Source organism: Ekhidna sp., from assembly GCF_964218185.1.
Classification (GTDB): Bacteria; Bacteroidota; Bacteroidia; order Cytophagales; family Cyclobacteriaceae; genus Ekhidna.
Genome location: NZ_CAXPLV010000005.1, coordinates 1,148,142 through 1,205,812, shown reverse-complemented (window position 1 = coordinate 1,205,812; position 57,671 = coordinate 1,148,142). Strand labels below are relative to the sequence as shown.

The 57,671-nt window shown below is 42.6% G+C and carries 54 protein-coding genes (2 of these 54 cut by a window edge); 29 read left to right on the top strand and 25 right to left on the bottom strand.

Going from position 1 to position 57,671, the window contains the following annotated elements; all coding sequences use genetic code 11:
- Nucleotides 1-1,747, bottom strand: the beginning of a protein-coding gene (locus ACEQZT_RS11095) for a PKD domain-containing protein (protein WP_370089494.1). It extends 3,404 nt beyond the left edge of the window; only the first 1,747 of its 5,151 coding nucleotides appear in the window; it begins with the start codon at nucleotides 1,745-1,747; its stop codon lies beyond the left edge, outside the window.
- Nucleotides 1,748-1,972: 225 nt separating this feature from the next.
- Here ACEQZT_RS11095 and ACEQZT_RS11090 point away from each other — a divergent pair, with 225 nt between their 5' ends.
- From ACEQZT_RS11090 to ACEQZT_RS11080, 3 genes are read left to right on the top strand one after another with little or no spacing between them, the layout of a single operon-like run.
- On the top strand, nucleotides 1,973-3,001 hold the full coding sequence (locus ACEQZT_RS11090) for a type IX secretion system membrane protein PorP/SprF (protein WP_370089493.1): 1,029 nt from the start codon (nucleotides 1,973-1,975) through the stop codon (nucleotides 2,999-3,001).
- A gap of 11 nt (nucleotides 3,002-3,012) precedes the next feature.
- The gene (locus tag ACEQZT_RS11085; RefSeq protein ID WP_370089492.1) at nucleotides 3,013-3,552 is read left to right on the top strand and encodes a hypothetical protein; all 540 of its coding nucleotides are present in this window, start codon (nucleotides 3,013-3,015) and stop codon (nucleotides 3,550-3,552) included.
- Between the two features lie 13 nt (nucleotides 3,553-3,565).
- Nucleotides 3,566-4,798: a M48 family metallopeptidase gene (locus ACEQZT_RS11080; protein WP_370089491.1), complete on the top strand. Its 1,233-nt coding sequence runs from the start codon at nucleotides 3,566-3,568 to the stop codon at nucleotides 4,796-4,798.
- 1 nt (nucleotide 4,799) lies between these two features.
- On the opposite strand, the gene ACEQZT_RS11075 is transcribed toward ACEQZT_RS11080, so the two are convergent.
- Complete coding sequence (locus ACEQZT_RS11075) at nucleotides 4,800-5,867, bottom strand: NAD(P)H-dependent glycerol-3-phosphate dehydrogenase (protein ID WP_372530155.1); 1,068 nt, start codon at nucleotides 5,865-5,867, stop codon at nucleotides 4,800-4,802.
- Nucleotides 5,845-7,518: a 1-acyl-sn-glycerol-3-phosphate acyltransferase gene (locus ACEQZT_RS11070; protein WP_370089489.1), complete on the bottom strand. Its 1,674-nt coding sequence runs from the start codon at nucleotides 7,516-7,518 to the stop codon at nucleotides 5,845-5,847. The genes ACEQZT_RS11075 and ACEQZT_RS11070 overlap by 23 nt, the downstream gene beginning before the upstream one ends.
- A 119-nt stretch (nucleotides 7,519-7,637) precedes the next feature.
- On the opposite strand from ACEQZT_RS11070, the gene ACEQZT_RS11065 reads away from it, so the two are divergent.
- Genes ACEQZT_RS11065 through pgk form a run of 3 tightly spaced genes read left to right on the top strand, consistent with a single transcriptional unit; the run spans nucleotide 7,638 to nucleotide 11,924 of the window.
- Nucleotides 7,638-9,713 (top strand): T9SS type A sorting domain-containing protein, encoded by a 2,076-nt coding sequence (locus tag ACEQZT_RS11065; RefSeq protein WP_370089488.1) that lies wholly within the window; start codon nucleotides 7,638-7,640, stop codon nucleotides 9,711-9,713.
- 1 nt (nucleotide 9,714) lies between these two features.
- On the top strand, nucleotides 9,715-10,689 hold the full coding sequence (locus tag ACEQZT_RS11060) for a polyprenyl synthetase family protein (protein ID WP_370089487.1): 975 nt from the start codon (nucleotides 9,715-9,717) through the stop codon (nucleotides 10,687-10,689).
- A 47-nt stretch (nucleotides 10,690-10,736) separates the two neighbouring features.
- The gene (gene pgk / locus ACEQZT_RS11055; RefSeq protein ID WP_370089486.1) at nucleotides 10,737-11,924 is read left to right on the top strand and encodes a phosphoglycerate kinase; all 1,188 of its coding nucleotides are present in this window, start codon (nucleotides 10,737-10,739) and stop codon (nucleotides 11,922-11,924) included.
- A gap of 65 nt (nucleotides 11,925-11,989) precedes the next feature.
- On the opposite strand, the gene ACEQZT_RS11050 is transcribed toward pgk, so the two are convergent.
- Nucleotides 11,990-13,879 (bottom strand): ATP-dependent DNA helicase RecQ, encoded by a 1,890-nt coding sequence (locus ACEQZT_RS11050; protein WP_370089485.1) that lies wholly within the window; start codon nucleotides 13,877-13,879, stop codon nucleotides 11,990-11,992.
- Nucleotides 13,880-14,001: 122 nt separating this feature from the next.
- Between ACEQZT_RS11050 and ACEQZT_RS11045 the strand changes: the two genes are divergently transcribed.
- The gene (locus ACEQZT_RS11045) at nucleotides 14,002-17,289 is read left to right on the top strand and encodes a S41 family peptidase (protein WP_370089484.1); all 3,288 of its coding nucleotides are present in this window, start codon (nucleotides 14,002-14,004) and stop codon (nucleotides 17,287-17,289) included.
- Between the two features lie 38 nt (nucleotides 17,290-17,327).
- Here ACEQZT_RS11045 and ACEQZT_RS11040 read toward each other — a convergent pair whose 3' ends face one another.
- Nucleotides 17,328-18,572 carry a nitrate/nitrite transporter gene (locus ACEQZT_RS11040; RefSeq protein ID WP_370089483.1) on the bottom strand — a complete coding sequence of 415 codons (1,245 nt, stop codon included), beginning with the start codon at nucleotides 18,570-18,572 and terminating at the stop codon, nucleotides 17,328-17,330.
- Between the two features lie 121 nt (nucleotides 18,573-18,693).
- Nucleotides 18,694-22,143 carry a pyruvate carboxylase gene (locus tag ACEQZT_RS11035; RefSeq protein ID WP_370089547.1) on the bottom strand — a complete coding sequence of 1,150 codons (3,450 nt, stop codon included), beginning with the start codon at nucleotides 22,141-22,143 and terminating at the stop codon, nucleotides 18,694-18,696.
- A gap of 85 nt (nucleotides 22,144-22,228) precedes the next feature.
- On the opposite strand from ACEQZT_RS11035, the gene ACEQZT_RS11030 reads away from it, so the two are divergent.
- The 4 genes from ACEQZT_RS11030 (at nucleotide 22,229) to ACEQZT_RS11015 (ending at nucleotide 25,576) form a co-directional block, all read left to right on the top strand.
- The gene (locus tag ACEQZT_RS11030; RefSeq protein ID WP_370089482.1) at nucleotides 22,229-22,714 is read left to right on the top strand and encodes a MarR family winged helix-turn-helix transcriptional regulator; all 486 of its coding nucleotides are present in this window, start codon (nucleotides 22,229-22,231) and stop codon (nucleotides 22,712-22,714) included.
- Nucleotides 22,707-24,146, top strand: coding sequence for an aspartate aminotransferase family protein (locus ACEQZT_RS11025; RefSeq protein WP_370089481.1), 1,440 nt, complete (start codon nucleotides 22,707-22,709; stop codon nucleotides 24,144-24,146). Before ACEQZT_RS11030 ends, ACEQZT_RS11025 begins: the two co-directional genes overlap by 8 nt.
- Nucleotides 24,146-24,631: an N-acetyltransferase family protein gene (locus tag ACEQZT_RS11020; protein ID WP_370089480.1), complete on the top strand. Its 486-nt coding sequence runs from the start codon at nucleotides 24,146-24,148 to the stop codon at nucleotides 24,629-24,631. The genes ACEQZT_RS11025 and ACEQZT_RS11020 overlap by 1 nt, the downstream gene beginning before the upstream one ends.
- Before the next feature lie 81 nt (nucleotides 24,632-24,712).
- Entirely contained in the window at nucleotides 24,713-25,576 is an 864-nt protein-coding gene (locus tag ACEQZT_RS11015; RefSeq protein ID WP_370089479.1) for an exonuclease domain-containing protein, read from the top strand.
- 474 nt (nucleotides 25,577-26,050) lie between these two features.
- Here the strand turns inward: ACEQZT_RS11015 and ACEQZT_RS11010 are convergent, their stop codons facing one another.
- Nucleotides 26,051-26,320 carry a hypothetical protein gene (locus tag ACEQZT_RS11010; RefSeq protein ID WP_372530154.1) on the bottom strand — a complete coding sequence of 90 codons (270 nt, stop codon included), beginning with the start codon at nucleotides 26,318-26,320 and terminating at the stop codon, nucleotides 26,051-26,053.
- 60 nt (nucleotides 26,321-26,380) lie between these two features.
- Here ACEQZT_RS11010 and ACEQZT_RS11005 point away from each other — a divergent pair, with 60 nt between their 5' ends.
- The gene (locus ACEQZT_RS11005; RefSeq protein WP_370089478.1) at nucleotides 26,381-26,797 is read left to right on the top strand and encodes a DUF6326 family protein; all 417 of its coding nucleotides are present in this window, start codon (nucleotides 26,381-26,383) and stop codon (nucleotides 26,795-26,797) included.
- 235 nt (nucleotides 26,798-27,032) lie between these two features.
- On the opposite strand, the gene ACEQZT_RS11000 is transcribed toward ACEQZT_RS11005, so the two are convergent.
- The 4 genes from ACEQZT_RS11000 to ACEQZT_RS10985 all read right to left on the bottom strand — a co-directional run bounded on the left by ACEQZT_RS11000 (nucleotide 27,033) and on the right by ACEQZT_RS10985 (nucleotide 30,142).
- Nucleotides 27,033-27,167, bottom strand: a complete 135-nt coding sequence (locus ACEQZT_RS11000) for a hypothetical protein (protein WP_370089477.1) — start codon at nucleotides 27,165-27,167, stop codon at nucleotides 27,033-27,035.
- On the bottom strand, nucleotides 27,151-27,729 hold the full coding sequence (locus ACEQZT_RS10995; protein ID WP_370089476.1) for a hypothetical protein: 579 nt from the start codon (nucleotides 27,727-27,729) through the stop codon (nucleotides 27,151-27,153). Before ACEQZT_RS10995 ends, ACEQZT_RS11000 begins: the two co-directional genes overlap by 17 nt.
- Before the next feature lie 99 nt (nucleotides 27,730-27,828).
- Nucleotides 27,829-28,368 (bottom strand): ATP-dependent protease subunit HslV, encoded by a 540-nt coding sequence (gene hslV / locus ACEQZT_RS10990; RefSeq protein ID WP_370089475.1) that lies wholly within the window; start codon nucleotides 28,366-28,368, stop codon nucleotides 27,829-27,831.
- A 130-nt stretch (nucleotides 28,369-28,498) separates the two neighbouring features.
- Nucleotides 28,499-30,142 (bottom strand): pyruvate dehydrogenase complex dihydrolipoamide acetyltransferase, encoded by a 1,644-nt coding sequence (locus ACEQZT_RS10985; RefSeq protein WP_370089474.1) that lies wholly within the window; start codon nucleotides 30,140-30,142, stop codon nucleotides 28,499-28,501.
- 113 nt (nucleotides 30,143-30,255) lie between these two features.
- Between ACEQZT_RS10985 and ACEQZT_RS10980 the strand changes: the two genes are divergently transcribed.
- The 6 genes from ACEQZT_RS10980 to ACEQZT_RS10955 all read left to right on the top strand — a co-directional run bounded on the left by ACEQZT_RS10980 (nucleotide 30,256) and on the right by ACEQZT_RS10955 (nucleotide 37,052).
- Nucleotides 30,256-30,939 carry an SOS response-associated peptidase gene (locus tag ACEQZT_RS10980; protein ID WP_370089473.1) on the top strand — a complete coding sequence of 228 codons (684 nt, stop codon included), beginning with the start codon at nucleotides 30,256-30,258 and terminating at the stop codon, nucleotides 30,937-30,939.
- Nucleotides 30,939-32,057, top strand: a complete 1,119-nt coding sequence (locus ACEQZT_RS10975) for a serine hydrolase domain-containing protein (RefSeq protein ID WP_370089472.1) — start codon at nucleotides 30,939-30,941, stop codon at nucleotides 32,055-32,057. Before ACEQZT_RS10980 ends, ACEQZT_RS10975 begins: the two co-directional genes overlap by 1 nt.
- Before the next feature lie 6 nt (nucleotides 32,058-32,063).
- Nucleotides 32,064-32,633: an RNA polymerase sigma-70 factor gene (locus ACEQZT_RS10970; protein ID WP_370089471.1), complete on the top strand. Its 570-nt coding sequence runs from the start codon at nucleotides 32,064-32,066 to the stop codon at nucleotides 32,631-32,633.
- 55 nt (nucleotides 32,634-32,688) lie between these two features.
- Nucleotides 32,689-33,576 (top strand): FecR family protein, encoded by an 888-nt coding sequence (locus tag ACEQZT_RS10965; RefSeq protein ID WP_370089470.1) that lies wholly within the window; start codon nucleotides 32,689-32,691, stop codon nucleotides 33,574-33,576.
- An 84-nt stretch (nucleotides 33,577-33,660) separates the two neighbouring features.
- Nucleotides 33,661-36,222 (top strand): carboxypeptidase-like regulatory domain-containing protein, encoded by a 2,562-nt coding sequence (locus ACEQZT_RS10960; RefSeq protein WP_370089469.1) that lies wholly within the window; start codon nucleotides 33,661-33,663, stop codon nucleotides 36,220-36,222.
- The gene (locus tag ACEQZT_RS10955) at nucleotides 36,222-37,052 is read left to right on the top strand and encodes a DUF4249 domain-containing protein (RefSeq protein ID WP_370089468.1); all 831 of its coding nucleotides are present in this window, start codon (nucleotides 36,222-36,224) and stop codon (nucleotides 37,050-37,052) included. Before ACEQZT_RS10960 ends, ACEQZT_RS10955 begins: the two co-directional genes overlap by 1 nt.
- A gap of 438 nt (nucleotides 37,053-37,490) precedes the next feature.
- Here the strand turns inward: ACEQZT_RS10955 and ACEQZT_RS10950 are convergent, their stop codons facing one another.
- The 3 genes from ACEQZT_RS10950 to ACEQZT_RS10940 are packed head-to-tail and all read right to left on the bottom strand — an operon-like array spanning nucleotide 37,491 to nucleotide 39,639.
- Complete coding sequence (locus ACEQZT_RS10950; protein ID WP_370089467.1) at nucleotides 37,491-37,934, bottom strand: DinB family protein; 444 nt, start codon at nucleotides 37,932-37,934, stop codon at nucleotides 37,491-37,493.
- Nucleotides 37,931-38,530: a YigZ family protein gene (locus tag ACEQZT_RS10945; protein ID WP_370089466.1), complete on the bottom strand. Its 600-nt coding sequence runs from the start codon at nucleotides 38,528-38,530 to the stop codon at nucleotides 37,931-37,933. Before ACEQZT_RS10945 ends, ACEQZT_RS10950 begins: the two co-directional genes overlap by 4 nt.
- A complete protein-coding gene (locus ACEQZT_RS10940) occupies nucleotides 38,527-39,639 on the bottom strand; it encodes a hypothetical protein (RefSeq protein WP_370089465.1) in 1,113 nt (370 codons plus the stop codon). Before ACEQZT_RS10940 ends, ACEQZT_RS10945 begins: the two co-directional genes overlap by 4 nt.
- Before the next feature lie 98 nt (nucleotides 39,640-39,737).
- Between ACEQZT_RS10940 and ACEQZT_RS10935 the strand changes: the two genes are divergently transcribed.
- Complete coding sequence (locus ACEQZT_RS10935; RefSeq protein ID WP_370089464.1) at nucleotides 39,738-40,628, top strand: GNAT family N-acetyltransferase; 891 nt, start codon at nucleotides 39,738-39,740, stop codon at nucleotides 40,626-40,628.
- On the opposite strand, the gene ACEQZT_RS10930 is transcribed toward ACEQZT_RS10935, so the two are convergent.
- Nucleotides 40,612-41,778 carry a glycosyltransferase gene (locus ACEQZT_RS10930; protein WP_370089463.1) on the bottom strand — a complete coding sequence of 389 codons (1,167 nt, stop codon included), beginning with the start codon at nucleotides 41,776-41,778 and terminating at the stop codon, nucleotides 40,612-40,614. The genes ACEQZT_RS10935 and ACEQZT_RS10930 overlap by 17 nt on opposite strands.
- 49 nt (nucleotides 41,779-41,827) lie before the next feature.
- On the opposite strand from ACEQZT_RS10930, the gene ACEQZT_RS10925 reads away from it, so the two are divergent.
- Nucleotides 41,828-42,649 (top strand): glycosyltransferase, encoded by an 822-nt coding sequence (locus ACEQZT_RS10925; protein ID WP_370089462.1) that lies wholly within the window; start codon nucleotides 41,828-41,830, stop codon nucleotides 42,647-42,649.
- Here ACEQZT_RS10925 and ACEQZT_RS10920 read toward each other — a convergent pair whose 3' ends face one another.
- The 5 genes from ACEQZT_RS10920 to ACEQZT_RS10900 form a co-directional block, all read right to left on the bottom strand.
- Nucleotides 42,650-45,274 (bottom strand): FtsX-like permease family protein, encoded by a 2,625-nt coding sequence (locus tag ACEQZT_RS10920; RefSeq protein ID WP_370089461.1) that lies wholly within the window; start codon nucleotides 45,272-45,274, stop codon nucleotides 42,650-42,652.
- The gene (locus tag ACEQZT_RS10915; RefSeq protein WP_370089460.1) at nucleotides 45,271-45,609 is read right to left on the bottom strand and encodes a PadR family transcriptional regulator; all 339 of its coding nucleotides are present in this window, start codon (nucleotides 45,607-45,609) and stop codon (nucleotides 45,271-45,273) included. The genes ACEQZT_RS10920 and ACEQZT_RS10915 overlap by 4 nt, the downstream gene beginning before the upstream one ends.
- A gap of 201 nt (nucleotides 45,610-45,810) precedes the next feature.
- Complete coding sequence (gene rsgA, locus ACEQZT_RS10910; RefSeq protein WP_370089459.1) at nucleotides 45,811-46,725, bottom strand: ribosome small subunit-dependent GTPase A; 915 nt, start codon at nucleotides 46,723-46,725, stop codon at nucleotides 45,811-45,813.
- Nucleotides 46,726-46,834: 109 nt separating this feature from the next.
- Entirely contained in the window at nucleotides 46,835-47,464 is a 630-nt protein-coding gene (locus ACEQZT_RS10905) for a peroxiredoxin (protein ID WP_370089458.1), read from the bottom strand.
- A 22-nt stretch (nucleotides 47,465-47,486) separates the two neighbouring features.
- Nucleotides 47,487-47,930, bottom strand: a complete 444-nt coding sequence (locus tag ACEQZT_RS10900; RefSeq protein ID WP_370089457.1) for a Fur family transcriptional regulator — start codon at nucleotides 47,928-47,930, stop codon at nucleotides 47,487-47,489.
- A 169-nt stretch (nucleotides 47,931-48,099) separates the two neighbouring features.
- On the opposite strand from ACEQZT_RS10900, the gene ACEQZT_RS10895 reads away from it, so the two are divergent.
- The 3 genes from ACEQZT_RS10895 to ACEQZT_RS10885 all read left to right on the top strand — a co-directional run bounded on the left by ACEQZT_RS10895 (nucleotide 48,100) and on the right by ACEQZT_RS10885 (nucleotide 50,632).
- Nucleotides 48,100-49,164, top strand: coding sequence for a DUF6588 family protein (locus ACEQZT_RS10895; protein ID WP_370089456.1), 1,065 nt, complete (start codon nucleotides 48,100-48,102; stop codon nucleotides 49,162-49,164).
- 140 nt (nucleotides 49,165-49,304) lie between these two features.
- A complete protein-coding gene (locus tag ACEQZT_RS10890) occupies nucleotides 49,305-49,775 on the top strand; it encodes a low molecular weight protein-tyrosine-phosphatase (protein ID WP_370089455.1) in 471 nt (156 codons plus the stop codon).
- The gene (locus ACEQZT_RS10885) at nucleotides 49,772-50,632 is read left to right on the top strand and encodes a fructosamine kinase family protein (protein ID WP_370089454.1); all 861 of its coding nucleotides are present in this window, start codon (nucleotides 49,772-49,774) and stop codon (nucleotides 50,630-50,632) included. Before ACEQZT_RS10890 ends, ACEQZT_RS10885 begins: the two co-directional genes overlap by 4 nt.
- On the opposite strand, the gene ACEQZT_RS10880 is transcribed toward ACEQZT_RS10885, so the two are convergent.
- A complete protein-coding gene (locus ACEQZT_RS10880) occupies nucleotides 50,629-51,867 on the bottom strand; it encodes an aspartate kinase (protein ID WP_370089453.1) in 1,239 nt (412 codons plus the stop codon). The genes ACEQZT_RS10885 and ACEQZT_RS10880 overlap by 4 nt on opposite strands.
- Nucleotides 51,868-51,945: 78 nt before the next feature.
- Between ACEQZT_RS10880 and fbp the strand changes: the two genes are divergently transcribed.
- Nucleotides 51,946-52,950, top strand: a complete 1,005-nt coding sequence (fbp, locus tag ACEQZT_RS10875) for a class 1 fructose-bisphosphatase (RefSeq protein ID WP_370089452.1) — start codon at nucleotides 51,946-51,948, stop codon at nucleotides 52,948-52,950.
- Here the strand turns inward: fbp and ACEQZT_RS10870 are convergent.
- Nucleotides 52,928-53,245, bottom strand: a complete 318-nt coding sequence (locus ACEQZT_RS10870; protein ID WP_370089451.1) for a hypothetical protein — start codon at nucleotides 53,243-53,245, stop codon at nucleotides 52,928-52,930. The two genes, fbp and ACEQZT_RS10870, sit on opposite strands and share 23 nt — an antisense overlap.
- Nucleotides 53,246-53,296: 51 nt before the next feature.
- Here ACEQZT_RS10870 and ACEQZT_RS10865 point away from each other — a divergent pair, with 51 nt between their 5' ends.
- Complete coding sequence (locus ACEQZT_RS10865) at nucleotides 53,297-53,770, top strand: nuclear transport factor 2 family protein (RefSeq protein WP_370089450.1); 474 nt, start codon at nucleotides 53,297-53,299, stop codon at nucleotides 53,768-53,770.
- Here the strand turns inward: ACEQZT_RS10865 and ACEQZT_RS10860 are convergent.
- From ACEQZT_RS10860 to yihA, 3 genes are read right to left on the bottom strand one after another with little or no spacing between them, the layout of a single operon-like run.
- Nucleotides 53,760-54,212: an acyl-CoA thioesterase gene (locus ACEQZT_RS10860; protein WP_370089449.1), complete on the bottom strand. Its 453-nt coding sequence runs from the start codon at nucleotides 54,210-54,212 to the stop codon at nucleotides 53,760-53,762. The genes ACEQZT_RS10865 and ACEQZT_RS10860 overlap by 11 nt on opposite strands.
- Nucleotides 54,205-54,669 (bottom strand): DUF5606 domain-containing protein, encoded by a 465-nt coding sequence (locus ACEQZT_RS10855; protein ID WP_370089448.1) that lies wholly within the window; start codon nucleotides 54,667-54,669, stop codon nucleotides 54,205-54,207. Before ACEQZT_RS10855 ends, ACEQZT_RS10860 begins: the two co-directional genes overlap by 8 nt.
- 29 nt (nucleotides 54,670-54,698) lie before the next feature.
- A complete protein-coding gene (yihA, locus tag ACEQZT_RS10850) occupies nucleotides 54,699-55,301 on the bottom strand; it encodes a ribosome biogenesis GTP-binding protein YihA/YsxC (RefSeq protein ID WP_370089447.1) in 603 nt (200 codons plus the stop codon).
- A gap of 62 nt (nucleotides 55,302-55,363) precedes the next feature.
- Between yihA and ubiE the strand changes: the two genes are divergently transcribed.
- The 4 genes in view from ubiE to ACEQZT_RS10830 are tightly spaced (at most 38 nt apart) and all read left to right on the top strand, a layout consistent with a single transcriptional unit that may run on beyond the window.
- Nucleotides 55,364-56,086 carry a bifunctional demethylmenaquinone methyltransferase/2-methoxy-6-polyprenyl-1,4-benzoquinol methylase UbiE gene (gene ubiE, locus ACEQZT_RS10845; RefSeq protein WP_370089446.1) on the top strand — a complete coding sequence of 241 codons (723 nt, stop codon included), beginning with the start codon at nucleotides 55,364-55,366 and terminating at the stop codon, nucleotides 56,084-56,086.
- Nucleotides 56,035-56,856, top strand: coding sequence for a porin family protein (locus ACEQZT_RS10840; RefSeq protein WP_370089445.1), 822 nt, complete (start codon nucleotides 56,035-56,037; stop codon nucleotides 56,854-56,856). Before ubiE ends, ACEQZT_RS10840 begins: the two co-directional genes overlap by 52 nt.
- On the top strand, nucleotides 56,853-57,605 hold the full coding sequence (locus tag ACEQZT_RS10835) for an SDR family NAD(P)-dependent oxidoreductase (protein ID WP_370089444.1): 753 nt from the start codon (nucleotides 56,853-56,855) through the stop codon (nucleotides 57,603-57,605). The genes ACEQZT_RS10840 and ACEQZT_RS10835 overlap by 4 nt, the downstream gene beginning before the upstream one ends.
- Nucleotides 57,606-57,643: 38 nt before the next feature.
- Nucleotides 57,644-57,671, top strand: partial view of a saccharopine dehydrogenase family protein gene (locus ACEQZT_RS10830; RefSeq protein ID WP_370089443.1) — the start only. It continues 1,319 nt past the right edge of the window; the window shows 28 of its 1,347 coding nt (coding positions 1-28); it begins with the start codon at nucleotides 57,644-57,646; its stop codon lies off the right edge, out of view.

Genomic DNA, 57,671 nt, shown 5'->3' with positions numbered 1-57,671 from the left:
CATCCTGATTATTTCCATCTAGTATGGCAATGGGTCCATTCGTAAATTCAATGCCCGCCTGCTCTCCAAAATACCACTGGTTGGAAGTTTGGTTGGCAACTCCATATTCGGTCACTTCTATGTCGTCAAAGCCAGTACAGCCGGAAGCTTCCGTAACCTCCACCCAATAGGTGCCCGCCGTATCCACAGCGATCGTCTGGGTGGTTTCACCCGTACTCCACACAAAGGAAGTCCCTGTGCCAGCGTCCAGCGTCAAAATTTCATCAACACAAATCGTGGTATCATTCCCCAGATCAACCATTAAATTGTTCGCAAGTATCTCTACCGGCTGAGTAATGGTTTGGGTGATTCCATTGACTTCTGCAGTAAGGCTAACCATGTATCCGGCAGCTGCCTGATATTGATAATTGGGAACCCAGGCGTTGCTGCCACTGCCATCTCCAAAATCCCAAAACAGGTTATTGGGAACAGGCTCCACTATCGGAAAAAACTTTGTCACATTGGTTTCACAGCTGTCTATCCAGTAAAAATTGAGCGTGTCAAAACTGAAATTATATCCCGGGGTATGTTCTGAAAATTGACGAGAATTGAAGTCATCTGAAAACACAATGGATTGATACTGGATGGAGTCCAGCACACTATCCGGTCGATTGATGCGCCCGAGGTTAAAAGGAGATCCACCCGTCGATTGATACAGGTGATAGATGCGATTGTCCGGTGCTCTTTTAAGGCCATAGCTCCTGAAAATTGGCGCAGGTAAAATGGGACTGACCGTCTCCGTGGAATCGTTGAAGTCCAGCTGGTAAAGCTGCCCAGTGGTACCACTGCTCCCAAATCGTGAAAAGTAAATCTTAGATCCGTCTGGCGACCACTCAATGTCATAAATAGATTCGCCTGCATCATCATTGAATCCGGTACCGGTCAAGGTTCTGTCAAACGTCAAAATACCTGTAGTAGCATCAAAATCCATCAGCCAGATATTTCGATTGGCTCTTCTTGGAGCCATTACCAGCTGAGAAGAATCTGCATTGAAAGCAAAATGTGCAGCTTCGAATCCCGGAGTTGTTCCATTTGTGAAATTGTAATTGACTGTAGCGCCTATACCTCCAGCATCTACTTGGGTAACCTGAATCTGGAAGGTCGTTCGGTTTTGAGAAATCAACCAAAACAACTCCCCATCACCTGAAGGAACTATAAGCATTCCCTCAGCAGGATTAACTAGTCCGGTCGCATTATCAGCAGATGTTACATCACCATAAGGAAACTGAGCCGATCCGTTTCCTTGAACAGTGGCATCCACAATTGAATACCTGATTTCGTTTACTCCTGCCGATCCGGAGTTTGTAAAAAGGTAGTATTGTCCAGGATTATTGGTTACCGGACATGTGACTACCGGAACATTTATACTTGCGACACCTGCAAGTCCTGCCCCATTTGGAACAATGGAGTGAGAAACATCATAGACATTGATCCCATCGGTATAGAAAAGCAAATTTCCTGTAAACTGGTCGGTGATGGTAACCGCACCCGCTACTCCAAATGGTGTAGCCTGATCGGTTTGGAGGTATACGTCCCTCCCGTTCCTATCGAATACCAGATTCTCAGCAGAATTGCCAAAATACCATCGGGTCTCGGTTACATTTTGCGAATGCAGTGAGAAAGAACAAACCAACAGAAGGACAGTAAAAAATAGTCTGCTCTGAGCAGACTCATAGGGGATATGATTCATAGAAATGTCCTTGTTCATACACAACACTCTGTAAAAATACGGTTAACCCGAGTAATTTTTGGCTTAATCATTGACAATGTAACAACTCAGATCACCATGCGCCACTTTTTAAATGACTGATTTAAACATCTTAAAATTTCAACGCTCAACTCATCGTTAGATTACTTATGTAAGTCAACAAAACTTAAGCCGATTTGTATTAATTGTATAATTTGCTCAACGATTTCTAATCAATATTTTTTTATGATCAGAAAGGTCATTTTACTCATTTCAATTATTGGTGTCCTTAGTCAGGAAAACACTTTGGTGGCACAAGACCCTCAGTTTTCCCAGTATTATGCTGCGCCTTTATACCTCAATCCCGGTTTGGTTGGGATCAATCAAAAAGGGCGGATGGGTATAAACTATCGCTCACAGTGGCCAAATCTGGATGCCAACTTTGAGACATTCTCAGCTTATTTCGATTATCATTTTGAAGACTACTATAGTAGTGGTGGGATTATTTTTACCCGGGATCAGGAAGGCATAGCAGGTTTAAGCTCCACCTCAATCGGGCTGCAGTACGCCTACCAGCTTCAGATCAATTACGAATGGACATTCCGACCTGGCGTGCAAGCTGCATATTATATCCGAGATCTGAATTTTGACAAACTCACGTTTGGCGATCAGTTTGATAATACCGGTCAGGTGCGTCCAACCACCGGAGAAACCTTCAATACAGGATTGAATGCTAAGTTTTTTGACCTCTCATTTGGTGGGGTGCTTTACAATCCGTCCCTGTGGATAGGAGCGGCGATGCACCATGTGCTGGAGCCCAACCAAAGTATAGCTGGTGGGGATGCCCCGCTACCCAGACGATTCTCCCTGCATGGAGGCTATCGTATTCCGCTAAACCCGGGCACAACCCGAACAGGCATTGGTGAGCGCAGTATCACCCCAAGTTTCAACTATCGAACGCAAGGCGATTTTGATCAGCTGGACATTGGGGCGTACTTCACACTTGATCCAATTTTAGTGGGGCTGTGGTACCGTGGACTTCCTATAAAAAATACCGATGGCGTGGTGAACAATGAGTCATTGATTTTCATGATCGGGATGCAGTCCAATAGAACCACCTTCGGCTACAGCTTCGACTATACCCTTTCTGATCTTGGAATAGGCACGGGTGGTGCACATGAGATCAGTATTGCTTATTCGTTTAGCCTGGGCGATCCACTAAAGCCTGCGGCTGACGTGAGAAGATTGAAGTGCCCGATTCCGTTTATTTTCTGAAATAATGTTGGATGGACGTCAATGTAGAGTTATTTAGTACAGATAAAAATCGTTTTTATAAAGGTGCTAAAGTTTTAGGCCAAATTGCCTTATTTCTACTTGCGATTGAAACAATTCTTTTCATCATAATTGGTGCGGAAAAACTAGAAGATTATTCGCGGATATATTTGAACATTCTTTTTGGAACAATAATCTTACTGGTAACATGTAACCTTATTCTAACATTTATAAATGGTGGATTGAAATCAGAAGGAAAACTAAATCTATCGATAAGGGAGTTGAATGTTTTTAAGGGAAATAAAGTAGAGTCCTTTTACATAGCTGATGTAGAAAGGTTAGATATTTATATTGAAGGATATGACGGTCAACCTAATATTCCAACGGCATTGATAAACCCATCTAAAAATGGAATAGAAAACTTTTTCATTCTTAATAAGAATTATAAATTTCGATTCAAACTTATTAGTGAAAATCATAGAAATCGATTGATTGAAAGAATATGGGAGTGGCAAAAAACCAACCCAAATATTCAACTGAAGCTTAACTACTAATTTAGAGCAGTAAATGACTGAAGAAACCATTTTCACGATCCTGTTGGGGATTGTCACCTTTGATTTTGCGCTGGAGCGAGTGCTGAGCTTCCTGAATAGACAAAGTGCCAGAAAACCTATACCCAAGGAGCTGGAGGGCATCTACGATGCAGAGAAATATGCTAAATCTCAGGCCTATCAGGAGGATGTTTCCCGCTTTGGCACATTCTCTGCCACCTTCAGTTTTGTCCTGTTGATCTTAGCAATCTACAATGGCTGGTTTGGCATGCTGGATCAGTGGATCCGTACCTTTTCCCCATTGAGTCTTGTCTCACCAATGATCTTCTTCGGCATCCTGTTCATCGTGACTGATCTTATCAACACACCTTTTTCGATCTATAGGAATTTCGTCATTGAGAAAAACTATGGGTTTAACAAAATGACACCCAAGACCTTTATTCTGGATAAAATCAAGGGATACATCCTAACCATCATTTTTGGAGGACTCTTACTCGGCGTATTGATTTATTTGGTAGATGCCATTGGTAGTGATTTTTGGTATTACTTCTGGGGAGTGATGGCTGCATTTGTGCTGTTTGCCAATCTGTTTTACACATCTCTCATCCTCCCCCTGTTCAACAAGCTTAAGCCAATGGAAGAAGGCGAGCTCAAATCATCCATCCAGGCCTATTGTGACAAGGTCAATTTTCCGTTAAAAAATATCTTCATCATGGATGGATCCAAACGATCCAGCAAAGGCAATGCTTTCTTTAGTGGATTAGGGAAAAAGAAGAAAGTCGTGTTGTTCGATACATTGGTTGAAAAGCATTCGACACAGGAGCTTACAGCAGTATTTGCTCATGAGGTGGGGCACTACAAGAAAAAACACATTCTCTTCACCACCATCTTCAGCATTGGATTGATGGGATTCATGCTTTTCCTTTTCTCAAGAATGGCTTACAATGCTGAGGTTAGCTGGGCGATGGGTGGTCAAACCTCGGCACTACACCTCAACCTGCTTGCTTTTGGCATTCTCTATTCGCCCATATCTACCATTTTAGGAATTGTAGGAAATGTGATCTCCCGTAAGAATGAATATGAGGCGGATGCGTATGCGAAGGAAACGTATGACGCCACGCCTTTGATCACCGGATTGAAGAAAATGAGTGCAGATCATTTGTCCAATTTGACTCCACATCCTGCATTCGTTTTTGTACACTACTCACACCCTCCATTAAAAGAAAGAGTCAAGGCGTTGGAAAGCTGATTTACTTGGCCTCCAAAAAATCAATCTCGGCTCGAAAAGGGAAATTCATCAGGTAGGTGTGTGCCTCCTGAATGGTCATCTGGTTGTGGATGATCTTGTAAAGTGTCTCGGTAATGGGGCACCTCACTTTATATGATTCTGCTAACTGATTAACGATATTGATGGTTTTTACACCTTCAGCCACCTCCTCCATGGATTCAATAATATCTTCCAACTTCTCACCTTTGGCTAGTCGGTAGCCCACTGTAAAGTTTCGGCTCAGATTTGAGGTACATGTGGCTATCAAATCACCAACTCCTGCCAATCCTAAAAATGCCTGAGCATTCCCTCCAAGAGCTTTTCCAATATAAACCATTTCCACTAGCCCTCTGCTGATAAAAAGCGACTTAGCATTTTCCCCGAGATCCATCCCCGCAATAGTACCCGCACCAACGGCAATGATGTTTTTCAAAATACCGCACAGCTCTATCCCGATCAGGTCACGGCTACCATAGATCATGAATCGATCATTTTTCAAAAGCCGCTGACCAATTTTGATCACTTCATCAAAATGAGAAGCCACCACAGTGGCAGCCGGTTTTCTTTGATCTAACTCCCTGGCCAGATTGGGGCCTGCCAGACACCCAACCCGAAGGACTGAAGTTTCTTCTTTTATAACCTCAGAAATGGTTTTTACATGCTCCCGAGTAAGTGGGTTGTTTGAAGTGATTTTTTGCTTACCGGGAACAAACAAATCGAATCCTTTGGTACCGTGAATCAGCACATGATAAGGGCGAAGGTGAGGCGCCAACTTGATGATCATGTCTCGAAAATTGGCTGAGGGCACCATGGGAAAAATGATCTCACATTGCTGTGGTACCTCCTCCAGGGTGTTGGTCACCTCTATGTTTTCATGAAGCTTTTGCCCGGAACTCACCCGCTCTTTCGCTATCTTCTTCGTCTTCTCAGGATCGCGGATGTATAAGATTACACGGGCATCATTCTCCGCCAAAATGTTGGCAATGGCTGTTCCGAAGCTACCTGCTCCTATTACCCCGATGGTCTCCTTAGATGTACTTTTCGAGCCCATAGCCATTCATTCGATTGTGATAATAATATAGCGTATTGGTGTCCTGAACTACTATTTTATCTCCCTTCTTAATCAGAGGTCGCTGATCATGATAGAGCCCTACATTTTGTAAGCCATGCTCAATGGCATCTGTGGCGCGCTGCTTCATATGATCAGCCATATCCACTTCTCCTTTTTTGTGAATCTTTTCCAGCCGGGTTCTTAGCTTCTTGAAATTAGCCTTAAACTCCTCATAGTCCAGAATCAAATCTTCATCTGGCAGCCTTAATACATTGTAGAGATCAAGCTTGGGATTTTTTCGCTCCAGCATTTTAAATGCTGTAAAAGCTACTAGATGACTCGCAAACACACGGTTGTATTTATGATACTCTTCAATGATACGTTTGGAAAGTACACGAACGTACTCTTTCTCCCTCTGCGCATCAAAGGTGATTTTCTTATCACGAAGGAAATAATCCCGGACATTTATTGGGTTCCCATTTTTATCAAAACTATTACCTTCCATATCCACATAATTTCCAAGAATATCAGTTCCACGTCCAATATTCACTGAAATGTCAGATCCCTTGGTAAAGAATTTGAACATGAATGTTCCAAGCTTATAGGAGGTAGAGAATTCGTCTGCCTCCACATAGTATCGTTCCCTACCAGTGCGTTTCAGGTGATCCCGAATGAGTGAAGGTGCTTCCAATGTAAAGTGATAATTGATCACCACAGGAACGATAAATACTTTTCTAACCTCCTCACCCTCCTTGGCATTGAGGTACAACTCCCTCTGAGCTTCAATGGCCGTACCGAGCAATCCCATACGAAGCGAAGTTTCAATTTCACCTGACCTGGATCGAGTGCCGCCCGGAAAAAATAGCGAGTGACAACCTCTTTTGATGGCATTTCGGGAATAGGTTTTAAGCGTCTCAAGATAAATAGGGTTCTTCTTCCTTCTGTCTACCTTGTAGGCGCCAAGGCTATTCATGAAATACGCCAAAATTTTAATGTTAAATAAGTTCAGCCCGGCTCCATAAATGAACGGAGGTAAACCTAAATACTGAATAGCCCATCCAATCAAAATAGAATCCAGATTACTAAAGTGGGTTGGTACCATCACCACCGTTCCTTTCTTTGCCAGCTCTCTTATGTGCTCAGTCTCACCAATCACATGGATTTTATCATCCAAATCCAGCTGCCGGCTAAACAGGGAAAGAAGACCTTTCACCCTCGCAGCGTTGAGGAGTCTGGCAAATCCAAATGTGATAAAACTCTGAGCAAATCGATAGGCTGATTTCTTGAAGTTTCCAGCAATCTCCTCGGTGTATCTCTCAATTATATCGTGAAGTAATTCCTTCTCAAGCTCTCTGGCCTTCTCCCTCTCGTCAGGATTTATGTCAAGCAATCTTGCCTGCACATTTTTCCAGTAGGCTTTTTCATCCGGTGGATCTACACGCCAGGGATTCGCTTTCATTCGAAGCTTTTCCCTGTGAATCGTCATTTCTATCTCTTCCCTTAGCGATCCGTTCTTTAAGCTGATCAGATGGCCATATGTTTCTCTGGCCACCTCCCCTATAAATTCCTTTCTATCCCGGGACAATTTTACAATTGGCCATTCACTCTTATTGGGAATAATTTCTGTATACCTGACTTTCTTTCTGCGCATTTACCTGTTTTAGAAATTGGCGGAAAGATAATTGTATTTAATAAGTTTGAGATTCTAAAATGAAACCGATAGTTCGCCACCTCCTATTTCTTCTCACCATTTGCTCAATGTTGAGTTCTATGGGGCAGCATAGTATTGCCAGGCAGTGGAACGAGGTGCTATTAGAAGGAATCAGAAATGACCTGGCACGACCCACTGTACACGCCAGAAATCTTTTTCATATCTCGGCAGCCATGTATGATGCATGGGCTGTATATGACGATGTTGCATCCACCTATTTTTTAAATCAACATTGTGCCATTCTAAACCTTCCCTCACCCATTGATAAAACAGCATCCATAGAAGAGGCATTGAGCTATGCGGTCTTTAGACTTATTAATCACCGATTTCAAAATTCTCCCGGAGCAAATCAGACTCTTTTGCTAGCTAAAAATCTTATGAAGGATTTAGGATATGATATAAACTATACATCTACGCAATACTGGAATGAATCACCAGCCGCAATGGGCAACTATATTGCTTCATGCATCATTGGGTATGGACTTACTGATGGAGCCAATGAAGAAAACAACTACGCTAACCTTTTCTACGAGTCTGTAAATGACCCTTTATTTATTCAGCAAAGTGGAAATCCGAATATATCTGATCCAAACAGATGGCAACCGATAACGCTCGAGTTTTTTATTGACCAGGGTGGCAATCCGTCTGATACCAGTACACCACCATTCTTGAGCCCAGAATGGGGTAGTGTAAAACCTTTTGCTTTAAAATCTACTGATGCCTCCCTTAATCTGAGAAATGGAAACGAGTACACAGTTTATCATGATCCAGGATCACCTCCAACAATTGATAGTGATGCTTATAAGTGGGGGTTTTGTTTGGTAAATATCTGGTCAGGGCATCTAGACCCTTCTGATGGTGTACTGTGGGATATATCTCCTCGTAGTATTGGCAATATTCAATCCTACCCTAAATCTCTAAATGAGTATAAGACTTTCTACAATTTGGAGAACGGTGGCGATGACAGTATAGGAAGATTAAACAATCCTATAACGGGACTTCCTTATGAAGAACAGATTGTTCCTCGAGGAGATTACACACGTGTTTTAGCAGAATTTTGGGCCGACGGTCCCGATTCGGAGACTCCTCCAGGGCATTGGTTTACAATTCTGAATTATGTCAGTGACCACCCTGATTTGTTGAAAAAAATAGGTGGAGAAGGTGATATACTGAGTGATTTGGAGTGGGACATAAAGACCTATTTTACCCTAGGCGGTGTAATGCATGATGTTGCAATAAGTGTCTGGGGAATAAAAGGATGGCATGACTATATCAGGCCTGTTTCTGCAATCAGATATATGGCTTCAAGAGGTCAGTCATCAGACCCCAACCTAATTAACTATCACCCACAAGGCATTCCACTGGTTGATGGATTTGTTGATGTAATTAAAGATAGTGCTGACCCGCTATCACTTGGAGGTGCCAACCTTGGAAAGATCAAAATAAAAGCATGGAGAGGGCCAGAATACATCCAAAATCCGGAAATTGATGAAGCTGGTGTAGGCTGGATACTTGCAGAAGATTGGTGGCCGTATCAAAGGCCTTCGTTTGTTACACCTCCATTTGCAGGGTATGTTTCCGGCCACTCCACATTCAGCCGGGCTGCATCTATTGTGCTAAGTGAACTTACAGGAAGTGAGTATTTCCCAGGAGGATTGGGTGAGTTTGTTGCTCCCAAAAATGAATTTCTGGTCTTCGAAGAAGGGCCTAGTGTGGATGTGGTATTGCAGTGGGCCACCTATCGCGATGCTGCTGACCAATGCAGCCTATCAAGAATTTGGGGTGGAATTCACCCGCCTGCAGATGACATACCCGGCAGAAAAATTGGAAATAAAATAGGCAAACAAGGCGTAGCTTATGCCATTGAATACTTCAATGGTGTAGATTTGAGGCCAGATGATTCTCCTGAGGTTATCTTTTATCCAAATCCAGCAACTGAGTTTTTAATTATACAATCTCAAAAATCTGATCAATTTAGCTTCGAGATATACGATATTCACGCAAAACTTGTGCATCATCAATCTGAGAAAACAAAACAATCCATTGTTAATATTGAATCACTAAATAGGGGAATGTATTTTATAAAAATTCAAACATCAACCAAAACCCTTTCCAAGAGATTCATCAAAAACTGATATGTCCCTGACCCTGAAAGATATACAAGCCCCTGTTGCTACAGAGATGGAGGAATTTGAAAAAAAATTCCGTCAATCCATGAAAAGCAAGGTGATGCTGCTTGATAAAATCACAGGCTACATTGTTAGGCGAAAGGGTAAGCAAATGCGACCACTCTTCGTTTTTCTGAGCGCAGGTGCTACGGGTGAAATCACTGAGTCAACTTATCGGGGAGCCGCACTCATTGAGCTTCTACATACGGCAACATTGGTTCACGATGATGTGGTCGATGATTCCAATACACGGAGAGGTTTTTTCTCAATCAATGCTCTGTGGAAGAATAAAATAGCAGTGCTTGTGGGTGATTTTTTACTTTCCAGAGGACTCATCTTATCCATGGAAAATGGAGACATTAACCTTCTCCGTATTACGACAGAGGCGGTTAAAGAGATGAGTGAAGGTGAGCTACTACAAATGGAGAAAGCACGCAAGCTTGATATTAGTGAGGATATCTATTATGAAGTGATTCGTCAAAAAACAGCAAGCCTTATCACCTCATGCTGTAAGGTAGGTGCTGCATCAGCGGGAGCAAATGACGAAATAGTTACTAAAATGGGAGAATTCGGCCTGGCAGTGGGTATGGCATTCCAAATTAAAGATGACTTGTTTGATTACGGAACGTTTGAGATTGGTAAACCACGCGGTATTGACATAAAAGAGAAAAAGATGACCTTACCACTCATCTATGCCCTAAACAAAGCAAGCAGACTGGAACGAACCCGGATCAAAAAACTAGTTAAGCGAGCCGAGAAAAAGCCCAAGCTGGTGCATGATGTAATTGATTTTGTAAAGACCTCCGGAGGAATTGAATATGCTATTTCTGTGATGGAAAAGTATCACCAGCAAGCCAAAGACATTTTGCAGACTCTCCCGGAATCGACCTATCGTAATTCACTGGAAGACCTGGTTCAGTTTACGATAGAGCGGACAAAGTAAGTTTGCCCATCCCTTCTTATGTTTGCGGTCTCAAAAATTCAGACCCAATGAAGACAATTCAGGATTTCAATTTCGCCGGCAAAAGAGCATTGATCAGAGTGGACTTTAATGTTCCTTTAAACGATAAGCTGGAAGTTACGGACGAAACACGCATCAATGCAGCAATCCCAACATTGAAAAAAATCCTGAATGATGGAGGTTCGTGTATCCTTATGTCACACCTTGGGCGACCTAAAAATGGGCCTGAAGATAAATTTTCTCTTCGTCACATTGTTTCCAACCTGAGCGAAAAGCTAGGAGCAGAAGTAAAGTTTGGGGGAGATTGCATAGGTGAGTCAGCTAAAGAACTCTCTAGGCAACTAAAAGCTGGTCAAGTGCTTCTTCTGGAGAATGTGCGATTCTACAAGGAAGAAACCGCTGGTGATGAGGCCTTTGCAGAAAAACTAGCAGCTCATGGTGATATCTATGTCAATGATGCTTTTGGTACTGCGCATCGAGCACATGCTTCCACAACAGTTGCTGCTAAATTTTTCGAGGAAAAATGCTGTGGGTTTGTGATGAGTGCCGAGCTCGAGAATGCTAAAAAAGTATTGGAAAAAGCTGACAAGCCATTTACAGCAATCATGGGAGGTGCCAAAATCTCTGACAAAATCATGATCATAGAGCAGCTGCTTGACAAAGTAGATCATCTGATCATTGGTGGCGGTATGAGCTACACCTTCTTTAAAGCAATGGGCGGTCAGATTGGAAATTCACTTGTGGAAGAAGACAAACTTGATCTTGCCAAAGAACTCATTTCAAAAGCCAAGGAAAAGGGTGTTGACCTCCAGCTACCCAAAGACTCTGTCGTAGCTGATAACTTCAGCAATGATGCAAACACGCAAACGTCAGACAATTATGCCATTCCTGACGGATTTATGGGATTGGATATTGGTCCTGAATCCAGAGAGGTGTTCTCGCAAATCATTGAGAATTCAAAAACTATTCTCTGGAATGGACCGATGGGCGTATTCGAAATGAGCAATTTTGCTGCTGGCACCAACACCATCGCGCAGGCAGTTGTGAAGGCAACTGAAAACGGAGGTTTCTCACTCATTGGAGGTGGTGATTCTGCAGCTGCAGTAAACAATCTCGGCTATGGTGATAAGGTATCCTATGTTTCTACCGGTGGTGGTGCCTTGCTTGAATACATGGAGGGAAAAGTATTGCCGGGGGTTGCTGCGTTGGAAAACTGATTGTCACCCTGAACTTGTATCAGAATCCTCAAGATGCTGAAATAAATTCAGCACGACTTCCTGCTTTATGAAGTTAAACTAAACAGCCCCCCACTCTCAACGACCTTCTTGTCATCAATAAGAATTCGAAGGGCCTCCATGATCTGGTCCTGAGTGTAGCTGGCCATCAGGGCGCGGAGCTCACTCATATTGCGAGGAGCCTCCAACACTTCCTCCACTTTTTCAACCGGAATCTCACTCGCTTTAAGCTGCTTTTTCTTCTCCAGGTCATTGTCACAAATGCCACAAGTAAGTGAAGTCTCTTCATCAAAGTAGTGTTGAAAAATCTGAGTACGACAATCTTTCGAATTCATGTAATCAATCACAGCTTCTGCCTTTTCAAGTGCAAGTTTTCTTCGCCATTCAATTTGTTGATTGTCAATCGGGAGCTTTTCCGGATCCAACCGTGGAGTCAGAAAGGTAATGGTAGCTGAGTCAAGCGCAGGTTGGTAGTCAATCACTTCACTGTCATTTAGGAATTTCAGCCATTGCCGCACTTGCACTTTGTCGGTCTTCAATAATGAGCCTATATCCTTTTCCTTGATTTTGGCATAGCCAACAAATACCTCACCCCCATACAGCCTCAGCAATGTTTTGATTACAGGGTCAAGTTTCGGATTGGCAATCTGAAACTTGTAGGTCTCACTTTTATCAAGCAAAAAGGTGATTTTGGATTGCTCGTAGAAACCCTCTGTCATCTGAATAAGCCCCTCATCTGTCAGCTTTTTCAGTGCTGCATAGGTCTCAACCACAGGCAGATTATAGGTATTGATAAACTGCTCATAGTTAAACGGGAAGCTCGAGAGGGCGTGACTACCTATTGCCATTTTGAAGAAATTGGCAAGTGCTTGATAGGTGCGCTTGATCTGCTCCAATGACACCACCGAGCGATTGGTACGATCCTTCAGCTCATCAACATCCTGGCTGTGATAAAGTACTACAGCATAGGCTTTCTTTTCATCCCTGCCTGCTCTACCAGCCTCCTGATAATATGCCTCTAAAGAATCAGGTAAATCAAGGTGAATAACCGTACGAACATCCGGCTTATCTATTCCCATACCAAAGGCATTGGTGGCCACCATGACTCGGGTCTTATTGTTGATCCAGGCTGTTTGCTTTTCTGCTCGCTCCAAACCCGAAAGTCCAGCATGATAATGATCGGCAGAAATATGACTCCTTCTTAGCATGTCCGCAATTTCACGCGTACGCTTCCTGCTCCTTACATATACGACAGACGTTCCCGGCACATTGCTTAAGATCTCTAGCAGCTTACCTTCTTTATTTTCCAATCGAAAAGCAGAATAGGAAAGATTTGATCTGGCGAAGCTTTTCTGAAAAACCTGCACATCGTTCATCTCCAACTTCTCTGCGATCTCTTCTTTGACCTCTTTTGTAGCTGTAGCAGTAAGTGCAATCAGTCGTTCAATCCCTATCTCCTTTTTGAACTCTGCTATCTGCAAATAAGGTGGACGGAAATCATATCCCCATTGTGAAATACAGTGCGCCTCATCGATCGCAAGCAAGCAGATCTTCATCTGACGTGCGCGCTCCACAAATATTTCAGTTTTCAAGCGCTCTGGAGAAACGTAGAGAAATTTAAAATCCCCATAAATACAGTTATCCAATGTAATGTCGATCTCCCTGCGACTCATCCCGGAATAGATCGACGCTGCTTTGATCCCACGCCTTTGCAGCTGATCCACCTGATCCTTCATCAAGGAGATGAGCGGAGAAACCACAATGCAAATGCCCTCCAGCGCCATTGCCGGCACCTGAAAACATATGGATTTTCCACCACCGGTTGGTAGCAGGGCCAGTGTATCCTTCCCATCCAACACCGATTGGATGATATCTTCCTGCATCGCTCGGAAGGAGTCATAGCCCCAATATTGCTTCAGTATTTCGGTTGGATTCACTATTCGAAGTTACTGTCATCCATGATTAATGAGGAGCTATGCTTCGCTTAATATTTGATCAGTGGTAGAAATAACTGCAGATAGAATTGTAGCTTTAAATATTATCCCAAACTAAATGTATCATGGCACCTAATCACTCACCCTCCAAAATCATCCGGTTCTTACTTTTCATTTGTCTTTTTTCATCCCTAACCTTTATATCAGGACAGGGATTTAAGGGTTATTATCAGCATCCCGACATTCATAATGATAGAATAGTCTTTTGTGCCGAAGGTGATCTTTGGTCGGTCCCCTTATCTGGCGGACTTGCCCAAAGGCTAACCACACACCCTGAAGAGGAACGATTCCCATCCATCTCGCCAGACGGGAAAACTGTTTTGTTTTCAGCAAGCTACGAGGGGCCAACAGAAATCTACACCATGCCAATTGATGGTGGAATGACTACCAGATGGACTTATGAAAGTGAACCTTCAGTTGCTACCAACTGGACGCCAGATGGCAAAATCGTGTATTCAACATGGGCCTATAATAAAAAACCAGACGATCGGCTAGTTACGATCAACACCACCACTAAAGTCAAATCTCAAATCCCACTGGATCAAGCAAGTGAGGCCACCTTCAGTGCGGATGGGAAAACAATCTTTTTTGTAAGACCAGCTGATCACAACAATGTGACCAAACGATACAAAGGCGGGACAGCCAGACAGATATGGAAGTTTTCAGATGGTTCCAGTGAGGCAACAAAGCTGACCACTGACTATGACGGTGAAAGCCACCATCCCATGTGGCATGCTGGTAGGATCTACTTTTTGACTGACCGTGATGGTATTATGAACATTTGGTCGATGGACGAAAACGGAGGAGATAAAAGGCAACATACCACTCATGCTGAGTTTGATGTTCGATATGCCAATGTATCCAATGGCATCATCGTCTATCAGGTTGGAGCGGACTTATGGAAGTATGATATTTCCTCAAACACCACCGAAGTGATCCCCATTACCCTGGCAACCGATCTGGATCAGCTCAGAGAAAAATGGGAAGAAAACCCCTCCCAATACATCACAAGTGTAAACCCGAACAGCGATGGATCTAAAATTGCAATTACGGCACGAGGGAGAATTTTCGTTGTTCCTACAAAACCAGGACGAGTGGTCTCTTTCACTGAGAAAGATGCCGTCAGGTATCGGGATGCAACCTTTACTTCAGATGGGAAATCCGTAATCGCATTGTCTGATGAGAGTGGAGAGTTTGAATTTGTAAAGATGCCTTCGGATGGGTTGGGCTCTGAAACTACCATTACCAATGATGGCAATTTGCTGAGATATGAGGGTATCCCTTCTCCGGATGACAAATGGATAGCCTACGATGACCTTGAAAGCAACATGTACGTACTCAATGTTGCTACAGGCTTAAGTACAAAAATCTCCACCAACCAAGAGGGCATTTGGGATTTTTCATGGTCGCCTGACAGTCAATGGCTGGCCTATGTGCAAGCCGCAGCAAATTCTATGGCACAAATCAGAATTTACAATGTAAATACGAAGCAACAATTTGAACTCACTACCGACCGGGCCAATAGTTTCAACCCACGATGGAGTCCGGACGGCAAGTTCATTTACTTTATATCTGACCGTAACTTCAACACACTGGTAGGCAGCCCGTGGGGAACAAGGCAGCCAGAGCCTTATTTTGACGTAAGCGAAAAGGTGTATCATGTGGCGTTGCAAAAAGGTACTCGATCACCATTCCGGCCAAAAGATGAGCTTTTCAAAGAGGATTCCGATGATAAGAAAGAAGAAAAAAGTGGTAAAAAAGGAAAGAAAGAAGAAGAAAAGTTAGATGAAATCACTGTAAACATAGACCGCAATGGCATTCAGGAAAGGCTCATTGAAGTTCCGATAAAAGCCGGAAACTACTCAGGCCTACAAGTTAACGATAAGGCTCTTTACATGATATCAGCAGAGACCGGGTCAGATGCCAAGAGTCACCTTGTGGTGGTGAGCATAAGCGATGAAGATGCTGAAGTGAAAACCATGGTCAGCGATGTGAATGGATTCGACATGACGCAAGATGGAAAAAAACTCATGATCGCGAAGCAGCGAAATTTTTACATGGTGGATGCCGGAACTAGCCCAATAAGCGATCTAAGTGATAGTAAAATAGATTTAAGTGGCTGGAAGTTTCCAATCAACCCCCGGGAGGAATGGAAGCAGTTGTTTACGGATGCATGGCGGATGGAACGAGATTATTTTTATGATAAGAACATGCACGGAGTGGACTGGGATGCCATGCACGCAAAATATCTACCGCTGGTTGATCGGGTGACTACACGTAACGAGCTGTCTGATCTCATTGGAAGGTTTGTAGGTGAATTAGCAGCTCTTCACACCAGTGTGCGAGGGGGTGACACACGTAGTGACGACAAAAGTATTGATGTCGCTAACCTCGGAGGTGTTTTCACCAGAGATGAAGCGTTGGGAGGCTATAAAATAGATTACATCTATAAAGTAGACCCAGACTATCCCGATGAAAAATCCCCGCTGGATGATCCGTACCTTGACGTGAGAGTAGGTGATATAATCACCAGTGTAAATGGACGGGCTGCACTTTCGGCCAACGATATAGGTGAACTGATCCGAAATCAGGTGGGCAAGCAAGTCAGGCTGTCAATCAAGAGAGGCTCGAGTATGCGAGATATCATTGTTCAGCCAATTGGGAGTGCTTTCAACCTCAGGTATCGGGATTGGGAATATGGCAACAGGAAATATGTGGATCAGCAATCCAATAACACCATAGGCTACCTGCACCTCAGAGCCATGGGGAGCAATGATATCAATCAGTTTTACAGAGAGTTTTATCCGGTATTCAATCGGCAGGGGCTGATCGTGGATGTACGATACAACTGGGGAGGGAATATCGACAGCTTCATTCTGGAAAAACTGCTCAGAAAAGCATGGATGTACTGGAAAGGACGTTCAGGAGAGCCGTACTGGAATATGCCCTATGCCTTCAGAGGTCACATGGCCGTACTTGTGAATGAAAACACCTATTCCGATGGGGAAGCGTTTGCAGATGGGTTTACCGAATTGGGACTTGGAACCACCATCGGTATGCGTACGTGGGGTGGTGAGATTTGGCTGCACAGTGGCAATCGATTGAGTGACGGAGGCCTGGCAAGAGCTCCTATGTTTGGAGTATATGCCGACGGTGAGTGGCGCATAGAAGGATGGGGATTTGTTCCTGATATTGAAATAGACAATCTTCCACATGCTACTTTCAATGGTCAGGATGCACAGCTAGACAAGGCGATAGAACACTTGCTTCAAAAGATAAAAGACGATCCACGTCCTGTACCACCTCCACCCGCCTATCCGGATAAATCATTTAAAAACAATAAGAAAAATTAATTTGAAGAGCCTCACAGAAATGTGAGGCTTTTTAACTTTTAAGTAATTCTACTAATCTTATGATATCGCCAGGCACAAATACCGCCAACAACCGAAATAGCTGCCAAAAGCCAGAAAACATGTTGATGGCCAACCTGGCCGGGATTGGCATCTAAAAGATTTCCAATTATTACACCTGCAAATACATCAGGGGTGAAACCAACTACAGAAACCAGCCCCACAGCTGTTCCCGTGAGCGCTAAGGGAATACTCCCTGCCTGCATAACTCCAAAATACAGTGCTCTTGCTGCATAAACGCCAGTGGATAAGGTGAAGATTGAAATCAGAAACATGGGTAGCAAACGATGACCAATCCCGCTCACAAACCAAAGTGAACCAACCAGCGTGATGACAAAGCTGATCACCAACCAACGAGTGATCTTAGATCGATCGGCAATAAATCCTATGCCTACTCCGGCAACCGGCCGCATGAATAGCAGAAAGGTCCCAATCCGGGCAGCATTGATTTCATCAAATTCCAAAACTTCTCTGGCATATAGCGAAATCACATCAGTGGTCTTATAGCCCATGTAGGCACATAAAATAATGATCATCAAAAGCCAAACAGCTGGCAATCTGATAACCTCTTTGATCTGCCTGATCGAGATTCGCTCGATTTTTTCATCAATACCATCTTTTGATTTCAAAAACATCCAAACCAAAGCACCAATCAACGCAATGAGTGCTGATGACCCATAGATTGCACCTCTGAATGCCACCCTTCTGGATGCCAGGTTCAACACTTCCCCATCTAATAAGGAGGTTGCAAAAAGGGATACGGCAAAAACACCAAACAGTACACCTACCAGCCCCCTGCCTCCATCGAGTATCCCGAAGGCTTTTCCCTGATTACCCACACCACCCCATATGCGGGTTGCCTTGATCATGGGTGACCAGAACAGGAAGATGGTGGTAAATCCCCAGTAGCCATAGAGTAGTTGCAATGTGTGAAAACCGGGGTAAAGTGCGTAGATCAATCCTCCCAATGCTGTCAGCCAAAGTGAAATAGCAATGAGCTTTCTCGGCTCAAACCGATCGGCAATAGGCCCTCCCAACAGGTAAGAAATCATGGCCACCAATCCATAGTAGGTGAAGCACAGCCCCAACTCCGTATTGCTGATCTGAAAAACCTCCAATACAGTAGAACGAAACACACGCTGCAAAACAAAGGGTAACACGAAAATCGCTTCTCCTGCCAGGATGAGCAGGGCTAGGTAAGTCCAGTTGGTTTTGGTGTTTTGCACGAGTCAACCAAGATAGGTGAATTAGTCATAAGAGATTCCTGAATTCCTCCCTCAGGAATGACGTTGAAAACTATAGTCACCCCTATAATCCCCTCAAGGGGATACATTTTTAAAAAAACAACTAACTCATCTCCACCACCAAATCATCCTGCTCCACGAGCTGACCGGCTTGTAAGTGGATTTTCTTAACGGTCCCGGAAACAGGCGAGGAAACAGTCGTTTCCATCTTCATGGCTTCAATCACGAATAGCACATCGTCTTTTTTCACTTTATCTCCTTCCTTAATCTTCACTTCAGCGATCTTGCCTTGAAGCGGTGATCCAATTTCATTCTCAGCTGCTGCTTTTCGGTTGGATACTTTCTGTACAGCTACTTTTTTATCTCTGACACTGATCCTACGGGTTTGTCCGTTGAGCTTAAATGAAACGGTTCGCATGCCTTCCTCATCAGGTTCAGTGATGTATCCCATCTCGATTATAATATTCTTGCCTTTGGCAATCTCCACGATCACCTCCTCACCCCGCTTCATTCCATAGAAGAAAACAGGAGTCGGTAAGTGGCTTACTTCATCATACTCCTGAATGTGCTGGTAATACTCCTTAAAAACTTTCGGGTAGAGCTTGAACGAAAGGAAGTCATCAAAATCAGTATGCGGGAAGTCTTTCTGAAACGCCGCAAATTCTTTATCGAAATCTACCGGCTCCATGTTATCATTTGCTCGGCCCTTCAGTGGTTTCTGGTTTTTCAGAATCAGCTTGCTGATTTCCGCTGGGAATCCGCCCGGTGGCTGACCCAAGTCTCCCTTAAAGAATCCAATCACCGACTCAGGGAAGGAAAGCGACTCCCCCTTCTCAAAAATATCTTCAGCTGACAAGTCATTGGCGGTCATAAACATGGCCATGTCCCCCACTACTTTGGACGATGGTGTCACTTTCACAATATCACCAAACAGGTCATTGACAATCGCATAGTTCTTTTTGATGGTCTCAAATTTGTGCTCGAGTCCCAAAGCAATCGCTTGCGGTCGCAGGTTTGAATATTGCCCTCCCGGTATCTCATGTTCGTAAACTTCAGCCGTCCCGGCTTTCAGCCCGGATTCAAACGGATAGTAGAATTCACGCACATCCTCGAAATAGGTCGAATGCGCATTCAATGAATCCAGATTCATCGCCCTTCCCCGCTCATGATATTTTAAAGAAGCCACCAGCGAGTTGAAATTTGGTTGGGAAGTGAGGCCTGACATGGAAGCCAACGACACATCAATGATATCAACACCTGCTTCTACCGCTTTCAAATACATGGCGGCCTGCATGGATGACGTGTCGTGCGTATGCAGATGAATCGGCAGGTCCACTGCTTTCTTCAACTCAGAAACTAGAAGCTGTGCGCTGTATGGTTTCAATAGCCCGGCCATATCTTTAATTGCCAGCATGTGGGCACCCTCATCTTCCAGCTGACGAGCCATATCCACGTAGTATTGAAGGGTATATTTCTTCTGGTCATCGTCCTGCAGTTCTCCGGTATAGCAAATACATGCTTCAGCCAGCGATTCGGTTCGTTCGCGTACGGCCCTGATACTGACCTTCATATTTTCAATCCAGTTCAGCGAATCGAAAATCCGGAAAATATCCATCCCGTTCTCCGCCGTTCGTTCAATGAACTTCTCAATCAAATTATCGGGATACGCAGTGTATCCCACCCCATTTGAACCTCGTAGCAACATCTGGAATAGAATATTTGGAGCAGCCTCTCGCATCAGTTGAAGCCGCTTCCAGGGGCTTTCTTTCAAAAATCGCATGGACACATCAAAAGTGGCTCCTCCCCACATCTCCATCGAGAAGACCTCCGGATTTTGCTGGGCATAGCTTCGGGTCACTTTGAGCATATCCTCTGTTCTAAATCGAGTAGCTAGCAATGACTGATGCGCATCCCGCCAGGTGGTATCTGTAAAATGAATTTTCGGATCATCTTTGATCGACTGGACAAATTTCTCCCTTCCTAGTTTTTTCAGGCGGTCTCTTGATCCTTCAGGAACCGCTGCTCCTTTCTGAACCGCTGGTAATTTGGGAGTTCGGAACGTTTTACTCGGATCAAAGGACTTCACATCAGGGCTGCCATTAACAGATATCTCCCCGATGTAATTAAGTGTTTTGGTGCCCCGATCAAAACTCTTCTTAATCTTGAATAAATCGGGATGGCTATCGATAAAGTTGACAGTGGCCTTACCATTGAAAAAATCATCCGTATAGATCACATTCTCCAGGAAGCCGATGTTGGTCTTTACACCTCTCACCCTAAACTCTCTAAGTGCCCTGTGCAATCGTTGTGCGGCTCCTTTCAGTGTCCGTCCCTTAGCCGTCACTTTTACCAATAGTGAATCAAAGAACGGAGAAATTTTCACTCCATTGTATACATTTCCCGCATCTAAACGGATGCCAAACCCACCGGCGCTTCGATACGCAATGATGGTTCCATAATCCGGCTTAAAGCCATTCTCCGGGTCTTCGGTGGTCACCCTGCACTGCACGGCAAAACCCCTAACCTGAATATCGTCTTGTGACTGAATAAATATCTGCGGATGGGAAAGCTTGCAACCTGCGGCAATCAGAATCTGCGTTCTTACAATATCAATACCTGTCACTTCTTCGGTGATCGTATGCTCCACCTGCACGCGCGGATTCACCTCTATGAAGTAAATGTTCTCATCCGGATCAACCAAAAACTCAACCGTTCCCGCATTGTTATAGTTTACCTGCTTCGCAATCCTCAACGCATACTCATACAGCTGTTCTCGGGTTTCATCTTTCAGCCCAACACTTGGAGCCACCTCTACTACCTTTTGAAACCGTCGCTGCACAGAGCAATCGCGCTCATACAGATGAACGATATTGCCGGCACCATCAGCGAGAATTTGAACTTCAATATGTTTGGGATTCTCCACATACTTCTCAAGGAAAATCGTGTCGTCACCAAAGGCCTTACCCGCCTCAGATTTCGCCTCATTGAATGATTTGATCAGGGTCTGTTCATCTCTCACCACACGCATTCCTCTACCTCCACCCCCTGCGGAAGCTTTCAATATCACAGGGTAGCCTATTCGCTTCGCTTCACTTTTGGCGATTTCATCATTTTCTAAAATCTTCTGGTTATCCTCGATAACAGGAACATTCGCCGCTCGGGCTACCTTCTTAGCCATCACCTTGTCACCAAGCTGAGACATCACCTCGGGTTCTGGGCCTATAAATGTGATCCCCTCTTCTTTACATCGGGTAGCAAACGTCACATTCTCTGAGAGAAAACCATAGCCAGGATGGATCGCATCCACACCGTTTTGCTTAGCAACCGAAATAATTTCTTCAATGTCCAGATAAGGCTTTAATGGCTCATTATCCGCTCCTATCTGGTATGCCTCATCTGCCTTATAGCGGTGCAATGAATAGCGATCTTCGAAGGTGTACACCGCAACCGATCTTATATGCAACTCTGAAATGGCACGTAATACACGAATGGCTATCTCCCCTCTATTGGCCACCATTATTTTCTTGAAGAACTTCTGATTTTCCATATCCATGAAATTAACCATTTGGTTAGACTTTCCATAAAATATGTAGTCTTCTACATTTATTTTGTATATTTATGTAGCTAACTACATAAATATGAAGTATGATTTTGTAAATGAGCTTGGGTATCTGGGATTAGCTGTGCGTCTGAAGCGGCTCAGTGACGCCATGGTTCATAGTGGCCGACAGATGTACAAAGAGCTGGGACTAGACATTGAGCCCAACTGGTTCTTGATTTTTCTACTACTGAAGAAGTATGAAAAACTATCCGTTACCGAAATAGCAGCAAAACTGCACTTCTCCCACCCCTCAGTGATCACTATGGTGGGAAAAATGGAAAAGGCCGGGTACCTCCACTCTTCGCTTGATAAATTGGATTCAAGAAAAAAGCTCTTCACTCTTTCGCTTAAAGCAGAAGAAAACCTTCCGCGTTTTGAGGAGGTGTGGCAAGCAGGAACAGAGGGTGTGAAAAAGCTTTTTTCTGAGGATAACAACTTCCTTAACACATTGGAAGCACTGGAAGTACAGTACAGCCAGAAAGATTTTAAAGAACGAACCCTAAATGAATTAGGCAATGAATAACACCCTTGACTTTTCACCGAAGCAATTCGAAGCACTCCTAAACAAAACCTCGGATTTAGTTATCAATCAACTTTCCAATCTCGAAGAGAAGAAAGCCTATCATTTTTTTCAACAAAAGGAAGTCGAAAGCTGGTTTGACGAGCCGCTTCCCAATGAAGGAATGAATCCTGAAGATGTCATAGACCTATTCAAGGAACTGGTGATGGATACTGCAACAAATAATGTGGGACCGTATATGTACGCCTATGTAATGGCCGGCGGGTCGCAGATGTCATTACTTGCAGAGAAGCTTACTGCAACCATCAACCAAAATGTAGGCAAATGGCACCTGGGGCCAGCTGTGAGTGAAATAGAGAAACGTGTAGTACAATGGGCTGGTGAGCTTACCACGTTTGGAAAAAATTGTGGAGGGGTGATGGTGAGCGGTGGATCTGCGGCCAACCTTGCAGGATTGACAGTAGCCCGCAACATCTTTTTTGAGAAAGAGAAAATCCGGGAGCGAGGGTTATTCGGGATGAAGCCGTTTACTGTCTATGCTTCCAACGAAGTGCATGGATGTGTAGACAAGAGCCTGGAGGAATTAGGGATCGGCTCGTCTCATTTGAGAAGGGTGGGCGTAAATCCTGACTTCACCATCGACTTACAAGCTCTCCGTACGGCCATCGAGCAAGACATAGCAGCTGGTTTTACTCCTTTCTGTCTAGTGGGCAATGCAGGCACAGTCAATACAGGTGCCATTGATGACCTGACGGCCCTTGCAGCCATCGCAAAAGAATTCGGCATGTGGTTTCACATTGATGGGGCCTATGGGGGACTCCCTGCATGCCTGGATTCCATTCAAAAAGAATACAAGGGCATAGAGCTAGCAGACTCTCTCGCACTGGACTTCCACAAGTGGATGTACCAAACCTTCGAAGCAGGGTGTCTGCTGGTTAGAGATTTCGCCATCCTGCAACGCACTTATTACAAGCAGGCCAGCTATCTGGATACCCGACTGGAAGAGCAAGGGCGCACCAACTTCAATGAGCACTATTTCCAACTGACGCGAAATGCGAAAGCGGTGAAGGTGTGGATGAGTCTGAAGACCTACGGCATGAAAAAGCTGAAGGCAATGATCCAGAAAGACATTGACCTGGCACACTACCTCGGTGAACAGGTGGAAAAAGTGCATGACTTTGAATTGAAAAGTACATCTCACCTGGCTGTCACCTGCTTCCGGTATACCAATGGACTAACGGATGAAGCAGCTATAGATGAGTTAAATAGAAAATTGATTCCTGCTCTGGAAAAAGACGGGCGGGTGTTTATCACCGGCACTACACTCCACAATCAGTTTGTGATCCGGGCTTGCCTGATCAACCACCGGATGCATGAGGGAACTGTAGATTATTTGATGAAAGTAATCAGAGAGGTGGCTCAAACCATTCAGTGATGCATATCAGAAAAGCAACAGCGGAAGATTATGATGCCGTCTGGGAGATTTTCTCGGCGGTGATCCGAGGTGGTGACACCTATGTGTTTCCAGCCGACACCCCTAAAGTCGACCTGAAGAAACATTGGTTTGCGCCCTACATGGAAACTTATGTAGCTGAAGATGAAAATGAAATTGTAGGCACCTACATCCTGAAACCCAATCATCCTGGTCGCGGTAGTCATATAGCCAATGCGAGCTACATGGTGAAACCTTTAGCGCGAGGCAAGGGAATTGGCAGTCTGCTTTGTGAGCATTCCCTGGATACAGCTAATGAACTTGGCTATCAGGCCATGCAGTTCAACATTGTGGTCTCTACCAACACCACAGCAGTTAAGCTCTGGCAAAAGTTTGGATTTGAGATCATCGGCACCACACCGAAAGGCTTTCAGCACAAGGAACTGGGACTGGTGGACGCGTATGTGATGTGGAGGAGGTTAGTGTGATGTTTAGATTGTTCCGATATATTTGAAGGGAAATAACACGCATATGTGTGTTACATCAATGTTTACGAGAATACCGCCACCATGAAATACCTAGCCCTTGATGTAGAAACTGCCAACTCAGACTACTCTAGTTTGTGTCAAATTGGAATTGCAGAATTTGAGAATGGCAACATAATTAACAAGTGGAGCAGCTTAATTAATCCTGAGGACTACTTCGACTATTTTAATATTGAACTTCATGGAATTGATGAGGAAAAGGTAAAAGACTCTCCAACTTTTCCTGAAATTTATGATGAACTCGTTAGTTGGATTAGTGAACGCATTACAGTTCATCATATGCCGTTCGATAGAGTTGCAATTTCTAGAGCATGCGAGAAATATGAATTAAAACAGATTTCTCCTGTTTGGCTTGATTCAGCTAAGATAGCACGACGAACTTGGAAGGAAGTAGCCTACAGAGGATTTGGTTTGGCTAACCTAGCTGAAATGCTGAACCTTGAATTTGACCATCACGACGCATTAGAAGACGCTATTACAGCAGGTCATGTTGTTAATGTGGCTTCAAAAATTGAAAACCTGTCAATTGAAGATTGGGTTGAACGAGTTAAGAAACCTCTGACAATTTATAAGGATGGATCTTCTACTATAAAGCTCGATGGTAATCCAGATGGCCCTTTATATGGGGAACAGCTAGTTTTCACTGGGACTCTTTCTATGACGCGAGCTGAAGCTGGTAAGATTGCTGCTGAACTAGGTTGTGACGTAACGAACTCAGTAACCAAGAAAACAACAATGCTTGTAGTTGGCATACAAGATTCATTTAAACTTGCTGGATATGAGAAAAGCTCAAAGCATCGGAAAGCTGAGAAGCTGATTAAAGAGAAAGGACAAAATATCAGAATACTCTCCGAGACCGATTTTGAGCGAATCTTTGAACTAGAATAACCTCCCCTCACTAGCGCTATCGTCTCGCTTGTGCTTAGAATGAAGATGCCGGATCAAGTCCGGCATGACACTCCACCCTTAGTTACTTCCGTCATTCCGGTTTTGATGGAACGGCCAGCGCCTCGAATCAAATACCGAAATCTTCGTATAAAAAACTCTGCAACCTCATCAAAGCGCGTGTCGCCCTGAGCCTGTCGAAGGGTGTGGGTTGAGGACGGGCAAGAGCATCCCTAAAGCTTGTCTATCCTTCGATAAACTCAGGATGACAAGGGTGAGATTCCTCGCTGACAAGGATGAGATTCCTGCTGGGTGACAAAGGTAAGATTCCTCACTCCCCTTCGACGGTCTCAAGAATGACCCCCACTAGCGCAAGCGTCTCGCTTGTGATTTGAAATAAGATGCCGAGCCAAGTCCGGCATAACAGCCAAGATGATAACGTCATTCCGGTTTTGATGGAACGGCCAGCGCCTCGAATCAAATACCGGATCTTTGTGCAAAACCTTCTCCACCCTCATTAAAGCGCATGTCACCCTGAGCCTGTCGAAGGGTGTGGGTGAGGGCGGGTAAGAGCATACCCGAAGCTTGTCTATCCTTCGATAAACTCAGGATGACAAAGGTGAGATTCCTACTCAGTGACAAGGATGAGGTTCCTGCTGGGTGACAAAGGTAAGATTCCTCACTCTCCTTCGTCGGTCTCAAGAATGACGCTCCACATGCAATGAGACTTTTTATTCTAACCTCCACGCAACCTTTACATACCTACTCGCATCAACCTGGCAGTAACCCTAAAAAAACAAACCTAACATGCTAGACAATCCAAAAATCAATATCAAAATCAAGCTTTCCGCTCTTTGGACCTCACTGGTCTTCTGCTTTTTGTACGGTGATTATTTTGAACTATACACTCCAGGTAAAGTAGATAGCCTGTTGACAGGCAACAATGTCCTCGATAGCCCAATGACGTTGCTTCTCGCATCAGCAATCCTTGCCATACCCTCATTAATGGTGGCACTGTCTGTTTTACTCAACCCCAAGCTTAGTAAGATGCTAAATATCGTATTTGGAATTTTGTTCACACTCATGATGCTACTCATAGGGATCGGATCCATGACCCCATGGTACTCTTTTTATGTGTTCCTCGCCTTTCTGGAAAGCTTAATCACTATGGTAATTGTCTGGATGGCCTGGAGGTGGCCCAAGGTTTCGAACGGAGAAAATTAAGCATTCCTGTCCCTTCTCTCTGTAATGACGTTAAAACATAAGTCACCCTGAGCCTGTCAAAAGGTGTGGGATGAGGGCGGGTAAGAGCATCCCGAAAGCTTGTCTATCCTTCGATAAACTCAGGATGACAAAGGTAAGATCCTTAATCCCGATCGTTGGTCTCAGGAATGAAGTTAGAGAATTGCAATGGTCGTCTTCGTGAACACTGCCTACCGCAAGCAGGCTCAGACTGACCCTAGTCGTCATTCCTATTTTCGAAGCGCAGCGAAGAAATACCGGAATCTTCAATAATGGTACAAGATTCCTGAATCCCTCCTTCGTCGGTCTCAGGAATGACGTTCTTGAATTGAGTATTAGCTCCTACGCTCATTCAATTGATTCACAGCCGTCTGTAGCTCCCGTTTTAGCTTCACCTGCTTTTCTCGAGCTTTATTTTTATGCTCCTCGTATTCTGCTTGCAAGGTTTCAAACTCCCGCTTGGTTTTGGAGGTCACTTTGTTGCTGCGGATAAACATGAAGTAAGCCATCACTCCTAATACGGCCAATGCAGCAATGATCACCCACACCATGATGTGATAACCTACCTTGGAAAAGGGAATGCCAAGGAAATAGATAGTATCATTCAAATTCAGGCTTTCATCGAGCCTGGACTGAAGATCTGCAACGTTAGCTTCAAGGGCTGCAATAGAAGCTTCCTGATCTTGTATTTGCGATTTCAGGTCATTGATGGTTCGTATATTCTGACTCAATGAATCGCTCACTTCCTTCCAGAAAGCGTTCAATCTCGTGCGAGGGATCACCTTATATTGCTCATAGGTTTCCGTACTCTCGAGCATCTCATCATACTTCTCCTGAAGAGTTTCCTGTGCGTAAGCAGGAAGAAAAAAGATGAATAAAATAAAGGTACTAAGGGTGAGTCTTAGGTTTTTCATTGTGTTTGGCTGGTTAAATAAATACACATTACAATTCTAAAAAAGTAACGGGTGTGGTGAGATGAAATTATGACAATTTCACCTTTTGTTTCATTGGGTTTACTCCACTACTTCCACCACCAGGTTGTGGTTGGTGTAGATGCAGATGTCTGCCGCAATGGTGAGTCCTTCGCGCACCATTTCCTCTGCAGTGAGATTAGGTGCGTGTTTTTTAAGTGCCAATGCAGCTGAGCGCGCGTACATACTTCCAGAGCCAATTGAGGCAATGTCATTGTCAGGCTCCAGCACGTCACCTGTCCCTGATACTACGAGTACTTCATTCTTATCAGCTACAATCATCATAGCTTCCAACTTTCGCAGGTATCTATCGGTACGCCAGTCCTTGGCAAGCTCAACAGCTGCTCTTTTCAGGTTACCTGAATAGTTGCTCAGCTTCTCATCAAAGCGATCCAGTAAGGTGAAAGCATCGGCAGTAGATCCGGCAAACCCGGTCACAATCTTACCATCGCCCAGCTTGCGGATTTTCTTCACATTCGATTTTGCTACCGTATTGCCAAGAGTGGCCTGTCCGTCCGCACCAATGGCCACTTTACCATTGTGCTTGATTGCCAGGACAGTTGTTGATTTTATTTTTTCCATAGAATCTTTATCTAGCCTTAATAAAGGAAAAGATGCTTCACAGAGTTCAAAATAGTTACAATTTGTCAGGTTGAGCCTGTCGAAACCTCACAATAAGAAAACACATTTCGACAAGCTCAGTGTGACAGAATTAAATCAAAATCCTAACAGGATCTTCTAATAGCTCCTTGAATGTCTTCAGGAAAGCAGAACCTACCGCTCCGTCCACAGCTCGGTGATCGCATGATAAGGTCACCTTCATCACGTTACCCGGCTTCATCTCACCATTCTTCACAATCACAGTCTCTTTGATACCTCCTACGGCCATGATACATGCATCCGGTGGATTGATGATAGCCGTGAACTCTTCAATTCCAAACATACCCAGGTTGGAAATGGTGAAAGTGTTGCCTGAAAATTCTTCCGGCTGAAGCTTCTTGTCTTTTGCTTTTTGCGCCAGCTCCCTCACTTCTGCAGAGATGTGCGAAAGTGATTTGCTATCGGCAAAGCGAACCACAGGCACGATGAGTCCATCAGGGATCGCTACCGCTACTCCCATATGCACATGCTGGTGCTTCATCATGTGATCACCATGCCAGCTGACGTTCACATCCGGGTGCTGACGAAGTGCTGCTGCTGCAGCTTTAATCACCATATCGTTGAATGATATCTTCACCGGAGCAATCTCATTCATGGACTTCCGCGCTTCAATAGCCTTATCCATGTTAATTTCCATTGTGAGGTAGAAGTGAGGTGCAGAGAATTTGCTATCGCTCAGTCGCTTAGCGATTACCTTACGCATCTGAGAAAGCTCTACCTTCTCGGAACGCTCCTCGCCTACAACCTGAGGAATATTGATGGCTTGCTTTCCTGCATCCGCAGAAGCAGACTGGGTAGCCTGAGATGGTGTGAAGTTTTCTACATCCGCTTTCACCACTCTTCCTTCCGGACCAGAGCCATTTACTTGTGACAGGTCAATACCTTTATCTGACGCAATCTTTTTAGCTAATGGTGATGCTTTCACCCGCCCGTTTGAACCAGAACTGCTGCCACTGGAAGATGGAGTAGCTGGCTTTGCTGCTGGTGCGCTTGATGATGCCGCTACTGGTTTCTCTTCTTTTTTCTCTTCCTTAGGCGCTTCTTCTGAGGCTCCTGATTGTTCTTCCGCCTTTAGCAAAGTTTCATAGTCTGCTCCTTCCTCTCCAATGATGGCTATCACGCCATCCACCGGCACTCCGCTACCAGCTTCCACGGCTGTATAAAGAAGCGTACCGTCCTCATATGCCTCCAATTCCATGGTTGCCTTGTCGGTTTCTACCTCTGCCAGGATATCTCCTGACTCTACCTTATCTCCTTTTTTCTTCAGCCACGATGCGATCACCCCTTCCTCCATCGTATCACTCATCTTAGGCATGCGAATGATTGAAGCGTTTATGTTGCTTGTATCGATCTTTTCTCCTGAACTTTTCGAAGACCTTTCTTCTTTAGGTGCCTCAGCAATTTTTTCCTCGGCTTGTCCATTACTGGCTTCTTCCAGAAGATGTTTATAGTCCTCTCCCTTCTCACCTATGACAGCCAAGATTCCATCCACAGGTACGGACTCCTTTTCTTTCACGCCGATATGCAACAGCACACCGTCCTGATAAGACTCCAGTTCCATAGTTGCCTTATCTGTTTCTACCTCCGCCAGCACATCGCCAGAGCTCACCTCATCGCCCTCTTTTTTCAACCATGAAGCGATCACTCCTTCTTCCATGGTGTCACTCATTTTGGGCATTCTTATTACTTCCGCCATTTAGATCGTCTTTAATTCTAAAGTCAAAATTAACCCATCCGGTAAAATAAAAATTTGGTTTCGGCACAAAATGAAAATTGAGTAAGCGATGTTCTCGTATTAAATTGCCAAAAATGCTGGATAGATATACAATAACGCTTAACTCAGACGAGCTGGCACTGGTTTTAGGAGCTGAAGTTCCCGATACATACGAGCCTCAATTTAATGCAGCGCCTACTAAGGTATTGCCGCTGATTACGAGTGCCAAACCAGATAAAATTTCTTTTTTCAACTGGGGGCTGATGGCCATGTGGTCTAACAATAAAGCGATGAGTCCTAAGTTTTTCAATCTCCCTATGGATTCAGTGATCAATAAGGCCAGCTACAGAAAGAAATTAAGCACGCACAGATGTGTTATCCCCATGGATGGATTTTATCTGTGGAAACAGGTAGCTAAGAAACAGCAGGTACCTCACTATTTTTTCTATCCTGACAAGAAAGTTTTTTCAGTGGCCGGACTTTGGGAAGAAGATGAAGAAGGCACAAAATCATTCATCATGATCACCCGCCCATCAAACGAGCAGATCGGTGATTTTCAGGAAGACATGCCCGCAATCTTGAATGCAGCAGCTACACGCAGATGGCTCGAATCTGAGGATGAGGATGAGCTAAATGATTTATTAAATCAAGTATCTAAGGAAGAATTTATCTCCCACACGGTTTCACCTAAGATCAGGGATATTGAAGGGAATGATGTTTCATTCATAAAGCCAGCCCCCGCATCGGATCAGCATGGCAACTATACCCTCTTTACCTAATGCGATTTATATCGATTGCTTGCATCCTTCTTTTATCCTCCTGCTACGTGGGTCAGGAGCTGGCACCTGATCAGGATGTTTGGGAGTATGCCCAGCCCAACGAGGTAGGACTCTCTAGTGAGATCCTTTTGGATCTCAACAATCGAATAAAGCTCAATGAATTTCAGGAAATCAACGGCTTGATCATCATCAAAAACGACAGACTGGTTTTTGAAAACTACTACGAAAGGTACCTTGACTCTTTTGAGCAGGTTTTCAGAAAAACAGACCTGAATAGAAGAAATGAGGTAATGAATCTGAGTAGTGCTGGGATGACCTTCACTCTTGCAGCAGTTGGAGTGGCAGATGACAAACGGATAATCTCCATTGAGGACCCTATTATGGACTACCTACCCGGATATGAGCAAATATTCGAAGATGATCCGGACAAACAAAACATCACCGTCGCTCACCTGATGAGCCATAGAAGCGGGTTTTCGTGGAATGAAAGTATCCAGCCTTTTAGTCTGACCAATGACTTAAACCTTATGAAATCCACAGATGACTGGATAAAGTATGTCCTGGAACAGCCGTTGGAAGCACCACCAGGGCTGAGATTCAACTTAAATACCGGTAGTGGGATCCTCCTAGCCAAAATCATTGAGACTGCATCCGGCCAGAGTTTTGAGACATTTCTTGAGGAAAATATTCTTACCCCCTTATCCATAACCACACTTACAATAGATACAGACGAACAAGGAAACTTTAATGGCGGTGATGGTATAAGTGTATCATTGCTGGACTGGACCAAGCTAGGTTACCTTTTCCTCAAAGAGGGTATCTGGGAAAACAGAAAGATTTTGGATCCAAATTTTGTAAACAATGCAACCTCTATGCAGTCAGTAGTGTCAGGAACTTATAACATGGGACATATCTGGTGGCTCTTTGGGGAAAATTTTTCTGATTCATTCGGAATTGCTCATGATGACATCATTTATATCCCGGGAGAACTAGGACAGCATATGTACATTATTCCTTCCGAAAATATGATTGTTTCTATCTTCGCGGCGAACTACTTTTTACGATTTCAAAATCCATCGTTAAACTTGTTCGCTGAAATTACCTACTCGTTCCAGTAAATTCACATGAATAAAGACAATGACCTTTTGCTTTTTGAGCAAGTGAAGAGCAATGACTTTTCCTCGTATGAGGTCATATTCAAGCGTTATTACAAGGAGCTTTACCGGTTTGCATTTACCTATGTGCGGGATGTGACCATTGCGGAAGAAATGGCACAGGAGGTATTCTTGTATATGTGGGAAAAGCGAGGAAACATTGAGATTCAAACAACACTCAAAACCTACCTATACTCCGCTGTAAAAAACAAGTGCCTGAACTATATCAAGCTGGAGCTTCCAAAGCAGCAATCGATGGCTGATGTGAGTGAAGTGATGCTGAGTGTGAGTATGCCCAAAAAAGACGAGGGTGAAAATGAGAAGTTGAAGAAGTACATCCAGACTGCAATAGATGCTCTACCAAAGAAATGTCGTAAGATTTTCATCCTAAGCAGAAATGCCGGTATGACCTATGAGGAAATAGCCGAAGAGCTTGATCTTTCGAAGAAAACTGTGGAAAATCAGATGGGAATTGCACTAAAAAAATTGAGGGAATCGCTGGAACATGTGTACAAACATTATAAAGAGCATATGGCTTGAAAAAAAGTTAAAAAAAATTAGGGGTTGACCCACCTCTGATTGACTGACTAATGAGATGGCAAAGGACCTGGAAGCATATAACCACCTGAACTACAAGGAACAGTCCTCTTCCTCTGAGGATGAGTTCGTTGAGTTCCTATTTCAGCACTCTGAGATTGAGGCGCCAGAAGTAGATGAGAATAAAGCTTGGGAAGCGTTGAATAGAAAAATTCATCACAATCCAAACAAGAGCTTTACCTGGATGAAAATCGCAGCTAGTGTAGCAATCCTGGCAATTCTTTCCATTTCTCTCTTCCTGTATAATCCTACTCCGAATCAAATTCACGTAGCATCTACCGACCAAAAGGTGAATGTTAAATTTCCTGATGGGTCAATTGGAATACTGAATGCAAATTCATCGTTTACCTACCCTGAGGAGTTCGGTGATGAACGAAACGTTTCATTCACCGGAGAGGCCTATTTTGATATTCAAAAAAGCAAAAAACCATTCATCATTGATGTAAATGGTGTAGACGTTCGGGTACTTGGAACTGCTTTTAATCTGATTACTACAGATAATGAAGTAAAGCTATTTGTAGACCGAGGGTTGGTTGCTTTTGAAAAAGAAGGTAAACAAACTCAGGTTTCAGCTGGTAAGGAGGCTGTTTTCAACAGAAAAGATGCCACAGTAGAAATTAAGCCTATGCCTTCAGCTAACATCATGAGCTGGAGGAATGGAATCTTCAATTTTGACAAAACACCACTAAGCGAAGCTCTAGTGGAATTGGGAGAGTATTACAAGGTTGAGTTTAAACTATCTGATGATCAGCTTAAAAAATGCCGAATATCAGTCACCTTCAACAAACAAACGCTCGACGAGGTTTTAGAGACTATCAGTTCCGTGCTGGGTGTGAAAACTTCTCTGAAGGATAATACTGTAAAAATTTCTGGCTCAGGCTGCTAATCGTAGCTTAATCGATTCATTACTTTTGTGGGCGTGTTTGTCGCCTACTATTCCACTTTACGTAAAGTACTAACCATCACATGCTTGTGCTGGATAAGTGTTTCCTATTCACAAAGCGCGCTTCAAGGCAACCTTACATTCTGGGGTGAAGTAACCCTTTTCAAATCATTGGATTCGTTGCGAGCTCAGGGTATTGCCATTGCTTACAGTGCCGATAAACTGACAAATCAATCTCTTACTATTGAAAAAGGGCTGACCGTAAAGCAATTTCTGGATAAAATTATCGAAAGTAGAATTGCGGACATCAATTACGAAAGTGGACAAATAATCGTTTCACCACATATTCCTAAATCATATACTGTCCACGGTGTTTTAAAAAATGTAGAGTCTGGTGAGCACATCATTGGTGCATCTGTCCAGGTGGTCGGAACTAAGCTGGGAACCACAACAAATGGCTATGGATACTACTCGCTTACCTTAAAAGAGGGAGACTATTTCTTACAGTTTTCTCATATAGGTTATCAGTCCAAGAAGGTTGAAATTTCACTGTACAGAAATACCTACACGGATGTATCAATTCCTCCAAAAGTGACCGAACTGGATGAAGTGGAGGTAAACTCTGTTTCTGATGATGCCAATATCTCGGAAAATGTACCTTCCATCAATCGCATCTCCATTACCGGCGCAGATGGCCAAATCCCATATTTCCTCGGCGAAGTGGATGTGATTCAAAATGCACTACTCAAACCAGGAATAAGGGCTATCGGAGAGGACGCTAGCGGTATCCATGTACGAGGTGGAGGAGTGGACCAAAACCTCACACTCCTGGACGAAGCAATTATCTACAACCCAAACCACTTCTACGGGCTGATTTCAGTATTCAACCCTGAAGCCGTCAATGATGTTCGGATCATGAAGGGGTTCATTCCCCCATCCTATGGAGGCAGAACCTCATCGGTGATTGAGGTTCGTCAAAAGGAAGGAAATGTCAACAAAACTCGTTTTTCAGGAGGTCTTGGGATACTTTCTGCAAGAGCCCTTATTGAAGGACCAATTCATGAAGGAAAGAGCTCATTTTTGATTTCCGGAAGACAGAGCTTGCTCAATCTTTCTATAGATGATTTCGCGAGCACTTCAGTCAGAAGAAACAGAATCCGATTCCAGGATTTGAATGTAAAACTCAATTTCAAGTACAGTCAGGCAAGTACCTACTACCTCTCCGGGTATATCGGGAATGACCGAAACCTTGCAGGGCTCAACTCAACCAGAAACTGGGGAAACCGTATGCTAAATTTCCGATGGAATTACCTATTCACACCCAGATTATTTTCTAATATTTCTGCTTTTGTATCTGAGTACAATTATCGAATTGAAAATACCGAAGAACCAGGAGCGTTTATTGGCCGATCAAAGATTGCAGATCATGGCTTAAAAATGAACCTAACCTATGTTTTTAATCCAAACAATGAGGTTTCATTTGGCTTCAGCACAATCTACCATAGGCTATTGCCTGGCTCCCGGGAGCCTCTCGACCAAAACGCCACAACCAATAAAATTGAGTTGGAGAATGAACAAGGATTTGAATCAGCGGCACACATAGGTCAAGAAACCAGCATTGGAGATTTTTCATTCAACTACGGACTTAGAGTAAGTGGATTGCATACTTTGGGACCGGGCACTGTTTACAGGTATCAAGATGGTACCCCTTTCTCTGATACGACCATCACCGACACTCTTCGGTTCAGTAGTTTTGAAGTCATAGAGAAAAGCATCAATCTAGAGCCTCGATTTTCAGTCAATTGGAGGCTCAATGAGTCCGCATCATTGAAGGCCGCCTTCTCACGTACAGCACAGTATTTACACCTCATTTCTAACACAGTATCACCTACCCCAACTGATATTTGGAAGCTTAGCAATGAATACATACCCCCTACCACCACAGAGCAGTACACCCTTGGTTTTTACAAAAATCTAAATGGAAATATGTGGGAGCTTTCCTCAGAGGTTTACTACAAGGACATCAACAGCAATATTCAGTACAAAAATGGGGCTGATCTAGTATTTAACGAAAACATCGAAACTGAACTAATTATAGGAGATGCCAGAGCCTATGGACTGGAATTGTACGCTCGTAAAAAAACAGGCAAGCTCAAGGGTTGGATTAGCTACACGCTTTCGAGAGCTGAAAGTAGAATCCCAGAAAACAATACCAATCCATACATCCTGGAGAATCATGACAAGACACACGACTTCTCCACTTCGTGGAGCATGCAGCTTTCTCCGAGATTGAGTGCTTCAACCAACTTCCTCTTCAACACAGGCATACCTGTGACCTTACCGACTGACAAATACGTGTTTGAAGATAATCTTGTCCCTCATTTTCAGTTTAGAAATAATGCCCGCCTACCAAGTTATCACCGGCTTGATTTGTCAGTGAAGTGGGAAGGAAAGACTTTTAAGAAGAGTGGAAAGCGGAGGAAGAATGATGATTATTGGATATTGACCATCTATAATGTCTATGCCAGAAGAAATGCATACTCCTATTTTTATAGGGAGTCACCCATAGATCCGGGTACGGCTCAGGTAGTGAAATATTCAATTTTTGGCACAATTATTCCTGCCATTACGTACAATTTCAAATTTTAGTGAAACGAATAGCTTACATATTGATTCTTGGATTTTTTGCCTGTGAGGAGGTGGTAGTGGTGGATTTACCAGCACCACAGAATCTAATAGTGGTAGAGGGTTGGCTTTCGGATTCATTGGGCAGGCATCCCATCAGGATTACACGTTCCAATGGATTTGCTGATAAGAACTCGGTAATTCCCATAGAAGATGCTCAGGTGCTGGTGCAGTCAAAAACCGGAGAGGTCTTTTCATACTCATACAATATAGATGGCTATTACCTTGCCGATGCAGACTATGAAGGTACTAGCCGAGCGGAGTATCGTGTCCTTATTGAGCTAGACACTTTTAGCATAAGGTCTGAATGGGATGAAATGCCCGAAAGAGTCCTTTTGGAGAATCTCCAGGTGGACTCCTTCGAAGATAATGACCCGGATGATCCGGATCGCCAAATTACCATCTACTACCCTAAAATCACTACTCCTGATCCTGCAGGTCAAGATAATTTTTATCGATGGTTGTTTTTTAAGAATGGAGAACGATTTAATGAACCGGAACCCATCACCATCCAAAACGATCGACTTTTTGATGGGAACCTAATCCCTAACAATTTTCAAAATTTTGATTATGAAATTGGAGATGAGATGACCGTACATCTCTTATCTATTTCACCTAGTTCATTTAACTACCTATCCCTACTCAGATCCCAAATAACCACACTGGGCACCTCTTCCGGAACTACACCAGCTGTAGTTACTGGCAACCTTTCCTATGTTAATGTACCCAACAGACAAGTTTTAGGGTATTTCGGAACTGCCGCTATGAGCTATGGCACCTTAACTGTTCAATAAGTTCTATGCTGCTTAGGGGTAGATGCTTGCTGGGATGACATAGCAGTATGAAAAAGAAAATTACCCTAATAATCGCCTCACTTCTACTCGCACTTTTAGGTTTGAAAGTGACCCAAAGAATGAGAAAAGTATCGTGATCTAAATCACAATGGAATTGAGTTGAAAGCCATCCTTCAGATGGCTTTTTTTTGCAGTAAAGGATTCGAGGGGGATAAAAAGCAAACGGAGCGCCCTCACCAAAGCAACTCCGTTCTAATTCAACCAGCTATGGATTGTCTTGAATATCTTATAGCTCAAGGTTAGCGAAGTTTCTGGTAATCGAAAAAGCTGTTTCGTCTATTCAACTCAATTATTAGACAAACCCATATTTATATCCGATTAAGAAATTTCAATTGAAATATTCAATGAGAAAGGTTTTAAAATAGGATAATCTAGTACCTAGGATAGTATTCTACGGTGATAATTCACCTGTCCCAAATGATAGCTGAAATGGCCAAAAAGGTGAAGAAAAAAGTGCCCTGTCGTCATTGGATATCCAAAATGCTCAATCGGATAATTCTTAGCTAAATCTTCATCGGTGATTTTGTCCAAACTTGACTGAATCATTCGCTTCGTTTCTTCTATCTCATTCAACAGTTCCTGATATGAGACACGTCCGTTAAACTCAAAATCACGCTTTCGGATGTAACCGGTTTCCCCGAGTGTCGCCCCAATGAAATGTAGTAGGTTTCCGCACAGGTGAAGTATCAAGTTTCCGGCCGAATTATTAATACCTTCAGCTTTAACCCACAATGATTCCTCCGTTGGATATGCCTCGAGTTCAGTCTTCAACTTATCTAAATCTCTAATAAAAAGTTCCTTAATGTCCTTTGTGCTCATCATTCTTCAATTTCAAAACTCATATTATAAAGTTCGGTCGTTTTCTGATGAAATTCCGCAAGCGTATCCTTTTTTATCGTTCCATGAATAACGCACGACAATTGAAAATCGCGCTCTGTGACCTGAATGTCAAAATCAGATACCAAACGCTCTGCCGTACTCATCATATCATAAGGAAATTTCATGGTAATGCTACTGGTCTCAAATATTCTGACCTTGACAGCCTTAGCCAACGCCTCTTCGGTTGCTGTTTTATATGCATTGATGAGGCCTCCCACCCCTAGTTTGGTACCACCAAAGTACCGAATGACTACCACCAAAACATTAGTAAGCTCGAATGACTTAATCTGACCAAGAATGGGATCACCAGCAGAATGAGTCGGTTCTCCATCATCATTGGCTCGCCAGGCTTGATCATCCATCCCCAATATCCAGGCATAACAATGATGGCGAGCATCATAAAAGTCTTTTCTTAGTTGATCCTGAATTCCCTTTATTTCCTCCTCGGATTGTACTGGAAAAGCGAAGGCTAAAAACTTGCTGCCCTTTTCTTTGAAGAGGCCATCAGTTTTGGATTGAATGGTGTAATAGGTACTCAAATTTCAGATAAAAGCTTTTTGGCTTCACTCTCGACCTGCGCTGTTTCCGCATAGTCTAGTGCCAAATCTAGCAATTCTTCTGCTTCAGCTTTTTCTCCTTTCTCAATTAAAACACGCGCCAGCCCCAAATAGCCAAAACTCTTGAAGAACTCACCATGTGCGGGTAGTTCATCGCCGTAGGCAAGGCCTTTTCTGTAGGCATATTCTGCTTTTTCCTTATTCCTAATGATGATTTCCTCGTAGTAACCTAAAAACACATACCCCGCCAATCTATAGTAGGAGCTTTCATGGGTAATGAGTGAATAAATAACATCAAGAGGAGCATTCTTAAAATCAACTGGGTTTGCAAGAGACTCCACATATTTAGCTTTTGCATAGTAGTTGTTCGGGTATTTCTTACAAAGTGCTGACAGGTAATTCTGAGCCAAATCGGGCTTATATTCATACCTTAGATAGATATAACTAAGATAAACATGTGCCTCAACTGTGGTGAGAAACGAAGCATTGCAGGCCATTTCAAGTTGTTTAAGCCCTAGCTCTTTATTTCCACTTCTAAAAAACCAAAGTAGCGGCTTATACATGGGATGCTTCTCGGGATATTTCTCCCGAAAGTAATTGTATAGCCCGGTAGTCAGTAAAAATTCAGGATTGTCATCCACAATATCAAACCCTTTTTTCATCAAACCGTATGCCCGATTAGCTTCGCCAACAGCTTTGACAGTGTGGCCTTGATCTGCATAGTACTCAGCTAAAAGTCCATATGCTGCCATGGCGAAAAAAATCATCTCCGGCTTTTCAAGGTTTGGATCTTTGATGCGTGCAAGCTCAATCGCAGAATCAAGTTGCACTTCCATTTGAAGAAAGAGGTCGTCAGAAATCGTTGGGATGTTAGACCACAAAATAGTCATGGCCCTCATAAGCGGAATGACAGGATGCTGAGGTATATATTTTTCAGCTTTTGAAATATAAAACTCTGCAGAATCAGGTGAAGCATTGTAGATGTGATCAGTACCTTTTCGCACCAAATCCTGTACATGTCCCTTCTCAAATACCTGTGCACTGCCAGCAAAAGCTGTCAGTAAAGCGAACGTGGTGATTATTCTCTTCAAAGTGAAAGTTTTAAGATTTTATTGTAAAAATCTAAGATGCAAGATAACGTCCGTTTTGACCTTACAAAAGTTGGAGTAGTAATTAATTTTGCCATCGCATGTCTTTTTTAATCAATCAGCCCATCGAAGAAGTTACCTCCGGAATAGACCTGGTCTATTTCAAGTCGGCCTACTTTCAAACCCAGATTTATAATCATCTTTTCTCGTTTGCAGATGATGATTTTTTTGTTGCCTTCGATATAACTCCTGAAAAGGCAATTAGTATACCAAGGAGTCCTTTTGGTTCATTTTTTCGAAGAAATAGTGAGACACAAAGTGTATCAGATTTTGCAGGAAAAGTTTTCTCAGAACTTAAAAAAAACGGAGTTAGCCGGGTGGAAATTCACCACCCCTCAGCGATCTATGAGTCTTTTTCATCCAATGAAGACTTAAAAGATGCTGGGTTACACCTTTCATATTCTGACATCAATCAGCACATAGAATTGACCGATAGCTGGGAGAATTCAATTCATAAAATGCAGCAGCGAAAACTCTCATCGCTTTTAAGCGAGGGATTTGAGTTTCGTAAAATGGAAATGGGTGAAATGGAGACTGCTCATAAGTTTTTGACCGTTTGCAGACAGGCTCAGGGTCTGCAAATCAATATCTCATGGGAACACTTAAAAAGTCTGGTTGATAAACTTCCCGAATGTTATGAATGCTTTGGTGTGTTCAGGGAAGGCAAGATTTCTGCACTTTGCATAACTGTAAATGTAACAGCAGATGTGGCATACTACTATCTCCCGGCTACCAGTCCGATGTTTAGAAATCAAAGCCCGATGGTGCTGCTCATTGCGGGCATGGTTGACTATTACCGCAGTAAAAATTTCAAATATCTCGATCTTGGAGTCTCGTCAATCATGGGCAAGCCACAAGAAGCTTTGCGGATTTTTAAAGAGCGTATGGGTGCGGTAGAAACGCGGAAGCCCACCTTCAGCTCATCTCTTTAAGCAAAGATTCCAGTTTACCAATCCACACATCAGGTGAATATAAGTCTTCTGCCTTTTTGCGAATTATGCTCTCCGGAAAAGTTGAAAGCCGATCTCTCATAGCTTTAATCTTGTCCGCCAAATCATCAGCATCTACACTAGATAAAAAACCCACCTCATCAGAAATAATTTCATTTGGACCACCGCATTTAGTAGACACTACCGGCCTTCCACAGGCCATTGCCTCCAGTAAAACATTTCCAAATGTCTCATAATGACTCGGAAGTACTAAAAACTGACATCTCTGCAGATAGTTTCTCACTTCTTCCCGGCTTTTCTCGCCAAGTAATTCAACTTTACTTTCAAGTTTAAGTTCTTTGATTTTACTTCTAAGCCTCGGCTCCTTGGAGCCAGAGCCAATGATTTTTATGTTAACACCATCTACTTTATGAATGGCCTCAAGCAATAACTCAAACCCCTTCTCAGGCTCAAGTCTGCCAATTGCCAAAACAAAATCATCCCTTGTTTTAGCCGGACTAAAAAAGGTCGTGTCGACTGGGTTATACAACACCTTGCTCTCAGGAATCCATTTTTCTACCTCACCCCTATGAAAATTGCTGGTCGTGGTGATCAGTTTGAATCTTGAAATTGAATCCAGAAGGTCGCGCCTCATAGTCCCCAATTCCAAAATCATTTTTTCAAACATAAATCCACCTAATCTCACGTGTAGGTGTACTGGCACATCATATTTTTTTGACAGATAGTCGCCAATAAGAGCACCGGGATAACACGCCTGAACCACAATTACATCTGGCTTGCCATGCTCCAGCGTATAGCCTTGATAATTTAGTTCATTGCACCGAATGATTTCTCGTAAGTTTCCCTTCCTAAATCTCTTTGTCCAACTCAATGCCGGCTGATAATATTCAACGATTCCATCAGTCTTTTTCAAAGAGGCTTTATCATAGCCATGTCTACTAATTTTTCCGAAGTTTTTAATATGATCTTTAACCCAGATCAGCTTTTCAGAATCTCCCTGCCCCCACGTACTCACCCCTATTTTCCAGTCAGGCCTGAGCCTGGACATCATCGCCACCTGCTCCTGAATGAAAATACCATAAGAGGGGTTTGAGGCTGATGGATACCAGGATGGAACGATAAAAAGATTCATTCCCCCGAATTTAATTGGTAAAAACGTTCTGAGAGGTGATATTACCGAAATGAATCAGCTGCCATTGGTTTCGGTCATATGCCTCTGTCACAATCATGCTAAATACGTGTCGCAGGCTATCCAATCTGTTTGGAATCAAAGCTACCCTAGAATAGAGCTGATTGTGATCGATGATGGTAGTAGTGACGGAAGCAAAGAAGTGATTAGGGATAAGATTTCGGGCAGGGAAGTTAAGTTCATCGATAACCCAACACCAATAGGAAACTGTGCTGCATTTAACAAAGGTTTTTATGGCTCAAATGGTGAGTACATCATAGACCTTGCAGCGGATGATATACTAATGCCTGAACGTGTACTCATTGGGGTCAATACTTTTATGAAATCAAATGCCGGCGTGACGTTTTGCAATGTGATGAATATTGCTTCAGATGGAAAAGAGATTGGCCCGCACTTTAAAAAAGAGGTGGTACCGCAGGGTGACTTGTATATCGAGCTAATCAAAAAGTACTTCATATCTCCACCCGGAATGATGATGAAGCGAGAAGTTTTGGTTGAATTGGGTGGGTATGACGAATCTCTCAGCTATGAGGATTTCGATTTCTGGATACGGTCTTCCCGAAATTGGGACTATGCCTATACCGATGATGTGTTGGTGAAAAAAAGAAAAACTAAAGGATCACTATCTGAAAAACAATTTCAATACAAAACCAAACATCAGGAAACGACCCTCAAAGTTTGCCAAAAAATAAAAGAGCTAAATCGCACCAAAAATGAAAATTTAGCTCTTAGAAAAAGATGCCTTTATGAGATCAAGCAGTGCATAAAGCAAGGGAATCTTCGTCTAATCCCCTCCTTTTTACGCCTACTCTAATTACTCATATTTCAAAGTACTGGCTGGGTTCAGCGAGGCTACCTTTAGCACCCGAACACTCACTGTGACAAGTGAGCACAGAATTACTACGCTAAGAGCTATCAAAATAACCAACCATGGAAAGTCTATGCGATAAGCATAATTATCAAGCCAGTTGTTCATGCCAAAAAAGATTAGCGGCACACCTATTATTGATGCAATTCCTATGAGAATAAGGAACTCACGATAAAAGAGTGAAACAATGTGAGTCTCGGATGCACCCAATACCTTCCGCACACCCACTTCTTTGGTTCTCTGCGAAGCTATGAAGGAGATAAGCCCGAACAGTCCAAGAATTGCCACTACCAGAGCAAATCCAGAGAAAATGCTGAAGACAGTTCCAAATTTTCTATCCTCCTTATACAGCCGATCAAATCGCTCATCAATAAAGGTATATTCCAACGATGACGTGGGAAACATATCAGCCCATGTTTTCTCTATGTGCTCTAATCCGGCCTTCATTGCATTTGGAGAAAGCTTGACGAGTGAGCTATGAAGAACAGGATCGTAGAAATAGCAAGTAGGCTCAGCAGCCCTTTTGAGTGTGGTTCTGTTGGCGTCCTCAATGATTCCAATGATGTGATATTTATCATTTTCGGGATCACGACCAAACTGTATCTTTTCATTGATCACTTTGGTGTCCGAAATATTAAATCTATCCAGAAAAGCACGATTTACGATCACTGCTGAGCTATCGGTGGCTAGATCTTTTTGAAAATTTCTCCCCTCCAAAAGTTGAATATCCAATAAGTCAAAATAATTATCATCGACTGTTTGAATGTAGGTAGTGGCATCTAGTCTGTCTGTCATTCCCACAATTTTCACTCCTCCACTCGTTGAGGCAATTTCGTCACTTTCTCCACCAGGTACAGAAGTAGATGTAGCTGTCCCCACAATGCTACCCTCTTGTGAAAGTGTGGTAAGGAAGACTTTCACTTTCTCTCTCATTTGTTCCCTCTGTCCATCATCAGGTCTTGGATTTCTGAATGAAACGACATGACTGATATCCATCCCCATATCTTTGTTTCTCATGAAATCTACCTGCTTGACCACAACCAAAGTACTTGCAATGAGTACGATCGACGTGGTAAACTGAAGGACTACCAGCCCTTTCCTAAGTCCAACTCCGCTTTTGGAGTTTCTGAATTTTCCTTTAATGACATTTATGATTTTGAAATTTGAAAGGAATATAGCCGGATAAAAGCCCGAAACAATGGTGCCAACTAATGTGAAAATGACTAGAGAAATAAGAAAGTCCGAATCAACCCAAACATTCTTTATTAGCTCTGTCTCTACCAGTGAATTGAAACCTTTGGCAGCTAGCTGAGTAATCATCAATGCGACTAGTGCTCCTATGAGATTTATAATAAAGGCCTCAATCAAAAATTGAGTTCGAAGTTGTTTTTTTGCAGCTCCAATCACCTTTCTCAGTCCTACTTCTTTGGCTCTATCCACCGCCTTGGCTGTGGACAAATTGATGTAATTGACCCATGCTATTATGAGGATGAAAATCGAGATTATTTCAAGGAAGTTGACTGATTTTTCACTACCAGTCACTTCTGGCTCGAAGGTCATGTCAGAATTGAGGTGAATGTCTCTGATAGGCTGCAAATTGAAAAACAAAGTACTCTCCGGACTTAGATGTTTGTCTTTTATTGGGATCATTTTCTCCTCCAGCGAAGCTATATCTGCTCCTTCGTCAATCCTCAAATACGTGTAGTAATTGAATGCTCGCCAACCTTCATCGTCCAATCGCTGCTGAATAGTAGAAATAGAAATCAGCATATCGAACTTGAAGTGGGTGTTTTGAGGTACATCTTCTATGACTCCAGTCACCTTAAAGTCCCGATCAAAACCTGAATAAATGTGAATTGTTTTTCCAACTGCATCTTCATCACCAAAGTAGAAATTGGCCTTCGATCTGGATAGAACAACGGAGTTTGGTTCTACCAGCATGGTGGAAGCATCTCCCGAGATGACCTTGTGCCCAAAAAAATCTATAAAGTGTTCATCTCCCATTTTCACAGACTCTTCATTTATCAAGGTTTCATTTTTCTTGACAACCACATTACCAATGTTGTAGGTCAGGGTGTATCCACTCACCTCGGGAATTTCATCTGTGACAACCTTTCCTGATGGGTTGAATGACATGGCATCTCTGGTTCCAAGCTGTCCATCAACAATCTGATCTGTTGTCAGTCGGTAAATGGTTTCCGGATCTTTGTGAAACGAATCGTAGCTTCTCTCAAACTTGATGTACTGATTGATCAGCAGAAAAGCTGCCAGTCCAATAGCCACTCCAATGACATTGATAGCCGTATAGCCTTTGTGTTTGATAAGACTTCTAAAACTGATTTTAAAGTAATTTCTAAGCATGCCTGTGTCCTTTATTATTGAGTTTTTAAATACTGGTCTGAGTAGAGACAATCTGAACAACAGCATCACATCCATTAAGTATCTGAATTGTGCACCATTCCCTGCCTCTTCATGATCTGCGTATAGCTCTTCCAAATCCCCTTTTATGTCAGGATAGAAGTCGGGGTGGCAGTACCACCTGAAAAGTGCATCTGCTACTCTTTTGATCATGTGAATTTTAAGTCAAGGGCAACTTTCGGAATTGCATCCCACAGCTGAGTACGTACATCCTTGGAGTGCTTAAGTGCCTCTTTACCATATGCAGTGATGGTGAAGTATCGTTTGGGCTTTCCACCTCGCTTTTTGGTCGGTTCTCCTTCGCGGCTTTCCAGATATCCCTTTTTTTCCATTCTTCGCAATGCCGACTGCAAGGCTCCAACGCTTACCTTCCTCTTCAAACGCTTTTCGATTTCGCTTTTGATCGCAACTCCATAGGCCTCATTATACAGCACCCCTACAGTGAGCAAAACAATTTCTTCAAATTCACCTAATTGATATTTTTTCATTTCAATTAATTTCCTAATTGTAGTATTGACGAGATAAAATTAGAAAGGTTGTATTAAATTCCTAATTGCAGTATTGATTTTATTAAAAATTGTATATCCCATCCACGAACATTAGTCAACCTTCAATTGTTATTGAAATACACTAGTAATAGTGAGTAGGTTGGTTGTGTGATGGGGCCACTCATTCTGAGTGGCCCTTTGTTATCGACGATTGTCTTCTTCCCTCAGAATTGCCAAATAGCTCTGATAACGTAGTTCAGAAACCTCCTTCCCAATAGCTTCCTTCACTCGGCAGCCGGGCTCATTCTCATGCAGACAGTTATGAAACTTGCATTGCCCTAAAAACTGACGCATCTCTGGGAAATAGTGGGATAGCTCTTCATCTTCAATCTCGGAAAGTCCGAGTTCCTTAATACCTGGCGTATCAATGATGGTTGTATCGTCATTCAGAAAGAAAAGCTCAGCAAATGTGGTTGTATGAACGCCTTTGTTTGCAAAATCAGATATCTCGCTTACTTCCTGATTGGCGTTTGGTAAAAGTTGGTTAATGAAGGTAGATTTTCCTGCGCCGCTATGACCTGAAAGCAGACTGGTCTTACTCTTGAGAAGTTGAACTACATCGTCATCTACCTCCTTATCAAATTGACATAAATGAAACGAATAGCCTATTGACTCATAAACAGGCTTTAGTTCATTGATCGTTTTTAGTTCCTTGGTCCCATACAAATCTGACTTGTTGAATAAAATCACACCTGGAATCCTGAATGCCTCCAGCGTGATTAGGAATCGATCTATGAATCCTAAAGAAGTACGAGGTTTTTTGAGAGTAACTACCAAAAGCCCCTGATCAATATTGCTGGCAATAAGGTGATCATGTCCTTTTTTTCGAGGACTCGCTCGAATTACATAGTTTTCTCTTTCGTAAATTTTTGTAATTACCCACTCGTTATCTACCTGCTGATTTGGTTCGATTTCCACCCAATCACCAACGGCCAAAGGGTTTGTAAGCTTTTTATCCTCAAGTTTAAACTTACCTCTAAGTCTGGCTATGAGCCTATCTTTTCCTGACTGGACTTCATACCACAATCCGGTGGACTTTATAACTAGCGCCTTCAACGTATAGGTGGAATTACGATCATAACTGCAAAGTAAAGAAACCAATGATATGAAATAAAAAAGGCTGATCACATATGCGATCAGCCTAACTCTATATTGCTTCTTTGCCTTAGTTGTTAGACAAATATTCTGCTACTCCATCTCTGGTTGCGCTCATTGCAGTCTTTCCTTCTTCCCAGTTTGCAGGACAAACTTCACCGTGTTTCGCCACATGCTGCCATGCATCTACGATTCGTAGTATCTCATTGATATTTCTTCCAAGCGGAAGATCGTTGATACTCTCGTGTCGCACGATTCCCTCTTTATCAATGTAGAAAGTTCCTCTGAATGCTACAGGAGCTCCTTCGAATCCAAGATTTCCTTCTTCGTCGTATGACCAATCTCCCGCTAGTACACCAAAGTTTGACGCAATAGCTTTAGATGAATCAGCAACCAATGGATAAGTTACTCCAGAGATTCCTCCTTTATTCTTATCAGTCATTAACCACGCAAGGTGAGTTTCTTCTGTATCACATGAAGCTCCTACCACAGCTACACCTCTTTTCTCAAATTCCTCAAGCTTCTCTTGAAATGCGTGAATCTCAGTTGGGCAAACAAATGTGAAATCTTTTGGGTAGAAGAAGAAAATTACTTCTTTCTTACCAATGTACTGATCGAGTGAAAAATTTTCTACAATCTCTTCACCGTTGATTACCGCAGGTGCATTTACAATAGGTGCTTTTTTTCCTACTAATGACATGTTTTACTTTCTAGTTTAATTGTTAAATAATCGTTACATCCACTTCAGGATCAATTCGTTCACCATTGACCTGAAGTTTTATCTCTTTGATTTTGAAATTTTTAATTCGCTTCTTCCTAAAAAAATCATTGATCAGCCCATAGAGCTCTTCATCATAGAAGTCTTGAATTTTATTGGACTGAAGGCAATAAAAATGTCCATGCGGACTCATGTTAGCATCATACCGCTTAGATCCTGATCGTACTGATACTCGCTGAATCAGCCCAGAATCTACCAGAACATCCAGAATCCGATACACGCTTCCAAGCGAGATCGATGGATTATCCACTTTTATGATTTCATGTATGCTTTCCGCTGTTGGGTGATCATTGGAAATCATTAACTCACGCAAAATAACAATCCTGGGGTGAGTGGCTTTAAGCCCCACCTCGCTAAGACGTTCTTTTATTTGATTAATGATTTCCATTTAGGAATTATTCTTAAATGCGAATTTAATTCATAAATAATCAACACCCTAATATTTCGACCAATTGATCAAAATACCATATGCTCCTATATTGAAAAGTGCTGAAATCTTGGTTAATTGCAGTATAAATGGATAATTCATCTTTTACTCAGAATCAAAAACAATGATTATGAAAAACCCTACGAATAAGATTTTAACATTGATCCTGGTTGGGCTGTTTGCCTTCAATCAAAAGACATACTCGCAAGAGAACTTTGGGGAAATTTTCCGCGCCGGACCTGCTGATGCAAATACGTATATCCAAAAGTACTCTGAAGCTATTGGCTTATCATTTAATAGTGGATTAGGTAGTGGGTGGTACAATACTGCTAAACCTCACAAATTGCTTGGATTTGATTTGACTGCAACACTTAATGTCGCAGCTATTCCAGATGAAGATATTAGATTTCAATTCAATCAAAGTGATTATGACGTATTAGAATTAGAAAGTGGCAATGGTTCACTGCCTTCCCTGGTTGGAGGTAGTTCTGATAACAACTTTCTTGTGGTTCCTGCCGGCACAATCATACAAGGAGATAATGGCCCCATCACATATCAAAACGATAAAGTCTTTGCTGCTCCAGATGGTATAATAGATGCAAATGACTACCCTGCTGTTGGCACACCAGTTCCTGCTTTCCAACTTGGTATTGGATTGATGAAAAATACAGATTTAAAGATTAGATATGCATCAGACTTAGGAAGTATTGAAGATGGAAGTGTTAGACTAATAGGATTTGGAGTGCTCCATGATTTAAAGCAGTGGATTCCTGGATTAAAGCAAGTTCCTGTTGATGTATCAGGATTCTTTGGATACACGTCACTAAAGGTCGAATATAATTTTGAAGAAAGTGGAGATGGATACGAAGTTTCTAATGGACTCGCTGAATTAAAAGCTAATTCAACAACTGTACAAATTGTTGCTTCTAAACAGCTAGCCATTTTAACACCATATGTTGGTGTTGGCTACAACATTGCTGGAAGTTCGTTTAAAGTAAATGGACTTTTTGAATACCAGGAAGGCTTACAGACTGCAGAAATTGTTGATCCAGTAGATTTAAAATTTACAGGAGGTAGTACACCAAGAATTAATGCTGGTCTTCGTGTTAAATTATTGGTACTTACTCTACATGCTGAATACGCTATCCAGAAGTATAACACCTTTACACTTGGTGCCGGAATCAGTATTCGTTAAGCATAGCTAAAACCGTATAAAAAAAGAAAAGTCCCGTCAAAAACGGGACTTTCTTTTTTACTTGTCAAACAGGTGTATGAATAAATTTGTGTTATGCATTAGATATATACTATCTAATCAAAAAAGGTAACCACCTAATTATGATAAAAGTTTTATTTGTTTGCTTGGGTAATATTTGTAGGTCTCCATTGGCAGAGGCTATATTCAAAGAAAAGCTCAAAAATGAGCAGTTAACCCACAAAATAAGTTGCGACTCTGCCGGGACAGCTAATTATCATGTAGGAGAAAATCCAGATCCCCGAACCATAGAAATTGCCATAAAACATGGCATTCCTGTTGATCACAAAGGTCAGCAGTTCAAGAACAAACACAAGGATGAGTTTGACTACCTGATAGCCATGGATCAGTCTAACTACCAAAATATGGTTAGAGAAATGGGAGAAACGCCCTCCTCGCTCATTTTAATGAGAGATTTTGATCCTTATGGGAAAGGTGAAGATGTACCCGATCCTTGGTATGGAGGCATGAATGGATTTGAAAACGTTTATCAAATCCTAGATCGATCGTTAGATAATTTCTTATTGCACATTCGAAACGAGCATAATTTATGAATGACTTCTTTAATGAAGTAATTCAGAGATATTCCAAAACGGCATACTTGTTATCTGCCAGTACAGTTTCTGGTGGATGTATCAATAACACTTATAAACTGGAAACAAGTGAAGGTCCGCTATTTCTAAAGTGGAACTCTGCCTCCTCAATGTCCATGTTTGAGTGTGAAAAAAAGGGACTCGATCTTTTAGATCAACACTCTATCATTTCCACCCCAAAAGTTCTTTCATATGGACAGATCTCAAATAAGTCCTACCTCCTACTGGAATGGATCGAAAAAGAACCTCAATCCAGCGATTTCTGGGGAGATTTTGCACATAATTTGGCATCTCAGCACAGAGTTTCTTCACCTTGGTTCGGCCTGGATCACGACAATTTCATTGGAAGTCTTGAGCAGTCAAACAAACAGTATTCAACCTGGCATGAGTTTTTCATAAAAGAGCGGCTTATACCCCAACTCAAACTGGCAGAATCAAAGAACCTTATAGATAAAACTCACCTGAATAGGTTTGAGATACTATTTTCCAAACTTGAATCACTTGTTCCAAAAGAATCTCCATCTCTTCTGCATGGAGACTTATGGAGTGGAAATTTTATGTGTGGTGCTGATGGTAAAGCTGTGATTTTTGACCCTTCGATTCATTTTGGACATAGAGAAACTGAGCTCTCATTCACCAAATTGTTCGGCGGATTTTCCTCAGAGTTTTATGCCGAATATGAATCCACCTTTGTGCTGGAACCGGGTTTTGAGGAAAGATTGGAAATACACAACCTCTACCCTCTTCTAGTCCACGTTAACCTTTTCGGGTCTTCCTACCTATCGGAGATCAATCAGACTCTCAAAAGATTCACCTAGCGATACAGCACCTGATAGGTATTGGTTGTCTTTTGCTCCATAATCACTGACCTATTCCATGGCAGCTTATTAAATGAATCCGGGGAATAATTCTTGATAGTTGCCAGATTCAAAGGACTGTCATAGGAAAGGATAAAATCACGATTCAGAAGCTCATTTATCCGCTTAGATTTGAACTCTTTATTGTCAATGCAGAAAGAAAATGTAAGCGCAGAATTCTGCATCAGGTTGATTTTGATATTTAGCAAGTCTAAGACCTGTAAAATCAATCCGAGTTTTTTCTCATCCATGAAGCTATGATCCTTCACCTGGGCTGTCACCAGCAATTGATTCCCTTTGAAAACAAAACAAGGGATCATCTTCTTTGTGTTATCAGTAGCTATTGTCGTTCCAGGCAAAGATTTATCCAAAAATGACCGTACAATTAAAGGGATACTTTTCTGAGCGATCGGCTTTAATGTTTTGGGGTGAATCACTTGAGCTCCATAATAGGTCATTTCCGTTACTTCCCGGTAGCTCAATTTCTCATATTGCTCTGTTCCTTCTAAGATGCGCGGATCAGCGTTTAGAATTCCAGGCACATCCTTCCACACCGTAAATCCATCTGCATTGAGGCAGTAGGCTAAGATAGCTCCGGTATAGTCAGATCCTTCCCTTCCCAGGGTGGTTGAATTTCCCTCCACATCCGATCCAATGAATCCCTGTGTAACAACAATGTGCTTTTCTGCGAGTGGTTTCAAGTCATTAATCACTTGCTTTTCAGTAACTACCCAGTCAACATTTGCTTCAGTAAAATATTGATCTGTACGAATAACTTTTCTTGCATCAAACCATGCACTATTCATGGTCTTAGATAAAAATGCCTCAACTATTGCCGTAGACATCAACTCGCCATGAGGTACCACCCTGTCATAAGCCAGCATTGGCTCATAACTGAACAGATCAGAGAGACATTCTTCTAACGACTGTTCAAATTGCAAATATCGATCTGGCAATTCCCCTAACAATTCATTTGCGATTTGACGGTGATACTCTTTTAATTCATTCAATGTGTCATTGTACGAACCTTTAGAATGGGCCTGTTTGACCAGTTCTTCAAGCTTATTGGTGGTTTTCCCCATTGCTGAAACCACAACAACTACCTTCTCTGAACCAAAGGCAGAAACAATCTCAGCTAAATTTTTTACTCCTGAGGCGTCTTTTACTGATGCTCCTCCAAACTTGAAAATCTGCATTATGCAAACGTTATAACTATTGAATGAATTAATTTCGTGGCTGTAATCCAAAACCTTAATTCTGAATTAAACACCCTAATGAACAAAAGTAAGCTTGGCCTTCCGATTGGAACAACCTTAGATCGCTTTATTAAGCAAAAAGAGGATGAATTTTCTTCTGCGACGGGGGAGTTGTCTCAGCTTTTGAGAGATATTGCTTTGGCTGGGAAGATCATAAACAAGGAAGTAAATAAGTCAGGGCTTTTGGATATCACCGGAGCATTTGGAGAAAAGAATGTTCAAGGAGAGGATCAACAAAAACTAGATGTGGTTGCCGACATTCGTTTCACACGTGCACTTCGGAATGGTGGAATGACTTGTGCGGTAGTATCGGAAGAGGAGCAGGAAATCATCCACCTGAATCCCAACTGCAGATATGTAGTTGCCATCGACCCACTGGATGGTAGCTCAAATATTGACGTAAACGTATCGATAGGAACTATTTTCTCCATTTACAAGCGTATCTCTCCGGTAGGAGGACCTGTGCAGGAAGAAGACATTTTACAAAAAGGTACCGAGCAGGTAGCAGCTGGATACATTCTTTATGGGTCATCTACCATGCTGGTCTATACCACTGGAAGAGGTGTTCACGGATTTACATTAGAGCCAAGCCTTGGTGAGTTTGTGCTTTCGCACAATCAGATGACCTGTCCGAAGGATGGAAAAATCTATTCAATCAATGAAGGTAATTTTTATTCATTTGATCAATGGGTGAGGGACTACATCGATGATTGCAAAAAGAAAGGGATGACTGCAAGGTACATCGGGTCGCTTGTGGCAGATTTTCATAGAAATATGATGAAGGGGGGTCTTTACCTCTACCCAAATACCGAAAAAGACGTTAATGGAAAGCTTCGACTGCTCTATGAGTGCAATGCGCTGGCGTTTATCGCTGAACAGTCAGGAGGAATGGCAACTAATGGACAGGAGCGTATTTTGGATATTCAACCTACTTCTTTCCATCAGCGAACTCCATTATATCTCGGTTCGGCAAAAATGGTAAAGCACGCCATGTCTTTCCTCAAGGCTGGTACTGGCGCCTAGTTATTACCTTTTGCTTTTCCCGTTCAATAATCGCTTTTGCCATGTTTCTGGCAATTTCACCCTGCTTTGAGTTCTGCAGTAATGACTTAACCCTATTTTCGGGTATATCAATACGGTATAGCACATTGAGTAATTTATTTAAATCATGATCCAGCAGGTAATTGACCTGTTTTGTAAGGAAATCTTCCAACCGATCAAAGTCATTTTCCTCTTGTCCAAATTCCAATTCATCCTCTAATCCAAAATCCTTCCGAACAAGGTGATAACTCTCTTTTGCTAACGTAACTTCATTCATGATTTATGAATCAATAATGGTGGATTTCTGATGGCTAACCAAAGAATAATCATGAAAAAAATATTAACAACACTCCTATTATGCTTTGCTATGAGTCTAATGGCACAGCAAAATGAAAAAGAAGAAATTCTAAAAGTAGTGAATCAGGTGTTTGAAGCTATGAGAACCAATGATAGTACACTTCTCAAGCAATGTTTTGTTGCGTCACCTAACACCTTCACGGCTTTTATAAATCAAGAGGGTGAATCTGTTTTAAGCAAAGGTGAATTCCAGAAGTTTATTAATGCGGTGGGGCAACCCAAGGAGCAGGTTTGGGATGAGCCAATCTGGAATGAGAAGGTGGAGATTGATGGAAACCTTGCGTCCGTTTGGGTAGACTATGCTTTTTATGTCGATGATCAGTTTTCACACTGTGGTGTAGATGCTTTTCATTTGATCAAACAGGAAGAAGGCTGGAAAATATTTCACCTGGTGGATACACGGAGGAGATCAGGCTGTGAAATTCCTGATGAGATCAAGCCTTAGTCTTATCCGGAATCCATTCAAAATCCTCTGACATCACTCCATTTATCAGGAGGTCACTCAGTTCTGCTGGTGGGACAGTCGTTCTGCGCTTGGCCAAATCAAGCCATGCACCATCCACATCTATTTTTGCTGATAGATCTCCGTCTTTTGTGTAGATATTGTGTCTAAACGACCATTTTGACCCATCCTTTCGAAGTTTTGAAATAGTAAAACCCACTTCAAACTCTTCATTCATTCGGATTTCTTTGAAAAATCGGGTGTCTTCCCGAAACAGAATTGGCCCCACATTCATGCTAAGGAGTCTGTGAAATGGCATGCTTATTTCCTCAAAGTACATCAATCTGGCCTGCGCACAATAGTCGTTGTATGCTGTGTGCCTCATGTGACCGTTTGGGTCAAGGTCAGCCCATCGAACTCTGAATTTATATTTTACCTCACTCACCTTTCGCTTCTTCTTTTTTCTTGGCAGGCTTTTTAGTTTCTTTCTTTTTCTCCTCCTTCTTCTCTTCCAAAACCTCCGGTGCTTGCTTTACCAGCTGATCATACCAGCTAACTACCTTCTTGATATCAGAAACATACACTCTCGCTTCGTCGTACTCAGGAAGCACAAACTTCAAAAATGCCTTTAACTCTTCAGGACTACTGTTTTTGTCCAGATCGGTATCACCATTGAATTCTTTATGAATCTTTCTCATCACATCTTCCAGCGGCACTGCTCCTTCCGCATCGGTTGTGTAGATCGAAATCTCCGACAGGATGCTCACCTTATTGTGCATGGTAGCTACCATTTTCTTTTTATGCTCATCCAGACTCTCCAGGATTACTCCTGTGCGGGTAGGCTGAATAATGTTGAATAATGTTCCTTTTCCGGAAACTGATGCGATATCACTAAACTCCATAAATTATTTTTTGAGGTGGCAAAAATATCCTATCCGGCTATCTCTGCATTAATCCGATCAATAAAATCCAAAATTTCTTCTCCTCCCACTCTATCTGCAGATGAGGTCACAAAAGTTGGGGGTAACTCTTCCCATGTCTTCCTCATCACGTTTTTATAAGCAGCTACATTTGACTGAATCTGCGTTTTTCCCAGTTTGTCAGCTTTGGTAAACACGATGCAAAAAGGAATGGCATTTTCCCCCAACCACTCCATAAATTCCAGGTCAATCTTTTGCGGCTCATGCCTGCTATCCACCAGCACAAATACACATGCCAGGTTCTGACGCTCCTCCAAATAAGTATTAATCATCTTCTTCCAGGCAGCTTTGTTCACTTTACTTGTTTGTGCCCATCCATAGCCTGGCAGATCCACCAGATACCAGCTGTCATTAATAATGAAATGATTGATCAACTGAGTTTTACCAGGTGTTGATGAGGTTTTGGCCAGCTTCTTTCGGCTGGTCAAATGGTTGATAAGGCTTGATTTTCCAACATTGGAGCGACCAATAAAGGCATACTCAGGCTTGTCTGCTGGCGGACAACCCGACACATCCGGACTGCTGATTACAAATTCTGCTGATTTTATCTGCATGAGGAAGAAACTGATAACATTTGAACCGTACAAGGGTTTAATCCACTAATATTGCGGCAATTATGACGGTACTTCCTTACAAAGATAAGTCGGATGCAAAGAAGAAGCAGGTAGCAGAAATGTTCGACAGCATTTCCGGTAAGTATGACTTCCTCAATCATTTTTTAAGTCTGGGGATTGATATCCGCTGGAGAAAGAAGGCGATCAAAATGCTGAAAGATCTTCAGCCAAAACAAATTCTCGATATTGCTACTGGTACCGGCGATTTTGCTATCGAATCGTTGAAGCTCAACCCTGACAAGGTAGTTGGAGTGGATATCTCTGAAGGCATGCTGAATGTTGGTCGTCAGAAGATGAAAAAACGTGGATATTCCGAGATTATCGACATGCAATCAGGAGATTCTGAAAACCTTCATTTTGATGACAATACCTTCGATGCTGTCATCGTTGCTTTTGGGGTGAGAAACTTTGAAAACCTCGAAAAAGGCCTTTCTGAAATGAATCGGGTATTGCGACCAGGAGGTAGGGCTGTTATCTTGGAGTTTTCAAAACCCACGGTATTTCCATTCAAACAATTATATAATTTTTATTTTCGTTGGATATTACCGAAGATTGGAAAGGTGGTTTCGAAAGATAATGCCGCCTACACCTACTTGCCAGAGTCTGTAAATGAGTTTCCGTTCGGGAATGATTTTCTAAGTATTCTGGAGAAAACAGGATATAAAAACACTAAATGCAAATCATTAACGCTAGGCATCAGTTCTATCTACGTGGGAGAAAAGTAGCTCTTGCCTTTTTGTTGATTCTTGGGTTGGGGCAATCCTCAATTGCTCAAAACAATCCCTCAGACAACCTGATCAACTATGAAGATCAGTGGATTCACTATGGGTTTCTCATTGGAGTGCATTCATCCAAATACATGATTCGCTACTCTGACTATTTCACTTCCCCGGCGATGGATACCGTCCATTCCATTGTCCCCGGAAATCTTGGTGGATTTAAGCTGGGTTTTGTGATCAACATGAAACTAACCAGAAGTCTGGATTTTCGTCTATTGCCTACAGTGGGATTTTATGAAAATGACCTCAGCTATCGATTTACCAATGGTATCACACAAAGGGAACTAAAAGATGCTACCATGGTAGAACTGCCCATGCTAATCAAATACAAGTCAGAACGAAGAGGAAATCTTGCCATGTATATGGTAGCTGGCATCAATCCCTCACTAGAAGCTTCTGGTAAAGGCGATGAACAGGATGTAGGCGAAAAGCTGGAATTGAGAAACTGGAATCTGGCCATAGATGTGGGCGTGGGTCTTGATATTTTCTATCCCTTTTTCAAGTTCTCGCCGGAGCTAAGGTATTCCTACGGATTGCGAAACATGCTGACGGATACAGAAAATGCATTCAGCGTAGGCCTGGACAAACTAACCACCCAAAATCTAGGTATATTCATCACATTTGAGGGCGGTCCTAGTACGAAGAGAAAACTAGGAAAGAAAACTAAAGGAGCCGGCCAGATAAAAGCAAGACAGAAAAAACGCCTAAAACAATGAGTCAGCCAATCGCATTAATCACAGGTGCAACGAGTGGCATTGGAGAAGCCACCGCAAGGGTTTTATCCAAAAACTATCGGCTTATCATTTGTGGCCGTAGGAAAGATCGGCTGGAAAAACTGCAAAGTGAGCTAGCATGCGATTCCAAAATCCTGTCCTTTGATGTGCGAGACAAAGAGACTGTTTTTACTTCGATAGAGTCACTTCCAGCAGATTGGAAAGAAATTGATGTTTTAGTCAATAATGCAGGTAACGCTCACGGCCTGGACCTGATTCAGGATGGTAATCCTGATGATTGGGACGCCATGATGGACATCAACGTGAAAGGGCTACTGTATGTAAGTAAGGCCATCATTCCTGGCATGGTGGCGAGAAAAAAAGGACACATCGTTAATGTAAGCTCTATTGCCGGACTTGAAGTGTACACCCGGGGCAATGTCTACTGTGCATCAAAACATGCGGTGGACGCACTTACCAAAGGAATGCGTATGGACCTGAATGAGCATGGGATCAAGGTTACCTCCATTGATCCGGGATTGGTAGAGACTGAGTTTAGTGAGGTTAGATTTAAAGGTGATACAGAAAAAGCCAGCAAGGTTTATCAAAATTACACACCTCTGAAAGCCATCGATGTTGCAGAAACCATCGAGTTTGTACTCAACCGCCCTGCTCATGTAATGATTGGCGACCTCCTCATTCTTCCTACAGATCAGGCCAGTAGCACGATTGTGAATAAAAAAAGTCAATAGTCTTTTTGAAAGATTTGCGATAAACACATATTTGCCGGATGCAAAATATCCTGATCATCGGGGCGG

Bases quoted from the DNA above. Each gene is read 5' to 3' on its own strand.
- ACEQZT_RS11090 (WP_370089493.1), top strand. From the start codon at position 1,973: ATGATCAGAAAGGTCATTTTACTCATTTCAATTATTGGTGTCCTTAGT.
- ACEQZT_RS11085 (WP_370089492.1), top strand. From the start codon at position 3,013: ATGGACGTCAATGTAGAGTTATTTAGTACAGATAAAAATCGTTTTTAT.
- ACEQZT_RS11080 (WP_370089491.1), top strand. From the start codon at position 3,566: ATGACTGAAGAAACCATTTTCACGATCCTGTTGGGGATTGTCACCTTT.
- ACEQZT_RS11075 (WP_372530155.1), bottom strand. From the start codon at position 5,867: ATGGGCTCGAAAAGTACATCTAAGGAGACCATCGGGGTAATAGGAGCA.
- ACEQZT_RS11070 (WP_370089489.1), bottom strand. From the start codon at position 7,518: ATGCGCAGAAAGAAAGTCAGGTATACAGAAATTATTCCCAATAAGAGT.
- ACEQZT_RS11065 (WP_370089488.1), top strand. From the start codon at position 7,638: ATGGGGCAGCATAGTATTGCCAGGCAGTGGAACGAGGTGCTATTAGAA.
- ACEQZT_RS11060 (WP_370089487.1), top strand. From the start codon at position 9,715: ATGTCCCTGACCCTGAAAGATATACAAGCCCCTGTTGCTACAGAGATG.
- pgk (WP_370089486.1), top strand. From the start codon at position 10,737: ATGAAGACAATTCAGGATTTCAATTTCGCCGGCAAAAGAGCATTGATC.
- ACEQZT_RS11045 (WP_370089484.1), top strand. From the start codon at position 14,002: ATGGCACCTAATCACTCACCCTCCAAAATCATCCGGTTCTTACTTTTC.
- ACEQZT_RS11035 (WP_370089547.1), bottom strand. From the start codon at position 22,143: ATGGATATGGAAAATCAGAAGTTCTTCAAGAAAATAATGGTGGCCAAT.
- ACEQZT_RS11030 (WP_370089482.1), top strand. From the start codon at position 22,229: ATGAAGTATGATTTTGTAAATGAGCTTGGGTATCTGGGATTAGCTGTG.
- ACEQZT_RS11025 (WP_370089481.1), top strand. From the start codon at position 22,707: ATGAATAACACCCTTGACTTTTCACCGAAGCAATTCGAAGCACTCCTA.
- ACEQZT_RS11020 (WP_370089480.1), top strand. From the start codon at position 24,146: ATGCATATCAGAAAAGCAACAGCGGAAGATTATGATGCCGTCTGGGAG.
- ACEQZT_RS11015 (WP_370089479.1), top strand. From the start codon at position 24,713: ATGAAATACCTAGCCCTTGATGTAGAAACTGCCAACTCAGACTACTCT.
- ACEQZT_RS11005 (WP_370089478.1), top strand. From the start codon at position 26,381: ATGCTAGACAATCCAAAAATCAATATCAAAATCAAGCTTTCCGCTCTT.
- ACEQZT_RS11000 (WP_370089477.1), bottom strand. From the start codon at position 27,167: ATGAGCGTAGGAGCTAATACTCAATTCAAGAACGTCATTCCTGAGACC.
- ACEQZT_RS10995 (WP_370089476.1), bottom strand. From the start codon at position 27,729: ATGAAAAACCTAAGACTCACCCTTAGTACCTTTATTTTATTCATCTTT.
- hslV (WP_370089475.1), bottom strand. From the start codon at position 28,368: ATGGAAAAAATAAAATCAACAACTGTCCTGGCAATCAAGCACAATGGT.
- ACEQZT_RS10985 (WP_370089474.1), bottom strand. From the start codon at position 30,142: ATGGCGGAAGTAATAAGAATGCCCAAAATGAGTGACACCATGGAAGAA.
- ACEQZT_RS10980 (WP_370089473.1), top strand. From the start codon at position 30,256: ATGCTGGATAGATATACAATAACGCTTAACTCAGACGAGCTGGCACTG.
- ACEQZT_RS10975 (WP_370089472.1), top strand. From the start codon at position 30,939: ATGCGATTTATATCGATTGCTTGCATCCTTCTTTTATCCTCCTGCTAC.
- ACEQZT_RS10970 (WP_370089471.1), top strand. From the start codon at position 32,064: ATGAATAAAGACAATGACCTTTTGCTTTTTGAGCAAGTGAAGAGCAAT.
- ACEQZT_RS10965 (WP_370089470.1), top strand. From the start codon at position 32,689: ATGGCAAAGGACCTGGAAGCATATAACCACCTGAACTACAAGGAACAG.
- ACEQZT_RS10950 (WP_370089467.1), bottom strand. From the start codon at position 37,934: ATGATGAGCACAAAGGACATTAAGGAACTTTTTATTAGAGATTTAGAT.
- ACEQZT_RS10935 (WP_370089464.1), top strand. From the start codon at position 39,738: ATGTCTTTTTTAATCAATCAGCCCATCGAAGAAGTTACCTCCGGAATA.
- ACEQZT_RS10930 (WP_370089463.1), bottom strand. From the start codon at position 41,778: ATGAATCTTTTTATCGTTCCATCCTGGTATCCATCAGCCTCAAACCCC.
- ACEQZT_RS10925 (WP_370089462.1), top strand. From the start codon at position 41,828: ATGAATCAGCTGCCATTGGTTTCGGTCATATGCCTCTGTCACAATCAT.
- ACEQZT_RS10920 (WP_370089461.1), bottom strand. From the start codon at position 45,274: ATGATCAAAAGAGTAGCAGATGCACTTTTCAGGTGGTACTGCCACCCC.
- ACEQZT_RS10915 (WP_370089460.1), bottom strand. From the start codon at position 45,609: ATGAAAAAATATCAATTAGGTGAATTTGAAGAAATTGTTTTGCTCACT.
- ACEQZT_RS10905 (WP_370089458.1), bottom strand. From the start codon at position 47,464: ATGTCATTAGTAGGAAAAAAAGCACCTATTGTAAATGCACCTGCGGTA.
- ACEQZT_RS10900 (WP_370089457.1), bottom strand. From the start codon at position 47,930: ATGGAAATCATTAATCAAATAAAAGAACGTCTTAGCGAGGTGGGGCTT.
- ACEQZT_RS10895 (WP_370089456.1), top strand. From the start codon at position 48,100: ATGAAAAACCCTACGAATAAGATTTTAACATTGATCCTGGTTGGGCTG.
- ACEQZT_RS10890 (WP_370089455.1), top strand. From the start codon at position 49,305: ATGATAAAAGTTTTATTTGTTTGCTTGGGTAATATTTGTAGGTCTCCA.
- ACEQZT_RS10885 (WP_370089454.1), top strand. From the start codon at position 49,772: ATGAATGACTTCTTTAATGAAGTAATTCAGAGATATTCCAAAACGGCA.
- ACEQZT_RS10880 (WP_370089453.1), bottom strand. From the start codon at position 51,867: ATGCAGATTTTCAAGTTTGGAGGAGCATCAGTAAAAGACGCCTCAGGA.
- fbp (WP_370089452.1), top strand. From the start codon at position 51,946: ATGAACAAAAGTAAGCTTGGCCTTCCGATTGGAACAACCTTAGATCGC.
- ACEQZT_RS10870 (WP_370089451.1), bottom strand. From the start codon at position 53,245: ATGAATGAAGTTACGTTAGCAAAAGAGAGTTATCACCTTGTTCGGAAG.
- ACEQZT_RS10865 (WP_370089450.1), top strand. From the start codon at position 53,297: ATGAAAAAAATATTAACAACACTCCTATTATGCTTTGCTATGAGTCTA.
- ACEQZT_RS10855 (WP_370089448.1), bottom strand. From the start codon at position 54,669: ATGGAGTTTAGTGATATCGCATCAGTTTCCGGAAAAGGAACATTATTC.
- yihA (WP_370089447.1), bottom strand. From the start codon at position 55,301: ATGCAGATAAAATCAGCAGAATTTGTAATCAGCAGTCCGGATGTGTCG.
- ubiE (WP_370089446.1), top strand. From the start codon at position 55,364: ATGACGGTACTTCCTTACAAAGATAAGTCGGATGCAAAGAAGAAGCAG.
- ACEQZT_RS10840 (WP_370089445.1), top strand. From the start codon at position 56,035: ATGCAAATCATTAACGCTAGGCATCAGTTCTATCTACGTGGGAGAAAA.
- ACEQZT_RS10835 (WP_370089444.1), top strand. From the start codon at position 56,853: ATGAGTCAGCCAATCGCATTAATCACAGGTGCAACGAGTGGCATTGGA.